General features: G+C 72.1%; 52 protein-coding genes (1 of these 52 only partly in view). 22 read left to right on the top strand and 30 right to left on the bottom strand.

Going from position 1 to position 56,637, the window contains the following annotated elements:
• Together AB0G01_RS33300 and AB0G01_RS33295 are read right to left on the bottom strand one after the other, a co-directional pair.
• Positions 1-1,432 carry the 5' portion of a metallophosphoesterase family protein gene (locus AB0G01_RS33300; RefSeq protein WP_360954195.1) on the bottom strand. Its footprint begins 521 nt before the window's first position, so 1,432 of the gene's 1,953 nt are visible here — the first part of the coding sequence; the start codon lies at positions 1,430-1,432; its stop codon lies beyond the left edge, outside the window.
• Positions 1,433-1,721: 289 nt separating this feature from the next.
• Positions 1,722-2,297, bottom strand: a complete 576-nt coding sequence (locus AB0G01_RS33295) for a dihydrofolate reductase family protein (RefSeq protein WP_360954192.1) — start codon at positions 2,295-2,297, stop codon at positions 1,722-1,724.
• A gap of 218 nt (positions 2,298-2,515) precedes the next feature.
• On the opposite strand from AB0G01_RS33295, the gene AB0G01_RS33290 reads away from it, so the two are divergent.
• The 3 genes from AB0G01_RS33290 to AB0G01_RS33280 all read left to right on the top strand — a co-directional run bounded on the left by AB0G01_RS33290 (position 2,516) and on the right by AB0G01_RS33280 (position 5,130).
• Positions 2,516-3,142 (top strand): maleylpyruvate isomerase family mycothiol-dependent enzyme, encoded by a 627-nt coding sequence (locus AB0G01_RS33290; RefSeq protein ID WP_360954189.1) that lies wholly within the window; start codon positions 2,516-2,518, stop codon positions 3,140-3,142.
• Between the two features lie 37 nt (positions 3,143-3,179).
• Positions 3,180-3,743, top strand: a complete 564-nt coding sequence (locus AB0G01_RS33285; protein WP_360954186.1) for a class I SAM-dependent methyltransferase — start codon at positions 3,180-3,182, stop codon at positions 3,741-3,743.
• A gap of 151 nt (positions 3,744-3,894) precedes the next feature.
• A complete protein-coding gene (locus tag AB0G01_RS33280) occupies positions 3,895-5,130 on the top strand; it encodes an SLC13 family permease (RefSeq protein ID WP_360954183.1) in 1,236 nt (411 codons plus the stop codon).
• A gap of 67 nt (positions 5,131-5,197) precedes the next feature.
• Here the strand turns inward: AB0G01_RS33280 and AB0G01_RS33275 are convergent, their stop codons facing one another.
• Complete coding sequence (locus tag AB0G01_RS33275) at positions 5,198-5,935, bottom strand: protein DA1 (protein ID WP_360954180.1); 738 nt, start codon at positions 5,933-5,935, stop codon at positions 5,198-5,200.
• 16 nt (positions 5,936-5,951) lie between these two features.
• On the opposite strand from AB0G01_RS33275, the gene AB0G01_RS33270 reads away from it, so the two are divergent.
• Entirely contained in the window at positions 5,952-6,302 is a 351-nt protein-coding gene (locus AB0G01_RS33270) for a hypothetical protein (protein ID WP_360954177.1), read from the top strand.
• Here the strand turns inward: AB0G01_RS33270 and AB0G01_RS33265 are convergent, their stop codons facing one another.
• The 6 genes from AB0G01_RS33265 to AB0G01_RS33240 all read right to left on the bottom strand — a co-directional run bounded on the left by AB0G01_RS33265 (position 6,303) and on the right by AB0G01_RS33240 (position 15,161).
• Complete coding sequence (locus AB0G01_RS33265; protein WP_360954174.1) at positions 6,303-7,592, bottom strand: hypothetical protein; 1,290 nt, start codon at positions 7,590-7,592, stop codon at positions 6,303-6,305.
• Positions 7,576-8,943 (bottom strand): protein phosphatase 2C domain-containing protein, encoded by a 1,368-nt coding sequence (locus tag AB0G01_RS33260; protein ID WP_360954171.1) that lies wholly within the window; start codon positions 8,941-8,943, stop codon positions 7,576-7,578. Before AB0G01_RS33260 ends, AB0G01_RS33265 begins: the two co-directional genes overlap by 17 nt.
• Positions 8,940-9,635, bottom strand: coding sequence for a VWA domain-containing protein (locus tag AB0G01_RS33255; RefSeq protein WP_360954168.1), 696 nt, complete (start codon positions 9,633-9,635; stop codon positions 8,940-8,942). Before AB0G01_RS33255 ends, AB0G01_RS33260 begins: the two co-directional genes overlap by 4 nt.
• Positions 9,636-9,689: 54 nt before the next feature.
• Positions 9,690-10,274, bottom strand: a complete 585-nt coding sequence (locus AB0G01_RS33250) for a hypothetical protein (RefSeq protein WP_360954165.1) — start codon at positions 10,272-10,274, stop codon at positions 9,690-9,692.
• Positions 10,271-12,034 carry a hypothetical protein gene (locus AB0G01_RS33245; RefSeq protein ID WP_360954162.1) on the bottom strand — a complete coding sequence of 588 codons (1,764 nt, stop codon included), beginning with the start codon at positions 12,032-12,034 and terminating at the stop codon, positions 10,271-10,273. The genes AB0G01_RS33250 and AB0G01_RS33245 overlap by 4 nt, the downstream gene beginning before the upstream one ends.
• Positions 12,035-12,515: 481 nt before the next feature.
• Positions 12,516-15,161 carry an NACHT domain-containing protein gene (locus AB0G01_RS33240; protein ID WP_360954159.1) on the bottom strand — a complete coding sequence of 882 codons (2,646 nt, stop codon included), beginning with the start codon at positions 15,159-15,161 and terminating at the stop codon, positions 12,516-12,518.
• Positions 15,162-15,664: 503 nt separating this feature from the next.
• On the opposite strand from AB0G01_RS33240, the gene AB0G01_RS33235 reads away from it, so the two are divergent.
• From AB0G01_RS33235 to AB0G01_RS33205, 7 genes are all read left to right on the top strand, one after another.
• Complete coding sequence (locus tag AB0G01_RS33235) at positions 15,665-17,719, top strand: hypothetical protein (RefSeq protein ID WP_360954156.1); 2,055 nt, start codon at positions 15,665-15,667, stop codon at positions 17,717-17,719.
• Positions 17,720-17,820: 101 nt separating this feature from the next.
• The gene (locus AB0G01_RS33230; RefSeq protein ID WP_360954153.1) at positions 17,821-18,585 is read left to right on the top strand and encodes a methyltransferase domain-containing protein; all 765 of its coding nucleotides are present in this window, start codon (positions 17,821-17,823) and stop codon (positions 18,583-18,585) included.
• A 142-nt stretch (positions 18,586-18,727) separates the two neighbouring features.
• Positions 18,728-20,011, top strand: a complete 1,284-nt coding sequence (hisS, locus tag AB0G01_RS33225) for a histidine--tRNA ligase (RefSeq protein WP_360954150.1) — start codon at positions 18,728-18,730, stop codon at positions 20,009-20,011.
• 153 nt (positions 20,012-20,164) lie between these two features.
• Positions 20,165-24,490: a hypothetical protein gene (locus tag AB0G01_RS33220; protein ID WP_360954147.1), complete on the top strand. Its 4,326-nt coding sequence runs from the start codon at positions 20,165-20,167 to the stop codon at positions 24,488-24,490.
• A 22-nt stretch (positions 24,491-24,512) separates the two neighbouring features.
• A complete protein-coding gene (locus AB0G01_RS33215; RefSeq protein WP_360954144.1) occupies positions 24,513-25,373 on the top strand; it encodes an immunity 49 family protein in 861 nt (286 codons plus the stop codon).
• Positions 25,374-25,435: 62 nt separating this feature from the next.
• Complete coding sequence (locus AB0G01_RS33210) at positions 25,436-25,603, top strand: hypothetical protein (RefSeq protein ID WP_360954141.1); 168 nt, start codon at positions 25,436-25,438, stop codon at positions 25,601-25,603.
• Positions 25,600-26,022, top strand: a complete 423-nt coding sequence (locus tag AB0G01_RS33205) for a hypothetical protein (protein WP_360954138.1) — start codon at positions 25,600-25,602, stop codon at positions 26,020-26,022. The genes AB0G01_RS33210 and AB0G01_RS33205 overlap by 4 nt, the downstream gene beginning before the upstream one ends.
• A gap of 237 nt (positions 26,023-26,259) precedes the next feature.
• Here the strand turns inward: AB0G01_RS33205 and AB0G01_RS33200 are convergent, their stop codons facing one another.
• Positions 26,260-28,047: an ABC transporter ATP-binding protein gene (locus tag AB0G01_RS33200; protein WP_360954135.1), complete on the bottom strand. Its 1,788-nt coding sequence runs from the start codon at positions 28,045-28,047 to the stop codon at positions 26,260-26,262.
• On the bottom strand, positions 28,044-29,804 hold the full coding sequence (locus AB0G01_RS33195) for an ABC transporter ATP-binding protein (protein WP_360954132.1): 1,761 nt from the start codon (positions 29,802-29,804) through the stop codon (positions 28,044-28,046). Before AB0G01_RS33195 ends, AB0G01_RS33200 begins: the two co-directional genes overlap by 4 nt.
• A 276-nt stretch (positions 29,805-30,080) precedes the next feature.
• Between AB0G01_RS33195 and AB0G01_RS33190 the strand changes: the two genes are divergently transcribed.
• Both AB0G01_RS33190 and AB0G01_RS33185 read left to right on the top strand, forming a co-directional pair.
• Positions 30,081-30,731 (top strand): peptidoglycan-binding protein, encoded by a 651-nt coding sequence (locus AB0G01_RS33190; RefSeq protein WP_360954129.1) that lies wholly within the window; start codon positions 30,081-30,083, stop codon positions 30,729-30,731.
• An 8-nt stretch (positions 30,732-30,739) separates the two neighbouring features.
• Complete coding sequence (locus AB0G01_RS33185; protein ID WP_360954126.1) at positions 30,740-33,064, top strand: hypothetical protein; 2,325 nt, start codon at positions 30,740-30,742, stop codon at positions 33,062-33,064.
• A gap of 118 nt (positions 33,065-33,182) precedes the next feature.
• Here the strand turns inward: AB0G01_RS33185 and AB0G01_RS33180 are convergent, their stop codons facing one another.
• The 4 genes from AB0G01_RS33180 to AB0G01_RS33165 form a co-directional block, all read right to left on the bottom strand.
• Positions 33,183-33,494 carry a DUF3140 domain-containing protein gene (locus AB0G01_RS33180; protein WP_360954124.1) on the bottom strand — a complete coding sequence of 104 codons (312 nt, stop codon included), beginning with the start codon at positions 33,492-33,494 and terminating at the stop codon, positions 33,183-33,185.
• A complete protein-coding gene (locus AB0G01_RS33175; protein WP_360954121.1) occupies positions 33,491-33,706 on the bottom strand; it encodes a DUF2945 domain-containing protein in 216 nt (71 codons plus the stop codon). Before AB0G01_RS33175 ends, AB0G01_RS33180 begins: the two co-directional genes overlap by 4 nt.
• 114 nt (positions 33,707-33,820) lie before the next feature.
• On the bottom strand, positions 33,821-34,189 hold the full coding sequence (locus AB0G01_RS33170) for a DUF664 domain-containing protein (protein ID WP_360954119.1): 369 nt from the start codon (positions 34,187-34,189) through the stop codon (positions 33,821-33,823).
• A gap of 27 nt (positions 34,190-34,216) precedes the next feature.
• Positions 34,217-34,843 (bottom strand): class I SAM-dependent methyltransferase, encoded by a 627-nt coding sequence (locus AB0G01_RS33165; protein ID WP_360954116.1) that lies wholly within the window; start codon positions 34,841-34,843, stop codon positions 34,217-34,219.
• Positions 34,844-34,929: 86 nt separating this feature from the next.
• Here AB0G01_RS33165 and AB0G01_RS33160 point away from each other — a divergent pair, with 86 nt between their 5' ends.
• Together AB0G01_RS33160 and AB0G01_RS33155 are read left to right on the top strand one after the other, a co-directional pair.
• Complete coding sequence (locus AB0G01_RS33160) at positions 34,930-35,526, top strand: XRE family transcriptional regulator (protein WP_360954113.1); 597 nt, start codon at positions 34,930-34,932, stop codon at positions 35,524-35,526.
• A gap of 338 nt (positions 35,527-35,864) precedes the next feature.
• Positions 35,865-36,209, top strand: coding sequence for a hypothetical protein (locus AB0G01_RS33155; RefSeq protein ID WP_360954110.1), 345 nt, complete (start codon positions 35,865-35,867; stop codon positions 36,207-36,209).
• Positions 36,210-36,282: 73 nt separating this feature from the next.
• Here the strand turns inward: AB0G01_RS33155 and AB0G01_RS33150 are convergent, their stop codons facing one another.
• A complete protein-coding gene (locus AB0G01_RS33150; RefSeq protein WP_360954107.1) occupies positions 36,283-37,578 on the bottom strand; it encodes an MFS transporter in 1,296 nt (431 codons plus the stop codon).
• A 75-nt stretch (positions 37,579-37,653) separates the two neighbouring features.
• Here AB0G01_RS33150 and AB0G01_RS33145 point away from each other — a divergent pair, with 75 nt between their 5' ends.
• On the top strand, positions 37,654-38,055 hold the full coding sequence (locus AB0G01_RS33145) for a metalloregulator ArsR/SmtB family transcription factor (RefSeq protein ID WP_360954104.1): 402 nt from the start codon (positions 37,654-37,656) through the stop codon (positions 38,053-38,055).
• Between the two features lie 51 nt (positions 38,056-38,106).
• Here AB0G01_RS33145 and AB0G01_RS33140 read toward each other — a convergent pair whose 3' ends face one another.
• Complete coding sequence (locus AB0G01_RS33140; RefSeq protein ID WP_360954101.1) at positions 38,107-38,484, bottom strand: hypothetical protein; 378 nt, start codon at positions 38,482-38,484, stop codon at positions 38,107-38,109.
• Between the two features lie 855 nt (positions 38,485-39,339).
• On the opposite strand from AB0G01_RS33140, the gene AB0G01_RS33135 reads away from it, so the two are divergent.
• Positions 39,340-40,503 (top strand): tetratricopeptide repeat protein, encoded by a 1,164-nt coding sequence (locus tag AB0G01_RS33135; RefSeq protein WP_360954098.1) that lies wholly within the window; start codon positions 39,340-39,342, stop codon positions 40,501-40,503.
• Positions 40,504-40,733: 230 nt separating this feature from the next.
• Here AB0G01_RS33135 and AB0G01_RS33130 read toward each other — a convergent pair whose 3' ends face one another.
• The 4 genes from AB0G01_RS33130 to AB0G01_RS33115 all read right to left on the bottom strand — a co-directional run bounded on the left by AB0G01_RS33130 (position 40,734) and on the right by AB0G01_RS33115 (position 45,841).
• Positions 40,734-42,002, bottom strand: coding sequence for a hypothetical protein (locus AB0G01_RS33130; RefSeq protein ID WP_360954095.1), 1,269 nt, complete (start codon positions 42,000-42,002; stop codon positions 40,734-40,736).
• 527 nt (positions 42,003-42,529) lie between these two features.
• Positions 42,530-43,399, bottom strand: a complete 870-nt coding sequence (locus AB0G01_RS33125) for a hypothetical protein (protein ID WP_360954092.1) — start codon at positions 43,397-43,399, stop codon at positions 42,530-42,532.
• A gap of 10 nt (positions 43,400-43,409) precedes the next feature.
• Positions 43,410-43,973 (bottom strand): papain-like cysteine protease family protein, encoded by a 564-nt coding sequence (locus tag AB0G01_RS33120; RefSeq protein WP_360954089.1) that lies wholly within the window; start codon positions 43,971-43,973, stop codon positions 43,410-43,412.
• 494 nt (positions 43,974-44,467) lie between these two features.
• Positions 44,468-45,841 carry an MFS transporter gene (locus AB0G01_RS33115; protein ID WP_360954086.1) on the bottom strand — a complete coding sequence of 458 codons (1,374 nt, stop codon included), beginning with the start codon at positions 45,839-45,841 and terminating at the stop codon, positions 44,468-44,470.
• 58 nt (positions 45,842-45,899) lie between these two features.
• Between AB0G01_RS33115 and AB0G01_RS33110 the strand changes: the two genes are divergently transcribed.
• A complete protein-coding gene (locus tag AB0G01_RS33110) occupies positions 45,900-46,292 on the top strand; it encodes a MerR family transcriptional regulator (protein ID WP_360954083.1) in 393 nt (130 codons plus the stop codon).
• Positions 46,293-46,377: 85 nt separating this feature from the next.
• On the opposite strand, the gene AB0G01_RS33105 is transcribed toward AB0G01_RS33110, so the two are convergent.
• Positions 46,378-46,713, bottom strand: a complete 336-nt coding sequence (locus AB0G01_RS33105; RefSeq protein ID WP_360954080.1) for a hypothetical protein — start codon at positions 46,711-46,713, stop codon at positions 46,378-46,380.
• A 212-nt stretch (positions 46,714-46,925) separates the two neighbouring features.
• Here AB0G01_RS33105 and AB0G01_RS33100 point away from each other — a divergent pair, with 212 nt between their 5' ends.
• Positions 46,926-47,522 carry a chloramphenicol phosphotransferase gene (locus AB0G01_RS33100; protein WP_360954077.1) on the top strand — a complete coding sequence of 199 codons (597 nt, stop codon included), beginning with the start codon at positions 46,926-46,928 and terminating at the stop codon, positions 47,520-47,522.
• 112 nt (positions 47,523-47,634) lie between these two features.
• Here the strand turns inward: AB0G01_RS33100 and AB0G01_RS33095 are convergent, their stop codons facing one another.
• On the bottom strand, positions 47,635-48,381 hold the full coding sequence (locus AB0G01_RS33095) for a Clp protease N-terminal domain-containing protein (protein WP_360954074.1): 747 nt from the start codon (positions 48,379-48,381) through the stop codon (positions 47,635-47,637).
• Positions 48,382-48,581: 200 nt separating this feature from the next.
• Between AB0G01_RS33095 and coaD the strand changes: the two genes are divergently transcribed.
• On the top strand, positions 48,582-49,010 hold the full coding sequence (coaD, locus tag AB0G01_RS33090) for a pantetheine-phosphate adenylyltransferase (RefSeq protein WP_360954071.1): 429 nt from the start codon (positions 48,582-48,584) through the stop codon (positions 49,008-49,010).
• Between the two features lie 86 nt (positions 49,011-49,096).
• Here the strand turns inward: coaD and AB0G01_RS33085 are convergent, their stop codons facing one another.
• The 3 genes from AB0G01_RS33085 to AB0G01_RS33075 all read right to left on the bottom strand — a co-directional run bounded on the left by AB0G01_RS33085 (position 49,097) and on the right by AB0G01_RS33075 (position 50,679).
• Positions 49,097-49,387, bottom strand: a complete 291-nt coding sequence (locus AB0G01_RS33085) for a hypothetical protein (protein WP_360954068.1) — start codon at positions 49,385-49,387, stop codon at positions 49,097-49,099.
• A gap of 249 nt (positions 49,388-49,636) precedes the next feature.
• Entirely contained in the window at positions 49,637-50,287 is a 651-nt protein-coding gene (locus tag AB0G01_RS33080; protein WP_360954065.1) for a transcriptional regulator, read from the bottom strand.
• Complete coding sequence (locus tag AB0G01_RS33075) at positions 50,284-50,679, bottom strand: DNA-binding protein (RefSeq protein ID WP_360954062.1); 396 nt, start codon at positions 50,677-50,679, stop codon at positions 50,284-50,286. The genes AB0G01_RS33080 and AB0G01_RS33075 overlap by 4 nt, the downstream gene beginning before the upstream one ends.
• Positions 50,680-50,738: 59 nt before the next feature.
• On the opposite strand from AB0G01_RS33075, the gene AB0G01_RS33070 reads away from it, so the two are divergent.
• Together AB0G01_RS33070 and AB0G01_RS33065 are read left to right on the top strand one after the other, a co-directional pair.
• The gene (locus AB0G01_RS33070; RefSeq protein ID WP_360954059.1) at positions 50,739-51,911 is read left to right on the top strand and encodes a PEP/pyruvate-binding domain-containing protein; all 1,173 of its coding nucleotides are present in this window, start codon (positions 50,739-50,741) and stop codon (positions 51,909-51,911) included.
• 79 nt (positions 51,912-51,990) lie between these two features.
• Positions 51,991-52,593, top strand: coding sequence for a histidine phosphatase family protein (locus AB0G01_RS33065; RefSeq protein WP_360954056.1), 603 nt, complete (start codon positions 51,991-51,993; stop codon positions 52,591-52,593).
• 102 nt (positions 52,594-52,695) lie between these two features.
• Here AB0G01_RS33065 and AB0G01_RS33060 read toward each other — a convergent pair whose 3' ends face one another.
• From AB0G01_RS33060 to AB0G01_RS33045, 4 genes are all read right to left on the bottom strand, one after another.
• The gene (locus AB0G01_RS33060) at positions 52,696-53,112 is read right to left on the bottom strand and encodes an RNHCP domain-containing protein (RefSeq protein ID WP_360954053.1); all 417 of its coding nucleotides are present in this window, start codon (positions 53,110-53,112) and stop codon (positions 52,696-52,698) included.
• 25 nt (positions 53,113-53,137) lie between these two features.
• The gene (locus AB0G01_RS33055) at positions 53,138-53,518 is read right to left on the bottom strand and encodes an RNHCP domain-containing protein (RefSeq protein ID WP_360954050.1); all 381 of its coding nucleotides are present in this window, start codon (positions 53,516-53,518) and stop codon (positions 53,138-53,140) included.
• Between the two features lie 512 nt (positions 53,519-54,030).
• Positions 54,031-54,798, bottom strand: a complete 768-nt coding sequence (locus AB0G01_RS33050; protein ID WP_360954047.1) for a DUF6357 family protein — start codon at positions 54,796-54,798, stop codon at positions 54,031-54,033.
• Positions 54,799-54,839: 41 nt separating this feature from the next.
• On the bottom strand, positions 54,840-56,132 hold the full coding sequence (locus AB0G01_RS33045) for a DUF6357 family protein (protein WP_360954044.1): 1,293 nt from the start codon (positions 56,130-56,132) through the stop codon (positions 54,840-54,842).
• Positions 56,133-56,637: the final 505 nt, after the last annotated feature.

Genomic DNA, 56,637 nt, shown 5'->3' with positions numbered 1-56,637 from the left:
CGCCGCCGCGCTTGGTGATGGTGAAGGTGTCGTACAGGTCGCCGACCTTCTCGGGCTCGGGCGAGTTGGCCGTCTTCTCGGCCACGTAGGACCGGTAGGTGACGGTGTCACCGTTCACCGAGACGACCTGGTAGGTGGTCACGCCCTGGCCCCGGCGGACCTGGGTCGCGCCGTTCTGGGTCCAGACGTTGTTGTCGGCGGGGGCCAGCGTGTAGTGCTTGGCACCGGAGTTGCTCACCGCGTACACCGGGCCCTTGGTCAGGCCGGGGGTGTCGGTGGCGTCGGTGTTCTTGAAGCCCCGGGCGTAGGTGTGGTCGTGGCCCATCAGCACCAGGTCGATGTTGTGCTTCTCGAACACGGGGACCCAGTTGGCGCGGAGGATGGGCTCGTCACGGCCGGTCGAGGTGCTGTAGACCGGCTGGTGGAAGGTCACCACCGACCACTTGTTCGGGTTCGTGGCGAGGATGTGGTCCAGCCACGCGGCCTGGAACTCGACCCACAGCGACGCGGCGTCCGGGCAGGAGGCCGCGCACGCCGGCAGGTTCGCCGGGCGCAGGTAGCCGGTGCTCTGGGTGGCGTTGAGCGTGATGAAGCGGACGTCCTGGAAGTCGCTGAAGTACACCGTCTCCTTGGCGACGTTGTCCCAGTGCGCGAAGTAGGCCGCGGTCTGGCGTGCGGCGTCGGTGTCGCCCTTGGCGCGGTCGGCCAGCGCGCCGATCGTCGTCAGGTTCGGGTGGTTGGCCGGGTACTCGAAGTTCATCTTCCAGTTGCGCAGCGCGGTATCACCGCTGTACTCGTGGTTGCCGGGCGCGGCGAGCACCTGCGTCGTGGCGGCGCTCTCGCCCATGCCGTTGAACCAGCTCGTCCACTGGACCTGGGTGCTGCTGTCGATCAGGTCGCCCGCGTGGACGCTGCCCGCCGCGTTCGGCGACTTGGCGTTCGCCGCCGCGACGACGGCGGGCCAGGTGGAGTCCAGACCGATCTGCGCGTCGCCGTAGTAGAAGAACTCGAACGGCTTCGCGCCCTTGGCGGCGGAGCGGAACGGACGCCAGCGGCTCCACTCGGTGCCGGTGCCGACGCGGTACTCGTAGGCGGTGTCGGCGGTCAGGCCGGTGGCGGTGGCCGAGTAGTGGGTGTAGTCGACGCCGGCGAGGTTGCTGGTGTCCACGGCGGTGGCCGCGACGTCCACCGCCGCACCGCCCGCCGGGCGGAGCTGGACGGTCCCGCCGGCCGCGTCGGTGCTGCGCCAGGTGAAGCTCTGCGAGTCGAACGGCGTCGCGGTCGGGGTGAGGACGACCCGGCTGACGTTCGAGGTGTCGGCCGCGGCCTGGCCGGTCAGGCCGAGCGTCCCCGCGACGACCGCGCCGACGACGGCGGCGGCCAGGACGGTGCGCGAGGGTCTGCGTCCGCGTTTCGGCTGCTGTGAAGACATGCTGCGGCGTGCTCCTTCGGGTCGGGGTGGTGCGCCCGAACGCTCGCAAGCAACCCGGGCCAACCGAGGAACGCTCGGCGAACGCAGGATGACGATCCATGAACGGATGAACATGTGTGCATCCGAACACCGCCCGTGACGTGCGCGGACGGTGGCGCTCACCCCACCGGGAGCGAGCGCCACCCGGTCAGGTGCCCGGCGGAACCGCGCTGTCGAACCCGCGCGCCCGGCCACCCCGGCCGGGCGGGCGATGTCGGGTGCGACGCGGTCGGGCCGACCGCTCACCGGGTCAGCGGAGGACCTCGTAGACGAGCTTCTGGATGCCGTTGGAGTAGGACTCGCTCTCCACGACCTTCAGGTTCTGCTTGGCCTTGTCGGTGTCGCTGAACAGGCGCTTGCCCGCGCCGAGCAGGACCGGGAAGACGAGCAGGTGGTAGCGGTCGACCAGGCCGGCGTCGGAGAGGGCGCGGTTCAGCGTGGCGCTGCCGTGCACGCTGATCGGCCCGCCCTCGCCCTCCTTGAGCGCCGCGACGTCCTCCAGGGAGCGGAGGATGGTCGTCGCGCCCCAGTCGGACACCAGATCCTCGTCGCGCAGCGTGGTCGACACGACGTACTTCGGCATCGCGTTGTAGGCGGGGAACTGCTCGGTCATGCCCGGCCACACCGGCGCGAACGCCTGGTAGCTGACCCGGCCCAGCAGCATCGCGGCGGCCTCGCCCTGCTCCCGGCCCTTGATCTCGTAGGCGGCGGGGTCGAAGTCGACGTCCTGGAAGGTCCAGCCGGAGTTCCGGTAGCCCGGCTCCCCGCCGGGTCCCTCGACGACGCCGTCCAGCGAGACGAACGCGGTGGTGATCAGGGTGCGCATCGGGTGCTCCTCGGTCGGTCTTGCCCGCTCTCACCAGTGCGTCGAACGGGAACCGCCGGAATCGACACCCCTGGCCGGATATTTTCCGACGCCGTCCGCGCACACCGGCTTGCCGCCACCCGGACCGCCGGGGGTGATCCGGGTCACCCGCCGACGACTTCCCGCCGGGCAGGCGGTCCCACCAGGCGGAAGTACCGCGTTCGAGCGAAGGAGCAGCCGTGAAGGACGACGTCTGGACGATCGTGCACGAGGAGCGGGCGGCGCTGGTCGACGACCTCGCCCACCTGGACGACGGGCAGTGGGAACAGCCGTCGCTGTGCGCGGGGTGGACGGTGCACGACGTGGCCGCCCACCTGGTCGACACCGCCCGCACGACGCGCCTCGGTTTCGTGGTCGGTCTCGTGCGCGCCCGGTTCGACTTCGACCGCCAGAACGCCGTCGGCGTGGCACGGGAACGCGGTGCCACGCCGCAGGAGACGCTGGGGCGGCTCCGCCGGGTGGTGACGCGGACGTCGACCCCGCCAGCACCCCTCGCCTCCCGACTCGTCGAGGAGGTCGTGCACGGCGAGGACATCCGGCGTCCGCTCGGACTCACCCGCGACTACCAACCGGAGGCCGTGGTCCGCGCGCTCCGGCACCACGCGGCCACCCCGGCGTCCGTCGGCGGGGCCAAGGAGCTCGCGGCCCGGCTCCGGCTCACCGCGACGGACGCCGACCTGTCCGTCGGCGACGGTCCGGAGGTGACCGGGACCGCGCTCGCGCTGCTGCTGGCCCTCTACGGCCGCCCGGTCTCGCCGCTGGAGCTCGCCGGGCCGGGGGTCACCGCGCTGACCACGCCCGCCTGACGCGGTCGCCACCGCGCACCGTGCGAGAGTGCTCCCCGTGACGACCACCCCGTGGAACGGCGACGACTACCAGCGCCGCTTCGACCAGCTCGCCGCCGCCGGCACCGACGTGCACGGCGAAGCCGCCTTCGTCCGCGCCTACCGGCCCGCCACCGTGCTCGACGCCGGGTGCGGCACCGGACGGGTCGCGATCGAGCTCGCCCGGCACGGCGTCGAGGTCGTCGGGGCCGACGTCGACGCGTCCATGCTGGCCACCGCGCGCACGAACGCCCCCGACCTCGTCTGGGTCGAGTCGGACCTGGCCGAGCTCGACCTCGGCCGCGTGTTCGACGTCGTGGTGATGGCCGGCAACGTCCCCCTGTTCACCCCGCCCGGCACGCAGGCCGCCCTGGTCGCCGGCGTCGCCCGGCACGTCGGCGGGGTCCTGGTCGCGGGGTTCGGCCTGGGTCGCGGCTACTCCCCGGCCGACTACGACGCGCACGCGTCCGCCGCCGGCCTGGAGCTCGTCGAGCGGTTCGCCACCTGGGACCGCACCCCGTTCACCGGCGGCGACTACGCGGTCTCGGTCCACCGGCCCGCCGGGACGAACGCCGGGGTGTGACGGCCGGGACACCGGCACCCGGCGGTAATCTGTGCCGCCCGCGCCGGGAGGCACGGCCGGGCCAGGCGTGACGCGCGGCGGTGGCCGCCCGGGGAGCACCGGACGCGTCGCCGTGCTCGGGAGGTGTCCGGTTCTGCTCGGGTGGTCAGGCGTGGCGGCGGTCGTGCTGCTGGCGCTGGTGCTGGTGTGGGCCGTCGTGCGGCCACGGGGACTGCCGGAGGCGGTGGCGGCGGTGCCGGCCGCCGCGATCGCGGTGGGCCTCGGGTTGATCCCGCCCGACCACGTGGTGCAGGAGGCGGCCCGGCTCGGCCCGGTGATCGGGTTCCTGGCCGCGATCCTGGTGCTGGCCAGGCTGTGCGACGACGAAGGGCTGTTCCGGGCCTGTGGCGCGCGGCTCGCGCGCACGGCGGCGGGGAGCGCGCCGCGCCTGCTGGTCGGCGTGTTCGTGGTCGCCTCGGCGGTCACCACCGTGCTGAGCCTGGACGCGACGGTGGTCCTGCTCACCCCCGTGGTGCTGGCCACGGTCGCCCGGCTCGGGGTCCGCCCCGACCCGCACGTCTACGCGTGCGCGCACCTGGCGAACACCGCGTCGCTCCCGCTGCCGGTCTCCAACCTCACCAACCTGCTGGCCTTCACCGCCAGCGGGCTGGGTTTCCTCCACTTCGCCGGTCTGATGGCGCTGCCCTGCCTGGTCGCCGTCGCCGTCGAGTACGCGGTGTTCCGCCGCTTCTTCGCCGCCGACCTCGCCCACCGGGCGGCCCGCCCGGAGACCGTCGAACCCGTCGCGCTGCCGAAGTTCGCGACCGCGACCCTGGCGGGCACGCTCGCCGGGTTCGTGCTGTTCCCCGCGCTGGGCCTCGACCCGGTCTGGGCGGCCGTCGCCGGGGCGGGCGTGCTGGCGGTGCGGGGACTGCTCCGGCGCACCACCACCGCCGGCCGGCTGGCGCGGTCGACCGCGCTGCCGTTCCTGGGTTTCGTCCTGGCGCTGGGCGTGGTGGTCCGCGCCGTGGTCGACCACGGCCTGGCCGACCTCGTCGACGGCCTCGTCCCCGTCGGCAGCACCCTGCCCGCCCTGCTGGGCACGGCCGCGGTCGCTGCGGTCCTGGCGAACGTGATCAACAACCTGCCCGCCGTGCTGGTGCTGCTGCCCCTATCCGCCCCGCTCGGGCCCGGTGCCGTCCTCGCGGTCCTGATCGGCGTGAACCTCGGCCCCAACCTCACCTACGCCGGATCGCTGGCCACCCTGCTGTGGCGACGGGTCCTGCACGACCACGGCGTGCGCGTCGACCTGCGCAGGTTCACCGCGCTCGGGCTGCTGACCGTGCCCGTCGCGCTCCCCCTCGCCGTCGTCGCGCTCTGGTCGTCCCTGCACGTCTTCGGCGGCTGATTCCCGGTATTCGACGAATACCGGGAATCGACGACAGCGGCAATGGTCGCGGGCCGGCGGTTCCGCGTTATCCGGACGAATCCCCGTTTCCGCCGCCGATCCGTCCGGTCACCGCTATCGACCGGACGATCTCAGGCGGCGGCTTTTCACCGGCCAGCCGTGCGGCCGCGCGGTAACCGGCACCGTAGACCGGGTCGGGATTCGATTCCATGGCGTCCAGGTAGTGGCGGGCCAACCGCCCGCCCCGGTGCCGCAGCCACCAGCTCCCGACGAGCTCGCAGATCCCCTCCTCGTCCCGGGCGTTCCGGATGCCGGCACCGGGGCACCGGGCGAGCCAGGCGTGGCCCATCTCGTGGGCCAGCACCCGGCCGAACTGCGTGGCCGGCATCCCGGACACCACCCGCAGCTCCACCACCCGCCCCGGGCCGCCGGCGTACTCGACCCTGGTCAGACCGTGTGCGGAGCCGCCGGCGAGCTGCTCCAGCCGGTCGGGTTCGATCAACCCCACGCGGACCGGGTTGGGCAGCCGGATGCCGTAGGAGTGCAGCAGCGGCCGGACCAGGGCCACCACCCGACCGACCTCGGACTGCCGGTCCACGGCCCACGCCGAGCAGCGCGCGCACCGGATGCGGCCGTCGTCGAGAACGGTCCGGGCGCGCTCCCCGGAACCACCCGTGGCGGCCTCGCAACTCCAGCACCGCAATTCGCGGGAACACCCGGCGCACAGCGAATCCCCGAAGTGGTCCACCGCCCACGAGAAACCCGGTCGCCGCCCGCAGACGACGCAACCGCCGGCACGTTTCATGGCTTAGACTCGCCCGATGAGAGCGGACGTGTTACTCGCCCGGTGCCGCCAGGGAGCCGCGTTGTACGGGCTCAGAGTCGAACAGCACCCCGAGTCCTGGTACGCCACCTGGGCCTTCGTGATCGACGAGGCCAAGGCGCGCGGTGAGAAGTACGAGGCCACGACCACCGAGGGCGGTCTCGGGATCGGTGAGGGGTTTCCCGGTTGTCCGAGGTGCACAGCCGACTCCTTCGTCCAGTGCGGCCGGTGCGGTCGCCTGAGCTGCTGGGTGACCGGTGCCCACTGGAGCTGCCAGTGGGCACCGTGCACCTCGGCCGGACGACCGCGCGGGGCCATCCGCGCGTTCAGCGCGCACGGCGACCGCTGACTACCGCTCGATCAACGCGCTGACGGCGTCGAACTCGATCTGCGCGCCCGGCACGAGGGCGACCGACTGGCCGGGTGCGACGGGACGGGCCACCGGCGAGCCGGGGAGCGTCGCGAACCACTGGAACCCGCTGAGGTTCTTGAGCCCGTACCGGTCCTGCGTCGGGTGCTTCGCGACCTCGGCCACCGGCGGGTCCGTCAGGACGACGTCGCCGCGCTTGCTCATGTGGTGCGCGTACAGCTTCGTGCCGCGGTCCAGGATGACCGTCCGCCGACCGCCGATGACGAGCTTCATGGGCACCCGGACGGACTTCCGGCAGCCCCAGCAGGTCACCTCGGGCCGCGTCCGGCAGTAGAAGTTCTCCCGGCCGCAGCCGCCGCACGCGAAGATCGAGTCGACCGTCGTGGAGATCGCCGCCTCCCACTCGCCGAACGTCGGCCGGCGCGCCGGGTCGGCGAGCCCGGTGGTGAACACCTTCGTGAAGATGTCGCGGACGGCCTGCGGGTACAGGTCCCAGAAGACCTGCGCGTTGACGTGGACGCCCGGGATGGGGCGGTTGCTCGCGTCGTCGGGGTCGAAGATGAACACCGGTTCGGTGCCGTAGATCTTGCGCATCGCCGCCGCGTCGAACACGTGGATGCGCGACTCGGCCTCGCCCTGGAGCGGGTGGTCGTTCATCAGCAGCAGGAAGAGCAGGACCGCCATCGAGAAGCTGTCGGTCAGCGCGGACGGCTTCTTCTCGTTGCGCACGATCTCCGGGGCCATGAACCTCGGCGTGCCGAGCACCCTCGGCGCGGTGCGCGACGAGCCGACGTTGTCGTTGTCGCAGATGAGCACCTCGCCGGTGCGGGGTTCCACGAACAGGTTCGCGTCGGAGATGTCGCAGTAGAACAACCCCTTGGCCTGCAACGCCTTGAACGCCGCCACGGTGTGCCCGGCGGCCTGCACCAGCTCCCGGAACTTCATCGGGACCTTGCGCCCGAGCACCCGCGTCAGGCTGACGTAGTCGGGCGGGCGCAACGGCATCACGTAGCCGAACTCGCCGTTGCGGGACACGATGTCGGCGGGCCACAGGAACTGCTCGGACGGCGCGTGCTCGCGCACCAGGTAGGTGATGTTCTCGCGCAGCTCGTCGGTCTGGAACGGCGGCAGGTACCACTTGATCGCGACCACCCGGCCGTCCTCCGTGCGCCCCTCGCGGACCTCGCCCTGGCCGCCGGTGCCCAGCACCTCCCCGACGGTGACCGACGTGCCGGATTCGCTGTCGAGCCGCTCACCGGTCTTGATCATCGCGGGTCCCGCTCCTTCCTGTGCTCGGATCTGCGAGCCGCTGCGGCACCGCCCGCTCCGGGGGTTCGGCGGCGGCCTGGCCGGGCCGGTCCTCGGGTACCGGCTCCTCGGTCTCGACGGGCGGCGGGTTCCCGTCCGACTGCCGGCCCACGTCCGCCGCGTCGGCGGCCGGCGGTGCGGACGCCTGCGGTGCGGGCTGCGGTGCGGGCTGCGCCACGGGTTGCGGTGCGGGCACCGGCTCGGGGTCCGGGCCGGGGTGATCGGTCGGCACCTCGCCCGCCCAGGCCAGCGCGACGCTCATGTCGTCCCCGCTGCCCCGGCGGGAGATCTCGGGCAGCCAGCGGTCCAGGTTGTCGACGAAGTCCGACCTCGCCCGGCCCCCGTGCGCCACCGGTTCGCCGGTCGCCCTGGCCCGCTCCGCGACGTCCTGGCAGAAGCGGAGGAAACCCGCCTCCTCGATGTAGGAGTTCGGCACCCCGTCCGTCGTCAGCACGACGGCGGACGGCACGTGGCCGTTGTCCAGCGGCACCGTGCCGACCCGGAGGCCGGTCGGCGCGCCGTCGTCGCACAGCGACGGGGTCGCGTTGCCGATCGCCTCGGGCGGCGGCGGCACCAGGTAGCTCGCCTGACCGCCCACGATCTGCACCAGCGCACCGTCGCCGAGCTGGATCCAGTGCAGCGAATCGGGACCGACGATCACGCCCAGGACGGTGGTGCCGTAGGCCTTCGCCTGCCAGTTGCCCAGCTTCGCGAGGTCCCAGGCGGGGTCGTCGGGCAGCGGCAGCGGACCGAGCTCCTCCGGCGTCGGCGACGTGCACCGCGCGGCGTACTCCGCGAACCCGCGCAACTGCCAGAACAACTGCTCGGTCTGGGCCAGCCCGTTGCGCTCGGCGAACGTCGTGACGAACCGGACGACGCCCCGCTCCCCGCCCTGCCTGCCCGGCAGCACCGGCGGCTCGGTCACCAGGTCGGCGTGCACCATCGCCCGCCACCTCGGCACGACGTGGCCGGTCTCCTGCGCCCACAGGGCGGCCAGGTGACCGGGGTCGACGCCCTCCCGCGCGGTGCGCACGCGGTCGTGGAAGGCGACGAACACCTCCCGCATGGTCGCCACGGCGAGCTGCGCGCCCCGGTCGCTGCGGAAGTGCCGCTCCGAACCGTGCCCGTCCGCGACGACGACGAACGCCCACTTCCCGTCGTCGAGCACCCGGCTGTCGCTGTAGTCCTGGCAGACGATCCCGTCCCGGACGTGCGACGCGCCCAACGTCGACAGGTGCGCGGCCCGCCACGTCCGCTGCTGCCTCCTCCCACCGCCGGTGAAGGGGCGCACCACCTTGTTCAGCACGCTCACCAGACGAGGTCCTGGTCGGAGGTGGTGGGCGGCGGGGGCGGCGGCGGAGGCGTGCCGAGGAACTGCGTCCCCACCGGCTGGCTCGCGGGGGCGGACGCCGACTTGAGCACGGTCGTGGACGCGTACTTGACGAACTGGACCAGGTCCCTGGGGTTGCGCGCCGTCAGCGGTTCGATCTCGGGGTGCGCGATGAACTGGCGCAGCACGTCGAGGTCGGCGTCCGGGCCGATCCCGATCGCGATGCGGACGGCCCGCTTGCCCCACGGCTCGCCGAGCAGCGCGCGCAGCCCGCTGTCGAAGTCGTCGGTGGGCTGGCCGTCCGACACCAGCACGATCACCGGCGGCAGGCCGCGCTCGGGCATGTTGCCCACGGCGAGCTCCGCCGCCATCGCCTTCATCGCCGCGCCCATGTCGGTGATGCCGCTGACCGACACGTCGGTCCAGCCGAAGTCGGCGAGCGGCACCGGCCGGGGCGTCATCCAGCGGAACCCGGTGCTGAACGTCATCGCCCGGATCTCCACGGCGGCGTGCGGGTTCTCGTCGGCGGAGGAGACCATCTCGGGCAGGGTCTCGCGGATGGCGTGGTTGAGCTGGCCGATCTTCTGGCCGGCCATGGAGCCCGACACGTCGAGCATCCAGAAGAAGCGGAGTGGTCGGTGGGAGATGGCCCCACCGGGCAGATCGGTAGTCACGACGAACTCCTGTCCGGGGCGTGCGCCAATCGGTTCGTGCGGGTGGAGGTCGGGTCAGCAGTCCTCCGCCGGGGTGGTGCCGAGCGGCCCGTGCCGACCCTCGATCATCGGGTAGACGTTGACGGTGATGGACCCGTCCGCCTTGCCCTCCTTGGGGTTGCCGCCCCAGAACGCCCGGTTGGCCACCGGGCCGCCGTCGTCGCGGTGCGCGAACGCGCCGAGCCTGGGCAGCACCTCGGCGTTGAACGCCTCGGCCTGGTCGGTCCCCCGGGTCGGGTCGTCGGCGACGCCGAACGACAGCACGACGCCCGCCCTGCGCCCCACGAGGTCGGGCTGGGCCAGGCGGTGCACCACCTGGCCCTCGACGGACCTGAGGTGGGCGTCCCGCTCGGGCGACGCCGGCCCGGTCATCAGGTTCGCGTCGGCGGCCACCCGGAAGCAGACGAAAGCGCTGTCCACGGCCGGCGGCGCGGTCGGCGCGGTGGTGGTCGTGGTGGTCGTCGTCGACGAGGTGGGTGTGCTGACCGCGCCGCCGGTCTGCGTCGCGAGGAAGACCACGACGAGCACCAGCAGCGAGTCGGCGAAGATCCACCCCACCACGCCCACCAGGTTGGACCCGTTGTCCGGACGGCGTTTCACCGCGTGCCCCCGCCCGACCCGCGTCGCCACCACCGGCGCTTGGCCTGGCCGTCGAGCTCCACGAGCCGGGTCATCAGCGCGACGAGCTCACGGCTCTGCCGGGCGCTGTCGGCCAGTTCCGCCGACACCGCGTGCAGGTCCGGCAGCAGCACCGCCGGCGCGGAACGCAGGTCGTCCACCGCGCGCTGGAGGGCGTGCACGGCCTTGACGGCGGATTCGTCGAACCGGCCGAACGACTCGCCCACCCGGCCGGCCGCGACCCGGCGCTCCTCCAACTCCCGGTCCAGGGCCATCACGACGGACTCGCGCAGCTCGGCCATCTGCGCCGGCAGGGCCGCGACCGCGGCCTGCAACGCGGCCTCGGTCTCCTTGGCCAGCTTCGCGGTGCGCGCGGCGGACTGCGCCGTCGCCAGCGGGTTGTCGGCGAGCACGCCCAGTTCCTGCGCGACGACCTCCTGCCGGGCGTGGATGCCGTCGAGCTTCACGCCCAGGGCGTGGATGCCCGTCAGGACGTCGAGGACCTGCTGTTGCGCCGCCGGGAGCCTGGTGCCGAGCCCTTCGGCCCCGGCGACGAGCGCGTCGACCCGCGTGCCGAACCGGTCGGTGGAGTCCGCCAGCGCCTCGACGTGGGACCGCAGGCCGTTCGAGCTGTCCACGATGGCCTTGCCGCCGACCGAGATCGTGTCGGCGGCCCGGACGAACTCGCCGACGCTGCGCTGCCCCTCCTTGATCGACGCGGACAGCTCCCCGCGCGCCTTGGCCAGCTCCGCGACGGCGGCACCGTGGGCGGCGGACTCCCGGTGCAGGTCGTCGATCCGGCCGGCGTGGACGCCGAGCAGGTCGCGGTGGATCTCGCCGATCCCGCGCACCACGTCGAGCAGGTCCTCGCGCGCGGCGGGCAGCGCGCCGCCGACCTCCTGGACGGTCGCGGTGAACGACCCGGTCGCGGTCTCCATCTCCTTGACCCGCGTGGCGAGCGCGGTGGTCGGCTCGGCCAGGCTGCGCGCACCGGCCGCGATCGTGGTGCCGGTCCGGGCGAGGTCGCCCGTCGCGCGCACGAGTTCGTCGATGTTGGCGCGGCCGTCGCCGACCAGCCTGCCCATCGTGTCCTGCGCGCCGACCAGCAGGCGCAGGGTGTCCTGGTAAACCGGCAGCAGCTCCTTGGCGCTGTCGGTGAGCCGGTCGACCGCCTGGTCGTCGTCGTCGCGCAGGACCGCGCCGGTCTCGACCAGCACGTCCCGCAACCCGTCGGCCCCGAGCAGCCGGTTCCGCTCCTCCGCGTCCGCCGCGCGGCGCTGCAACGACGTGCCGCCCACGTAGAAGACGACGACCGCGAGGATCGCGCAGAAGTCGAGCAGGGCGACGACGTCGAGCGTCACCCAGGTCCGGTCGCCGAACCCGCGCGTCCACATCTGGAGGAACGACGCGTCGGCGAACAGCGCCTGCTCGGCCTGCGGCGCGCCGAGCAGCTCCCGGTAGGCCCGCACCGCGAAGTAGATGCCGCCCCAGGTCACCAGCAGGGGCAGGAACAGCAGGATGGTGCGGACGACCTCGACCCGGTCGGCGAACCAGGCCACCGGCCCGCGCCGCTGCCCGACCACCGAGTCGGCGTCGAAGAACGCGAGCAGGTCGACGTTGCGCCAGTGCGCGGTGCGCCCAGCCCCCACGTCGTCGGCCAGCCGGACCAACCCCGGAGCGAGGTTCCGGTAGGCGGGCGCTGCCGCCAGCTCCCGAAGGCTCGCCTCGACGGTCTTCGACACCACTCGGACCTCGTTCTCGTCACCCGGATCAGCGAATTCGACAACAGCGCTGGTAGCGGCTTCGTCGTCCGCAGTATCGCGCCCACTCGGACCGCCGTTACCGATCTCGCCAGGACGACCGGCCGTCCGTATCCAGGATCGTAACGAAGTCATTGCGCGTCCGGAACCGTTTCCCCTGCACTGCATTCCCCGCAAAAGTACGGGAAAGGTCATCCGCAATTGCAAGGGTACCGCCAAGGCGGCCGGCCACCCCCGCCCACCTGCCTTCTTTCCGCTGCGTGGGCGATCGGGAACCGGTCGTCACCACTCCACGACACGAGGTTCCCTCGATTTTCCGAACAACCCCCGCCCGCCCCCCGAGCACACCGCACCCACCCCGTGACGCCGCACCGCGCGCAGTGCGAAAGAATGCGCCCGCGCTTACCGCGAGCGGGCCGTGAGCCGATCCGGTACGAGTATTCCGATCAGGGGTTTTCCGCGTTCAGCCGCGCCTTCTGCTCCGGTAAGGCCGCTCCGCGCCGGTGACCGGGGTGATCACGCTGACCTCGCCGCGCGACCACGCCCGCAGGAAGTCGCGGAACTCGCCGGGCAGCGCCATCCCGCGCAGGTCCACGTCCACGGCCGCCTTGCGGGCCTCGCCGAGCAGGTAACCCCAGTGCCGGCCCACCGTCGGGTGCGCCTTGAACGTCATGCCCGATTCCAGGTAGGGCAGCGCGACGAGGAAGCTCAGCGGCCGGTGCTCCTTGACCACCAGCGGGGACGGGGTCGCCGTGAGCAGCTCGCCCCACCACCGGTCACCCGGTATCCACGGGAGCGGCGCGTTTAGCAGCAGCTTCGGGTCCAGCCCCATCGGCCGGCCCATCAGCACCCGCTCGGCCAGGCTGGGCACCTGGTCGCGCCCGCTCCAGAACGACAGGTAGAGCGCGTGCGGGCCGAACTCCTCGACCAGCGGCGACAGGTCCGCCGCGCCGAACAGGACCGTCGCCCACGGCTGCGGTCGCACGACCTCGCCCGGCAGGCGCAACGAGGTCCGCAGCCAGTCCGCCACCGGCTGGTCGTAGCGGCCCGACGCCAGCTCGGCGGAGATCGACTTGAGCACCACCGCGCGGTTGGCCGCCGAGGAGTCGAACACCAGCGTCTCCAACGGCGTGTCGTCGCGCGCCTTGAAGTACACGACGTCCCACGGCCGCCAGTAGTGGAACCTGGACTCGACGGTGTGGCGGACCGCCAACCGCACGGCCGCTTCCACCACGGACCGCACGGCGGTCGGGTTCGGCTGCGCGTACCGCAGGGAGTGCGCCGCGAACCACGTGACGCTGAACTGGTCCTCTGCGGCGATCAACCGCAGCAGCTCGCTCCCGCCGTCCTCGTGCTTCTGGTCGTAGAGCTGCAACGCGATCTGCGGCACCAGACCACCCGCACCGGTGAGCAGCATCGGGCGCAGCGCGGCCCACAGCGGTTCGGCGGTCCGGTTGGTGCGCACCAGGTGGTCGGCGGCGAAGAACTCCAGGAACGTCCGGTGGGTGAAACCGTACTGGGGCTCGCTGCGGTCGATCCCGGTGTCGCTGAGCACCCAGGGCCGACCGGTGCAGAAGTCGACGAACCGGGTGGCGCTCTCCTCGGGGTCGAACCCCTTGCGCTCCAGGTACTCGGTCAGCATCCCCACGATCCGCCCACGGGACCAGGCGGCCCCGGAGTTCTCGGCGGTGAGCTGCCGCCACGCCAGGTAGCCCACCGCGCCCCGCAGGTAGCTCTCGAACCGGGTCGGCATCGGCAGGCCGCGCATCCGGTCCCACTGCTCGAACAGCAGCAGCGCGCACTTCTCGTAGACCTGGGCGAGGTTGGCCGGCAGGTAGTGCTCGCTGGAGAACATCGCGCACAGCAGCGCGAGGAGCAGCGGGTTGCTGCGCAGCTCGGACACCGCCGCGCTCTCCCCCAGGAAGGCGTGCGCGAGCTGGGTCCGCTCGTGCTCCGGCGTGCTGCTGTCCAACGCGAACCAGCACAGGACGTAGCGCCGGACCCGGTCGCCGTCGAACTTCTCGATCAGCCCCGTGCGGAACGCGCGGGGGTCCAGCGCCGCCGTCTCGTAACCGATCTTGCGGGCCGTGACCACGATCGGCACCAGCGGGTAGAGGTCGGTGAACGACTCGACCAGCCGCGCGAACCGCTGGCGCACCGCCGGGTCGACCAGTTCGTCCACGCCGTCGAGCAGGACCACCGCGCGGCCGTTGCGCAGCAGGTACTTCACGGCGTCCGGCGGTGGCGTGAGGTTGTAGGGGTCCCCGCAGAGCGACTCCAGGTACGACACGAGCGTGCGTCCGCCCTCGCGGAGCGACGTCGTGAAGTCGCGCAGCACCAGCAGGAACGGCACCCGGCCGGCCGGGTCGGAGGCGATCTCCCAGGCGAGCTTCGCGACCAGGGTGGACTTGCCCGCACCCGGGTCGCCGAGCACCACCGACCGGCGTCCGGGCAGCGCGAGGTCCTCCAGGCCGCTCAGCGCCGGCTCGACGTAGAGCAGGTGGTAGGGCACCGACCGGCTGACACCCAGGTGCGGGAGGCGGATCTCGGCGTGCGCGCGGGCCACCTGGGCCCGCAGCCGCTCGGCGAACGCGTGGAACGTCGCGAGCGAGCCGACCCGCGCCAGCAGCCGGGTGTTGCCCGCCGCGTTCGCCGCCAGGTGGGCCGCCGACGTGGCGGTCACCTGGTCGATCCTGCTGCGGTCCACGTGCCGCACCGAGCCCTCGACCGCGACCCGCAGGGCGTCGAAGACCACGTCCGCGCCGGTCGTCAGCCGCTCCCGGGCCAACCCGACCGCGTGCCGCAGCCCCAACCGGACCTCCTCGCGGAGCGTCGGCTCGATGTCCTGGGTGGTGCGGTCCCGGAGCAGCCGCCACAACGCCAGTTGGAGGGCGACCTCCTCGAAGTCGGGCGAGGCCAGGTACCGGTTCAGCGCCTCCGCCTGACGCCCGTCCAGCGCGGCCACGAAGTCGTCCGCCACCTGCGACGGGACGGCCGCGCGGACGACGTCGCGGAGCACCCGGTGCTGCCGCTCCTGACCGAGCCTGCCCACGATCTTGCCGGCCACCGTCGCGGCGGTGCGGCCCGCCGCTGCTTCCAATCCGGACATCGCACCAAGGGTAGTGCTCCGGACACGCCGCCGAGCGGAAACCGGCGCGAGGCGGGGAAAAGCGCCCGCCCGCCAAGCTATTCGTCCAATCGGCGTGGAATCACCGACTCCGAGCACCCCTCGCTTCCTGATGACCCGGTGTCCGAAGTGGACAGATCGGGAGAAGTCTCCGCAGACCAGTCCTCCGGACGAACCGCACCACGGCGCACCGACACCCGGACGCCGTCGACTCCCCGGTGGCCGAATGGCGGGAGACGGCCGTGGCGACAGGCTGAACGGCGGGGGCCGCTGAGGTTGGAGTGATCTTCGCCGGGCTCGGGTGTCACCCGTCGGTGTCCCGGCCCGCCCCAGCTCACCGCCTGCGACAGGCCGGTTCCGGCACCCCGGTGACGCCACCACACAGTCCGGCGAACCACCGGGAATGGCCTGGGGCGACACCGACCCGCCGTGGCAGTCTCGACCGAGGACAGGGCGCAGTCAGGAGCGGCCGGGGAGGGGACAGCATGAGCCGACACATCGGCGAAGAGCGGCATTCGGATACGCGGAGCACGCCGGCGAGCCGGACGTGGCCGGACCCGTCGGCCGCCCCCGGCCCGGTCGCACCGCCCGCCGGCGCACCGGCCATCACCGCACCGGCACCCCGCGAACCCGCCCTCGACGAACGCACCCCCGGCACCGAACCCGCCCCCGGTGAACCCGCACCCCGCGAACCCGCACCCCGTGAACCCGTGGCCCACGCCGTGCGGGCGGCCGTGGAGCGGGCGCTCCCGGACGAGGACGAGTTGGAGGGCCGGGAGTTCGAGCTCACCGACGCGGGCCTGACCGCGCAGCAGCGGAAGCAGGCGCTCAACCGGCTGGAGACCTACCTGGTCGGTCGGCACGAGCACATGGTCGGTTTCCAGGGCAACCAGGACACGGGCAACGCGCAGGCCGACCTGGGGCGGTTCCTGGACTTCCACCTGAACAACGTCGGCGACCCGTTCCAGCAGGGCAACTACAAGCCCAACACCAAGGTCGTGGAACGCGCGGTGCTGGACCGCTACGCCGCGCTGTGGCGGGCGGACCGGCCCTACGACGCCGAGAACCCCGACAGCTACTGGGGTTACGTGCTGACGATGGGGTCCACCGAGGGCAACCTCTACGCACTGGCCTCGGCGCGCGACTACCTGTCGGGGCGGAAGCTGATCGGCGACCCCGGCGGCGGTGCCGACTCGTCGTCGCAGATGGTGTACGTGCAGGCCGCACCGCCCGTGCGACCGGTGCCGTCGGCCCAGGTCGGCGACCCGCCCACCACCACCAACCCACCCACTGCAAATCCACCCACCACCACCTCACCCAGCACCACCCCACCCACCCCCGACCCGCGCAACACGTACCGGCCGGTGGCGTTCTACTCCGAGGACACCCACTACTCGGTCATCAAGGCCGTGCGGACGCTGGCGATCGAGACCTTCGGCGCGATCGGCACCGCCGAGTACCCGGGCCGGTGCCCGATCGCCGACCAGTGGCCGATGGAGGTGCCGTCCCGGGGCGGCGCGGACGGCAGCGGCGAGATCGACGTGGACAAGCTGGAGGAGCTCGTCCGGTTCTTCGCCGAGCGCGGCCACCCCGTCCTGCTGCTGCTCAACTTCGGCACCACCTTCAAGGGCGCGTACGACAACGTCGAGAAGGTCGCCGCCCGCCTGATCCCGATCTTCCGACAGCACGGCCTGCTGGAGCGCGACATCGAGTTCGAACCGGGCAGCACCGACCGCCGGCGCGGGTTCTGGGTGCACGTGGACGGCGCGCTGGGTGCCGGGATCATGCCGTTCCTGCGGCACGCGGCCGAGGAGGACCCGCACAGCGAACTGGCCCTCGCGCTGCGGCGGGAGCTCAAGGGCAAGGTGCCGGAGTTCGACTTCGGGCTGCGGGTCGAAGGCGTCGACGTGGTCGGCTCCCTGGTGATGAGCGGTCACAAGTGGGCCGGTGCGCCGTTCCCGTGCGGGGTGTTCATGACGAAGAACAAGTTCCGGGTGGAGCCCGCCGCCACCCCCGCCTACACCGGGTCCCCCGACACGACGTTCGCCGGCTCGCGCAACGGCCTGTCACCGCTGGTGCTGTGGAACCACCTGGCGTCCAAGTCCGCCCGGGAGCACGCCGGCGCGGCCGTGCGGGCGCTGCGCACGACCCGGTACCTGGAAAGCTCCCTGCGCGAACTGGAGGACCGGCTCGACCGGGAGGACCGGTTGCCCGAGGGCGGTCTGTTCGTGGACCGCAGCCCGATGGCGCTGACCGTCCGCTTCCGCCGGCCCGGCGACCGGGTGATCGGGAAGTGGTCCCTGTCGTGCCAGCCCATGCGCACCAACGCGGGCGAGCTCCGCCACTACGCGCACGTGTTCGCGATGCCGTCGGTCACCGAGGAGAAGATCGACCTGTTCATCGAGGACCTGTTCGCCGAAGGCGCTTTCGACCGCCCGGAACCGGAGGAGCAGCCACGACCGGCACCCGCAACGGGGGCGTTCGCCACCGACGTCCACCCGCTGGCGCTGGTGCCGACCACCGGCCGGGGCTTCCAGTAGCGCGCCGCCGAGCCCCACGCCGGGCAACACCCCTTAAATCCACAGTGGACCCCGGAACGCTGTCGACCGACAAGGGAACGAGGTGGCCGTACGGTGGTGGTATGAGCGACCTGCCCGAGACGTTCGACGACGCGTTCCGGATCTCCGAGCGGTCGGAGTGGCTGCGCCGGGCGTTCCCGCCCCTGCTGGACGCGGACCTGCCGGCCGAGGTGGAGCCGTTCTCCTTCGTTCCGTCGTCCGGGCTGGAGGAGATCTCGTCGGCCGTCCGCGTCGGACCCGGCGGGCTCGTGGTGGACGTCGCGTGCGGACGGGGCGGGCCCGGCATGTGGGTGGCGCGCCGCGTCGGTGCCGCGCTGTGCGGGGTCGACGGTTCCACGATCGCGGTGGCCGCCGCGACACGACGGCGGGCCGCGTTCGGGCCGGGGCTCGACGCGCGGTTCGTGGTCGGTGACCTCGCGGCCACGGGCTTGGCCGACGGCGTGGCCGACGCGGTGATGTGCGTCGACGCGTTCCAGTTCGCCGAAGACCACGACCTGGTCGCCCGCGAGCTGCACCGGGTGCTGCGCCCCGGCGGTCGCCTCGTGCTGACCTGCTGGGAGGCTCGCGAACGCGGCGACACCGCCGTGGCGGACCGGTTCGCCGACCTGCGGTGCGGCGAGGTGTTGCGCGACAACGGGTTCACCGACGTCGACGTGACCGAGCGGCCCGCGTGGGAGCAGCGCAGGCGAGCGGTGTACGAGGCCGCGCTCGGGGCCGGACCGTCCGAAGACCCGGGGCTGGCCCTGATGCGGACCGAGGCGGGCACCGCCCTCGGGCAGATGTCCCGAATCCGGCGGGTCCTCATCACCGCCGCCAAGCCCGCCTGAGCCGGTCCGGCGGGCGCGCCCGGGTCACTCTTCCGGGCAGTTCCAGGTCGTGATCGGCGTCCGGGCGGTACCGTGCTCCGGTCCGGGTCGCGGTGGACCGCCGCCCGGAGATCCCGCGAACCCGGAACCGCAGAGGCGGCCAGTGAAGATCGACAACAGTCCGCCGCGCGGCACCCGCGACCTGCTCCCCGACCGCGTCGCCGCGCGTGACCACGCGCTCGCCGAGATCAGCGAGGTCTACCGCCGCCACGGCTACCGGCGGATCGAGACCCCGGCGCTGGAGGACATCCGCCGGCTGCGGGGCGGCGAGGGCGGCGAGAACGAGAAGCTGGTCTTCCAGGTCCTCAGGCGCGGCCTCGACGAGGTGGTGGCGGCCGGGACGCCGGTGGGCGACCTGGTCGACCTCGGGCTGCGGTTCGACCTGACCGTGCCGCTGGTGCGGTTCTACGCCGACAACCAGGCCACCCTGCCGACGCCGTTCCGGTCGTTCCAGTTCGCGCCGGTCTGGCGCGCGGAACGCCCGCAGAAGGGCCGCTACCGGCAGTTCCACCAGTGCGACATCGACCTGATCGGGGAAGGCTCGGTGCTCGCCGAGGTCGAGCTGATCGAGGCGACCACCGAGGCCCTGGCGGCGCTGGACATCACCGGCACCACGGTCCGGTTGTCCGACCGGCGCTTCCTGTCGGCGCTGGCGCGCCACACCGGGCTCGCCGAAGCGGAGTGGCCGGGGTTCTTCATCGGTCTGGACAAACTGGACAAGATCGGGTGGGACGGCGTCCGGGCGGAACTGACCGGGAAGCGGAACCTGCCGGCCGCCGCCGTGGACACCGCCCGGTCGATCATCGAAGGGCTGGTCGGGCTGGACCCCGCGAAGGTGGCGGACCGGATCGCCGACGCCGTGCCCACCGTGCCGGACGAGGTGGTGGCGGACCTGGCCACGACCGTCGCCGGCCTGGTCGACCTCGGCACGACCCGAGCGGTCCGGTGGGAGTTCGACCCGACCCTGGTCCGCGGCATGGGTTACTACACCGGGCAGATCTTCGAGATCTCGCACCCCGGATCGTCCTCGTCGGTCGCCGGCGGCGGGCGCTACGACAAGCTCGTCGGCCGCGCGGCGGGCAAGGACGTCCCGGCCTGCGGGTTCTCGCTGGGCTTCGAGCGCATCATCGACCTGATCCCCGAGGTGCCGGCCCGCTCCGCGCTGGCGGTGCTGGTCGAGCCGGACGTGCCCGTCCCGCACGCGCTGCGCCGCGCCCGCGAAGCCCGCGCCGACGGGCGGGAGGTCGTGGTGATCCGGCGCAGCGGGAAGCTGCCCGCCCAGCTAGGTCGGCTGGAGGCGCAGGGCTTCACCGGTTTCGTCCACCTCCGCGCGGTCACGGCCGGCGGTGCCGGGGAACCCGAGCGACCGCTGAGGTCCGCCGAGTAGCGACGACCACACCGGCCCCACCGCTTCCGCCGAAACGGAACCCGGCGGTGCCCGCCTGCGTCATCATCAAGAGGCGGGGACGGGGAAGCCGGGGGAAGGCTGCGGTCGGTTCATCGACGGTCACCGCTCTGCGCGCAGAGGGAGGGGATGTCGATGGCCGGCGAGAACCCGTTGGTGGCGAAGGCTCCGGCGGAACCGGGTGGTGCGTTCAACGCCGGTACCGGTGACAACGGCTGGGCGACGGGTGTGTCGATCGCGGAGTCGGCGATGGACACGTTCAACGGGGTCAAGGACGGGAACTGGGTCGAGGCCGGCCTGGGGATGGTCGGTCTGGCGGCGGATGCCGCCGCGATGGCGATCGACCCGTTCGGGACGTTGTTGTCGTCGGCGGCGTCGTTCCTGATGGAGCACGTGCAGCCGTTGAAGGACATGTTGGACTGGCTGGCGGGGAATCCGCCGGTGATCGAGTCGTACTCCACGACGTGGAACAACGTGGCCACGGAGATGGGGAAGGTCGCGGAGGACTACCGGGCGGCGGTCGCGTCGGGCACCGCGGGGTGGGAGGGTGCCGCCGCGCAGCGGTACCTGACCAGTGCGCAGGAGCACGGCGACGCGCTGAGCGGCGCGGCGTCGGCGGCGGGCACGGTGGGGACCGTGGTCGGCATGATGGGGATGGTCGTCGGGTTCGTGCGCGAGATGGTGCGCGACCTGATCGCCGACCTGGTCGGGAAGCTGATCGCGTGGGTGTTGGAGGCGGCCTTCACGCTGGGCTTCGGGACGCCGGTGATCGTGGCGCAGGCGGTGACGGCGATCTCGAAGTGGGCCGCGAAGATCGCGAAGATCATCCAGGACCTGCTGAACACGATCAAGCGGGTCTCGCCGATGCTCAAGCGCCTGGTCGAGGTGTTCGAGAAGGTCATGAAGGTGCTGGGCAAGATCGCCGGCAAGGTGACCGGTCTGGACGTGCTGGACCCGAAGAACATCAAGAAGGGCGGCTTCCTCCAGACCGGCAGGACGAACGTCGACAGCCCGTCCGGCGGCGGCACCCCCGGTTCCGGCACCCCCGGTTCCGGCACGAACAGCCCCGACGGCGGCGGCACCCCTGCCTCGAACACCCCCGGTTCCGGCGACTCCTCCCCCGGCACCCCGGGCTCCCAGCCCCCCGGCTCCCAGCCCCCCGGCTCCACCTCACCGGGCTCCACCTCGCCCGACTCCACCTCGCCCGACTCCGGCGCTCCCGGCTCCGGCGCTCCCGGCTCCGGTCCTCCCGGATCGGGCCGCCCGGGTGACACGACCGGCACCTCCGGCTCGACCGCCCCGCCGGTGGACCGCCCCCGACCCGGCGATCCGGCCGACCTCCCGCCGAGCGCCCCGCGCCCCGGCCGCCAACCGGACCCCGGCCCGGACGGCGGCTCGCCCACACCCGGTCCGGGCAACACCACCCCGGGCACCGGCAACCCCCGCCCCGGCGCACCCGTAGGCGACCATCGCGGCGGTCCCGGCGGCAACAGCCCGGTAGGTGAGCATCGCGGCGGTCCGGGCGGCCAGCCCGCACCGGGCAGTTACACACCGACGGGCGACCATCGCGGCGGCCCCGGCGGCAACAGCCCAGTAGGCGAACACCGTGGCGGCCCCGGCGGCCAGCCCCCGCCGGGCAGTTACGGCGGCGGCGGCAGTTACGGCGGCGGCAGCTCCTCCAACGGCGGTTCCCCGACCTCCGGCGGCAGCAGCTCCCCCGGCAGCCCCACGCCGAACGGACCTACGCCGAACCGCTACGACCAGACCTCCGCCTCCACCGCAGCGCACCCGGACGCCCCCGCGCGGCCCGACCAACCCCACGCACCCACCCACCAACCCGGCACCACCCCGAACACCGGCCCCGGTTCGCACTCCGGCCAGGGCACGCCACCCGGCGGCCCGGGAACCGGCGGTGGAGCACCCGGCGGCGGGGCACCGGGAGGTGCGACGCCCGGCGGCTCACGCCCCGGCGGCGGCGGTTGGACCGGCACACCGGGCAGCCGGGGCGACACCGGCTCAGGCATCCCCTCGGCCCGCACCCCTGACACCCCACGCCCCGACACCTCACGCCCCGGCACGACGGGCCCGTCCGGTCCGAGCCACACCGGACCCGGCCACACGAGTCCGAGCCAGGCAGGTCCCGGTCACCCCGGCCCGAACCAGCCGAACCCCGGCCACCCGGGCCCTGCCCACACGAGTCCCGGCCAGCCAGGCCCCAGCCACGCCGGACCGGGCAACAACGGGCCGTCCAACAACGGACCCGGCGGCAGTGGACCCGGAGGCAACCGCCCAGGCGGCTTCGGCCCGACGCACAGCACCCCCGGTCCGCACGCACCCGGTCCGCACGCACCCGGCCCGCAGCACCACCGCCCCGGAGGTCCCGGCCCTCACGGACCCGGTCACCACGGGCCGAACGGCCCCGGCCGTCCCGACGGACCACCCGCGAGGCCCGACAGCGGACGCCCCGGTCACACGCCCGGCACCTCGGCACCCCGGCACGCCCCCGAGCCCTGGCCACCACCACACCGCGCCCCCGACGGCCCCCCGCACGGCACCTCCCCGCACACCACCTCCCCGGACGGCACCCCGCACGACCGGGACAGCAGCAACCCCGACAGCACCCACCCGGACACCAACCACCCCGACGCCAACCACCCCGACAGCACCCACCCCGACACCAACCGCCCGGACATCGACGAGGCGCACGCCCGGCACGGCGAGACCACCCCCTCCGGCGTCTCCCACCACCGTGGCGATTCCGACATGGGCGACCTGCCCCACCGCGTCCCCCACGACCCCCGCTACTTCACCGCCGACGTCCACGTCACCCCCGACGGCCGCGCGCGCATCGGCAACCACACCTACTCCCCCGAGGAGTACGGCGACCTGTTGCGCCGCAACGGTTGGGACGGCAAGACCCCCATCCGCCTGATCGGCTGCGACGCCGCCGCCAACGACTTCGCCAAGCGCCTGTCCCACCACACCGGGGCCGACGTCCTCGCGCCCACCAAACCCGCCTGGACCGACAGCCGGGGCCGCGTCTACACCAGCGACGCCGAGATCGGCCCGGACGGCAACCGCCGGCCGAGGATTCCGCCGGACGGCGAGTGGCACACCCACCGCCCCGACGGCACCACCTCCAGGGCGGGCGACGACGGGTACGTCCCCGGCACCCACGACTCGCACAAGGCCGACCACACCGACCCGGACGGCGCGCGCGATCGCGGCCAGGACGACGGCTGGAAGGAACAACCGGGCCGGGACAGCGGCAAGACGCCGAACGACAAGATCGCCGACCCCCGGTACCTCAAGGACCACTACTACCTGCGGCAGCGCAAGGACGGCGACTGGGAGCTGGTCACCCGCAAGCCGGGTACCGACCGGTGGGACCCGCCGACGAACGTCAAGGCGCTCGACCTGAAGGTGCCGGAGGGGTGGACGCCGCCGCCGAACCGCGATCTCGCGCAGGTGGACCTGGACGAGGTCGAGATCAAGTTCAAGGACGACCGCCCGCCGGCCGAACCCGCGTCGTACCACCGGGACGTCCACGACACCCGAGGCACGCTCGACCGGCAGGAGGTCGAGCGCCACCAGGACCTCATCGACGAGCGCCGGTCGGCGATCGACGACGCCAGGGCCAAGGAGGGCACCGCGGACTACCCGCCCGCCCAGCACCAGGCGACGAAGCTCGGCGAGGAACTGGGCGAGACCTCGGGCGCGCACTACGCCCGCGACGAGTACGGCGACTTCGACCGGGTGGACGCACAGTTGGCCGGCAGCGGCCGGTTCGACATCGTCGGGGAACTGCCGGACGGGCGGCACGCCGTCATCGAGGCCAAGGGACCGTCCGCGACGGTCGGCGAGGCCAAGGCGCTGGACGGCACGCGCGTCGAGCAGGGCCACGACAAGTACTGGGACAAGAAGATCCACGACATGAAGACCGCCACCCTGTCCGGCGAGGCCGAGGAGCGGATGCGCAAGCGGCTCGCGGACCAGGGCATGGCCCCGGCGGACGTGGACCGGGCCGTGGACGACCACCTCGCGAAGCTGGACGGCGACCGCGAGCTGGCGAAGACCCTGGAACGGGCCCGCGACCCGCAGGTCCTGGCCGACCACCTGCGCGAGCGGGCGGGGGTCGCGGAGGACCGGATCGACGACTTCCTGCGCGACCGGCACGGCGACCGGGTAACCGGCATGTCTCCCGAGGAATTGCAGAACTTCAAACGCACGAATGGTTACAACGAATTCTTCAAGAATCACATCGAAGAACTGGCGCAAAGCTCGAACAGGGCCGATCGGGACCTGGCCGCGCAACTGGAACGCGCCCGCACGCATGGTATGGTCGAGTACAGCCTGGTGACCGCGAAGGTGAAGCTCGTGGACGGTCGGGAAGTGTACGACGGGTATGTCGCCCAACAATTCCTGATGGGCTGGCAGCGCGACATCGACCCCGCCTCCTGAACCGGAAAGGCGAATACCCGTCATGGTGGAGATCGAGCGGCACAAGACCTACCCGAACGCGTCGCGACGGGCGCTGCGGCGGCTCGCCGAGGACGTCGAGGAAGGCGTGGCGAAGGTCGAGCGCTACCCGGACGCGCTGAACCTCCAACTCCTCGCGGGCCTGGCGCTGCTGGGGCACCGCACGGTCGTCGACCCGGCCGGTGCCGAGCGCGAGACCTGGCTGGCGCTGCGCGCCGCGCTGGACGCCGGCGCGGCCGTGTTCACGGTCGCGGCAGCGGACCGGGGCGCGCTGGTGCCGGTGCGGATGGGCGGGAGAGCGGTCACCACGTCGGGCACCGGGCCGGTGTACTACTCGACGGCGGAGAACTGGCTGACGACGCTGTGGCTCGCGGTCGTGGCGCGGGACCGCGAGGTGCTGGAGCGCCTCACCGCGTTCCCCCCGGACCTGCTGCGGGCGTCCGGTTCGGAGCCCGGGTACCTGTACGACACGGTGCGGGCGTTCCAGTTGTTCTTCCGGCGGGAGGACGGTGTGGGCCCGGCGCTGGGCGCGGCCCTGGCCGGCAGCAAGCCGGAGGCGCTGACCGACGACGACGAGCGCGAGGTGGCGGACCTGCTGCGCTTCCCGCAGTTGACGCTGTTCCACTACGTGCTCAAGGACGACGCCGCGACCGAGTTCAACGACGCCCTGGCGGAAGCGCTGCGCGCGCACGAGGCGTACTGGTCGAAGACCGAGGAGCGCCGCGCGTCCCCGATCGGCTACCTGGCGCTGGGTCCGCTCGCCCTGGCGACGATCGCGCAGGACGCGGGCATCGCGATCACGGTGACCTCCGACTACCTGCCGCCGGCGCTGCTGGACGGCACGGCCCGGATCGAGAACGGCTGACCCGGGCCGGTCACGCCGACCGGGAAGGGTGGGCGGGCCGACCAGGAGCGGAGGCGAGGCCGATGACGGAGTCCGGCGAGGCGCGCGGGCGGGATCGCGTCGAGGGCGGTGACCCGGTGTGCTGGTTGTCGCGGGTGTGCCCGGAGTGCGGTCACCTGGCCGACGGCGAGCAGCCCGCGGTGTGCCCCCGGTGCGGCGCGGCGGCCGGCGGGAGCGGTGACGTGCGATGAGCCCGGTGGTGGCGGGCGCGGCCTGGCTGTGGGCGGGGATGGTGCTGGCGATCTCCTTCCTGGAGGCACCGCTGAAGTTCCGGGCTCCGGGCGTGACGGTCGTGATCGGGTTGGGCATCGGCCGGATCGTGTTCCGCGCGCTGAACGTCGCCGAGGTGGCGGCGGCGTCGGTGATCGTGGTCGCGGCGGTGGCGGGCGGGTCGCCCGCGCCGGTCACGGGTGCGGTGATCGCGGCGGTGGGTGTGCTGGTGGTGCAACTGGTCGTGGTGCGCCCGATCCTCAACCGGCGCTCCGACCGCGTGTTGGCGGGGGAAGACCCGCCGAGGTCCCGCACCCACCTGGTCTACGTGGCGCTGGAGGTGCTCAAGGTGGTGGCGCTGGTCGTGCTGGGCGTGGCCGCCCTCTCCGCGCTCGGCTGACCCGCGCAGGTGCGTCGGAGAGGTGACGCGGGCGGGAACACCTGCGGCAGGCCGGCGATCACGTCGACGGGCCCGGCCGGCGCGTCGAAGCCCCGACCGCTCTCGATGTCGACGTCGCCCAGGAATCCGGCGGTGTGGGTGAGCGGGATTGGACAGATCAGCGGCGGGCACGGACTCCTCGCCGTCCCGCAGGATGACGACCACGGCTCCGGAAAGCGGGCCTCCGCAGCCCACCCGTCAGTCGGCTGCGCGGTCCCGCGTGCTCGCCGGAGCTCCCCGGTCGCCCGGGTGCCCGTGCCAGGAGCGCGACAACCGGCTGTACGCGCCGCCGGCGGCGACGAGTTCGTCGTGGGAGCCCAGCTCGACCAGTTCGCCTCCTTCCAGGACCGCGACCCGGTCCGCGTCGTGCGCGGTCTGGAGCCGGTGGGCGATCGCGATCACCGTGCGCCCGCGCAGGAGCGCGGCCAGGGACCGCTCGGCCGTCCGGGCCGTCGTGGGGTCGAGCAGGGCCGTGGCCTCGTCGAGGATCACCGTGTGCGGGTCGGCCAGCACGACCCGGGCCAGCGACAGTTGCTGGGCGCGGGCACCGTCCAGCCGGGAGCCGGTCCCGACCTCCGCGTCCAGGCCGGCCGGCAGCTCGGCCACCCAGTGCGCGCCCACCACGTCCAGCGCGGCGCGCAGTTCCGCTCCGGTGGCGTCCGGGCGCACCATCAGCAGGTTGTCGCGGATCGTGCCCTGGAAGACGTGGTGGTCCTGGGTGACCAGCACGACCTGCTCGCGCAGCCGGTCCGGCGGCAGGTCCGCCACCGGCACCCCGCCCACGGTCACCGACCCGGCGGTCGGCCGGTCGAGGCCCGCGAGCAGGCGGGCCAGCGTCGTCTTGCCCGCGCCGGACGTGCCGACCACGGCCAGCCGCTCCCCCGGCCGCACCACCAAATCCACGCCGTGCAGCACGTCCCGGCCGCGCTCGTAGGCGAAGTGCACGCCGCGCACCTCGATGCGGTCGTCCGCCGGCACGAGCCCGGACCTCGGCGCGTCCCGCCCCACCCCCGCCAGGCCCTCGACTCTCGCGTAGGACGCCGCCGCGCCCTGCACCTGCTCCACCCACAGCACCAGCGTGTCCAGCGGTCCCACCAGTTGCCGCAGGTACACCGTGGCCGCGACCACCACGCCGACGCTGACCACGCCGGCCGAGTGCAGCGCCCCGCCGACCAGCAGCACGCCGACCACCGGCAGCACGCACGAGACGTCGAAGGACGGGAACAGCACGGTGCGCAGCCACAGCGTCCGCAACCGGGCGCTGCGCGCGTCCGCGACAGCCGCGTCGACGGCTTCCGCGCGCCGGGCCTCCAGGGCGAGCGCTTCGACCGTGCGCGCGCCGGCGGCGGTGCCGGTGACCACGTCGGCCAGTCCCGCACCGGCCGCCGCCTCGGTGAGGTAGGCGGGCCGGGCCCGGCGCAGGTACCAGCGCAGCGCGGCACCGGTCCCGACCAGGGACACCAGTCCGCACAGCCCGAGCAGCGGGTTCAGCACGAACACCGCGACGATCAGGAACAGGGCCTGGACGAGGGCCACGGTCACCTCGGGCACGGCCCGCCGCAGCGCCGTCGCCACCACCGAGGCGTCCGTGCTGCCGCGCGCGATCAGGTCGCCGGGGGGCACGTGCTCCACGACCGACGCGGGCAGCGCGAGGGTGCGCTCCAGGAACCGCTCGCGAATCCGGCTCGCCATCCGCTCCCCGAACCGGTACCCCACCGCGAGCGCCCAGCGGGACAGCACCACCTGCACGACGGTGAACACCAGCACGCCCAGCGCGAACCGGTCCACGGTGCCCACCAGGTCCTCGCCGCCCGCCCGGACCTCGTCGACGATCCGGCCGAGCAGCCACGGCGCGACCAGGCCCGCCGCGGAGGCCAGGCCGTTGAGCAGCAGCAGCCCCCACACCGCGCCCCGGTCGGCGCGGAGGTCCTCCCGCACGGCGGCCCGCACCCCGGCGGTGCCCGCCACGGGCAACGTCGCGCTCACCGCCGGTCCGCCCGTTCCGGGTCGCCGGTCGTCCCGCCCTGCACGCGGGACACCAGGTCCGCGTAGGCGGGGTGGTCGCGCAGGAGCCGGTCGTGCGTGCCGCGAGCCGCCACGCGCCCGTCGGAGAGGAACACGACCTCGTCGGCGTGGTCGAGGACCAGCGGTGAGCTGGTGGTGACCAGGGTGGCGAGGCCGCGTCGGGCCGCGCGCAACCGGGCGATGACGACGGCCTCGGTCCGCGCGTCGACCGCCGACGTCGGCTCCACGGCCAGCAGCACGTCCGGTTCGGCGTAGACCGCGCGGGCCAGGCGGAGCCGCTGCCGCTGGCCACCGGACAGGTTGCCGCCCTTGGCGGTGATCAGCGCGTCCAGACCGCCGGGCAGCGCTTCGACGACGTCGTCGGCCACGGCGGTGCGCACCGCCGCGCGCACCCTGTCGTCATCGGGTTCGTGGCGTCCCGAGACGATCTCCCGGACCGTGCCCGCGAACAGGTCGGCGTCGTTGTCGGCCACCAGCAGGCGTTCGCGCAGCCGGCCGGGCTCCAGCACGTCCAGGCGCGTGCCCGCCCACGTGGCGTCGGTGTCGGCGAACCGGCCCAGCCGCTCCACCACCGCGACCGCCTCCTCCGGGCGTGCGCTGACCAGCGCGGTGAACCGGCCCGGCCGCACCACGACCCCCGAGGCCGGGTCGGTCACGGGGCCGTCCGGTTCCCCCGCCGCGCCCTGTGCGCCGTCGTGGTCGGGGCGCAGGGTGAGCAGGCCGGTGATGCGCCGGGCGGCCACCAGCGCCCTGGCGAGGTCGCCGCCGCCCTCGATGAAGAACGACACCGGCACGACGAGGACGGCCACGTAGCCGTACACCGCGACGAGGTCGCCGATGGTGATCTCGCCCAGCGCGACCATCCTCGCCGCCAGCCACACCACCACCGCCAGGAACAGCGCGGGCAGGCCACCGGCCAGCGCGGTGACCCAGCTCGCCGGGCCGCCGACCCGGTAGCCGCGCCCGACCAGCTCTGCGGACTCCCGCCCGTAGCGCTCGGTGACGGTCTCCTTGCCGCCCAACCCGTTGAGCACCCGCAGTCCGCCCAGGACGTCCACCAGCCGGGCCGTCAGCAGCCCCTGGTGCAGGCGGTAGCCGGTGCCGGTGCGCTCGATGCGGCGCAGCAGCGGCACGACGGTGACCACGAGCAGCGGCACGCCGGCGAGGACGACCAGGGCCAGCAGGGGCGAGATGGTCGCCAGCACCACCGCCACCACCGCGTAGGCCACCACCGCGCCGAAACCCGGCCCGGTGACCGTCAGCGACTGCGCGACGACCTGCACGTCCGCGATCCCGATCGTGACGACTTCGCCCGCGCCGACCTTCCGGGACAGCGCGGAACCCAGGCGGGCGGTGTGCCGCACCACCGTGCGCACCGTGCGGAAGGACGCGTCCATCCGAATCCTGGTCATGGTGCGGTGCCGGGCGATGGCCAGGACGGCGGTGAGCACGCCTACCGCGAGCAGCACCGCCGACCACCGGACGAGCGCGCCCGGGTCACCGGCGACGAGCCCGTCGTCGATCGCGCGGGACAGCACCCACGGCGGCACCGCGAGGCCGACCATCCAGGAGCTCCCCAGCGCCGCGCCGGCCACGACCCGCCGGGCCTGCGATCGGACCAGCCACCACAGAAAACGGGCCGGGCCGCCGATGTCGCGGGGTTCGGGCGCGACCCACGCCCCGGGATCGCGGGTCGCGGTCGTGCGGTCGTGCGGCATCGCACGACCCTATCCAGCGGCCCGGCTCGCCCCGGCGGCCCGGCGGTCCGGCGTGCTGATCGGGCGACGACCGGGACGGCACCCCGTTCCCGAATAAAACTCATTTCTTTTTGCGGCCATTCGGTCGAGCGGTGTCACGCCGTCAGGAGGGTTTTCCCGACCGGTTCCGGGTGTGGACGGCCTATTCCGTTTCACCGGGCCCTGCCCGGGTACTGGTCTGGACCACCGACCGGTTGCGATCCGACCGGCGCAGAACCCGAGAAAACGGAGCCACGGATGAGCCAAGCGAACCTGCCCCCGCTGTCGATCGACGAGCTCGCCGCCGAGGGTGGCACGGCGCTGCCGGACAAGGAGGTCTACTCGCTGCTCGACCTGAACGTCGACCTCGACCTCGCGCTCGACCTGGCGGCCCCGATCGGCCTGGCGGTGGCCGGCAACGCCAACGTCGCCGCCCCGATCGACGCCGCCGTGGGCGCGAACGTGCTGTCGGACGGCTCCACCGCGCAGGCCCTGTCCGACCAGGGCGTCGCGATCCAGCAGGGCATCACCGGCGAGGCGCTGGCCAACTCCCACCAGGACAGCGCGATCGACCAGGGCGAGGAGCAGGACCCGACCCCGCCGCCGCCCGCCGGCGGCAGCGGGACCGATGTCCGGGCGCAGCCCGCCGACGTGGCGGGCGCGCTGGACGGCGGCCTGCTCAACGTGGACGTGAACCTCGCCGCCGACCTCGACCTGGCCGCGCCGATCAACGGTGCGGTGGCCCTCAACGCCAACGTGGCCGCGCCGATCGACGCCGCCGTGGCCGCGAACCTCGGCTCGGTCGGCTCCGAGGCGACCGCCGTCGCGCAGCAGGACGCCATCATCCAGCAGACCATCGACGGCACCGCCGAGGCGAATGCCGAGCAGAGGTCCGACATCGACCAGTGAGCGACCTGATGAACGCCTCAGCGGAGAACCCCGCCGGGCGGGGCGCGGACACCGCGCTCCGCCCCGCGCGGGCGGAACGGGACGTGCCGCACCGCGCGCGGGGCGTCGAGCTGATCGGCGAGCTGCGCGGTTCCGGCTACCGCCGCCCGCCGGCGCTGGTCCGCCGCGCGGACGGGCAGGTCATCCAGCTCACCCCGCTGCTGTACCGGGTGCTGGAGGCCGTGGACGGGCAGACCGACCACGGCGGGATCGCCGACCGGGTGGGGCAGGCCGTGGGTCGCGCGGTGACCCCGGCGGACGTGCGGACGCTGCTGAGCACGAAGCTGGAGCCGCTCGGGGTGCTCGAACTGCCCGACGGCTCCCAGCCGGAGCACCGCAAGGCCGAGCCGCTGCTCGGGCTGCGCCTGCGCCGCGTGATCACCGAGCCCACGCTGACCAGGCGGATCACCACGCCGTTCGCCCGGCTGTTCCACCCGCTGGTGGTGGCCGTGGTGCTGGTGGCCTTCGCGGCGGTGTCCTTCTGGGTGCTGTTCGAGAAGGGCCTGGCCGGTGCCACCCACCAGGCGTTCCACCAACCCGCCCTGCTGCTGCTGGTGTTCGCGGTGACGGTGGTCTCGGCGGGCTTCCACGAGTTCGGGCACGCCGCCGCCGCGCGCTACGGCGGTGCCACCCCGGGCGCGATGGGGTTCGGCCTCTACCTGCTGTGGCCCGCCTTCTACACCGACGTCACCGACAGCTACCGGCTCGGGCGGGCCGGGCGGCTGCGCACCGACCTCGGCGGGCTGTACTTCAACGCGCTGGTCGCGGTCGTCGTCTTCGGCACCTGGTGGCTGTCCGGCTGGGACGCCCTGCTGCTGGTGGTGGCGACGCAGATCGTGCAGATGGTGCGCCAGCTCGCGCCGATGGTGCGGTACGACGGCTACCACGTGCTCGCCGACCTGACCGGCGTCCCCGACCTGTTCCACCACATCAAGCCCACGCTGCTGGGCCTGCTGCCGCACCGCTGGGGCAAGCCGGAGTCGAAGGTCCTCAAGCCGTGGGCGCGGGCCGTGGTCACGGTCTGGGTGCTCGTCGTCGTGCCGTTGCTGCTGGCGAGCACGGCCCTGCTGGTGCTGGCCTTCCCGCGCGTGGTGGCGACGGCGTGGCAGGGCGTCGGCGAGCAGTGGCGCTCGGCGAGCGCGGCGCTGGACGACGGCGATCTGGCGCTCGTGCTGGTGCGGGCGCTCTCGACGGCCGCCATCGCGCTGCCCGTGCTCGGCATCGGCCTGCTGCTGATCCGGCTCGTGCAGCGGCTGTGCGCCCGCGCGTGGCGCTCCTCGGACGGCAAGCCCGGCCGGCGCGCGCTGCTGGTGCTGTGCGGGCTCGCGGTGATCGCGGGCCTGCTGTGGGCGTGGTGGCCGCAGCCCGACCGCTACCGGCCGATCCAGCCCGACGAACGCGGCACGGTGGCCGACGCGGTGCCCGCCGTGGCGTCGGGTCCCGGTGCGGTCCGGCCCGCGACGACGACCACGCCGGAGACCGTCACCGCCCGCACGGCGTGGCCCACCGGCCAACCGGTGCCCACCAAGGACAAGCCGGTGCTGGCGATGGTCCTGGAGCCGGTCGGCGGACCGGCGGACGCGCCGACGTGGGTCTTCCCGTTCGACCGCCCGGAAGCCCCGGGCGAGGGCGACAACCAGGCTTTGGCGGTCAACACCACCGACGGTGCCGTCCGCTACAAGATCTCCTTCGCGCTGGTGTGGGAGACCGACGGGCTGGTGGACAACAAGAACGAGGCGTACGCGCTGGCCTCCTGCCGGGGCTGCACCACGGTGGCCGTCGCGTTCCAGGTGGTCCTGATCGTCGGCCAGGCCGACGTGGTGGTGCCGGAGAACATCGCGGTCGCCGTCAACCACTCCTGCGTCGAGTGCGTGACCTACGCCCTGGCCTCGCAGTTGGTCGTCAGCCTGCCCGAAGACCTGAGCTCGCAGGCGAAGGCGCGGCTGGACGAGGTGTGGGCCGAGCTGTCCCGGCTGGCCCAGGACATCCCCGGCATGTCGGCGCAGCAGATCCAGCAGGCCCTCCAGGACGCCAAGGCCCGCATCCTCGACGTGCTGCGGGACGAAGGCGTCCCCCTCCCCGGCGCGGGCACCACGACCAGCGCGCCGCCCGGCACGACGACCACGGAGACCTCGCGGCCCACCTCGTCGTCCGAGGCCCCGACGACCACGAGTCCCCCCACCACGACGACCTCGGTGGTGCCGAGCGCACCGGCGACGACGACCACGCCACCGCCGTCGGAGAGTCCCACGACGACGGTCCCGTCGTCACCCAGCACAGCACCGTCGAGCTGAACCGCACGGCGAAGTCCGCAGCCGGTCGCGATCGGGCAGCCCGACCCCCGATCGCGACCGGCTTCCGGCACTTCCCCGGCGGTGCGCCGCAGCGGGTGCGTTCACGGCCACCGGTTCGTCAGCTCTTCAGCGGGTCGTGGCCCCAGTTCATCAAGGAGTACCGCCACTTCGTGTCCTTGACGTCCCCGTCCGGGCGTTGCGCCAGGTGCCGGTGGACGTACCCGACGACCTTGCGCATGTGCGCGTGGTCGGCTTCGGTCAACTCGGCCTTCTTCTTGCGCAACAACTCGACGATCCGCCTGCCGGACTCGTGCCCGACCGACTCGCCGCCGCCGTCGGACTGGCCGACGGACTTGGACTCGTCGGACGCCAGCCAGCGCTCCAACTCGCCGGCCGTCATGTTCACCGACTCGGTGAAGTCGTCGCTCACGAGTCGTCCCCCAGCGCGGACGGCTTGTGCACCGCGTCCTTCCCGGTCTTGTCGCTGCGGACCCGGTACTGCGGCTCGTCCTCCGACGCGCGGACCTGCCTGCCCGCCGCCTCGGTGTCCTCGGTGATCTCCTCCACCACCTCGCCGTGCACGGTGTTCCCGTGACTGGACCAGGTGACGTGGTCGCCCTTGTGCACCTTCTTCTCGCTCATAGCCGAAGTCTGTGACGTTCCGCCACGCTCCGCAGGACAGTCACCCGTCGGTCCGGGGCGGACCGGGCCATTTTCACCTGGTGGGGTGTCGGGCGGAACCGCGCCCAGGGGTGGTCAGCGCCCGACCGCGCCGTCGATGAGCTCGCGGATGACGTCGGCGTGGCCCGCGTGGCGGCCGGTCTCCTCGATGAGGTGGGTGAGCGCCCACCGGACGCTGGGAGCGGGCCCGCCCGGTCGCGGCCGGGGAACCGGTGCGCCGAGGTCGGTGCACCGGTCGAGGACCTGGTTCGCGAGCTCGACCGCCTCCCGGTAGCGGGTGACGACGTCGGCCGTTCGAGCCCGCGCCTCGGGGGCACCGTCGACCTTCGCGGCGATCGAGGCCCGGAGGTAGTCGAGGAACCCGCGCAGGACCTCGGCCTCACCGCTCCCGGTCCGGGGCGGCGGGGTGTCGTGGCGGGAAGGAGCGGGCACGGTGGCCTCCATTTGTCGGGGACGGCGCTGGGCGTCGGGTCAGGCGGCGCGGCGGACGAGCAGGACGTGGTCGGTGACCTCGGCGGTGCGCCCGTCCGGGCCGGTCGCGATCCGGCGGGACGCGTCGGCCCGGTCGACCACCCACGTCGCCGGGTCCAGGTCGATCGTCGCGGCGAGCTCCCGCGCCGACGGGTACCGGACGTCGGGGTCCTGGTTCCACGACCACGGCGCGGTCGAGCCGTGGTCGACGACCAGCAGCCGCCCGCCCGGGTCCAGCGCGTCCGCCGCGGTGCGCAGGACGGCGGCCCGGTCCAGGTCGGCGGGGGTGTGCAGGTAGTGGGCGCAGACCAGGTCGAACCGGCCCGGCGGGAACGATTCGCGCAGGTCGTGCCGCTCGGCGGCGACCAGACCGGCCAGGTCGCGGGAGCGGGCGAGGTCGGCCAGTCGGCCGAGCGCCACGGCCGAGATGTCCACGGCGGTGACGCGCCACCCCCGCCGGGCGAGCCACAGCGCGTCGCCGCCGTCGCCGCAGCCGAGGTCCAGCGCCCGGCCGGCGGGCAGGTCCGCGACCACCTCCGTGAGGCGGGCGTTCGGTCGCGGGTCGGTGGCCGCCGGGCGGCCCGCGTGGACGCCGTCCCAGAAGGCGACCGCATCGGTGGTGCTCATCAAAACTCCTCGGGTCGGGGACGCCCAGTCTCACCAGGCCCGCCGCGCCATGGCACGGAATCTTGCGGTTCTGGCAAGATGGACCCGTGGACCGCACGACGGACGACGTGCTCGACGCGGTGGGTGCCCGGCTGCGCGCGCTGCGCCGCGACCGTGGCATCACCCTCGCCGACCTCGCGGCAACGACCGGGGTGTCCGAGAGCACCCTGTCCCGACTGGAGAGCGGGCACCGCCGGGCCACCCTGGAACTGCTGCTGCCGCTGGCCCGCACCTACGACGTCCCGCTGGACGAGCTCGTCGGCGCGCCGCGCACCGGCGACCCCCGGATCCACCTCAAGCCGATCCGGCGGTTCGGGATGGTCTTCGTGCCGCTGTCCCGGCGGCCGGGCGGGGTGCAGGCGTTCAAGATGATCATCACGGCCCGCCCCGAACCGCTCGACCCGACCCCGCAGACCCACGACGGCCACGAGTGGCTCTACGTGCTCAACGGCCACCTGCGACTCGTGCTCGGCGGGCGCGACCTGACGCTGCCGCCCGGCGAGGCGGCCGAGTTCGACACGTCCCTGCCGCACTGGCTGGGCAGCGCCGACGGCGGCGCGGTCGAACTGCTGATCTTGTTCGGCCCGCAGGGGGTGCGCGCGCACGTGCGCGCCGGCACCGAACCCCGGCCCGACACCGACTGACCCCACGACTCGACCACGACCGTCCACAGTGGATTCCCGCCGTGCGGGGCGTCGGCCACGCCCTCCAGCGGCCCCACGACGCGGTCACCGGTGCCGGCCACCCTGGGGGGTGTGACCGGCACCGGGAGTGCCACTCCGCAACACTTCCTCGCATGTTCGCCGTGCCGGAACAGCTTCTCGTCAACGGCCTTCACCGGCAATTCCGACACACCCCGGAGTGGCCGTGCGGTCACGTTGTCGGGACGTTCGGTCCGCCTTTTCACGGGTAGCCGTCAGCGCGCCGGCAGCCTGCTGAAATTCGCCTCCGCGTGATCACCGCCTGTGGCACGATCGTCGGTGTGGACCCCAGGCCGTTGACCCAGCGGGAGCACGCGGTGCTCGACGCGCTCCTCGCCGTCGAGTTCGAGGGTGTCGAAGACCTGCGACGCCAGGCGGCGGCGGTGGTCGTCGCCGGCACGTGCGACTGCGGGTGCCCGTCCATCGACTTCTACCGCGGCCCCTACCGCGGAATGGAAATCCGCGTCAACGCAGCCGCTCCGGGCCCGCACGACGGCCTGTTCCTCTACACGGTCGAAGACCCGGGACGCGGCGCGATTCTCGGCGGCATCGAGTGGGTCGGCGGCGTGGACGAGAACCCGGAACAGTTGCCGCCTCCCGACCAACTAGTCATCCGCCCGGCCTAGAACCGGCCTGATAGTGGGTGCCGTGCCGAGTCGACCGGCAAGCGTGACCGCGCAGGACTGTCCACATAGGACATCATCGTGTCCCCTGGCCGGAGTCGGCGCGCTCGACGGACCGAGGTTCTCCATCCCGGGCAGTCGCGGGCGAATCGTTGCGGGGCCACAGGAATCGGGCTGCGACGGTGCCGGCGACGGCCAGGGTGGCGAGGGCGGTCCAGCCGGTGGTGAACCCCGTCGCGGTGACCACCCAGCCGGCGATCGGGTACGTCAGCAGCCAGCAGGCGTGGGACAGCGAGAACTGCGCGGCGAAGACCGCCGGCCGGTCGGCGGCGCGGGCCGAGCGGCGCAGCACCCGGCCGATCGGCGTCAGCAGCAGGCCGGCCCCGGCACCGAGCACGGCCCAGGTCGTGAGCGCGGCCGGCCACCGCCACGCGCCGGACCCGGCGGTGGACAGGGCGATCGCGAGGCCGGCACCGACGCACAGGGCGGTCGCGCCGGCGAGCACGACGGAGCGGTCGGCCACCCGGCCCAGCACCCGGGGCAGGGCCAGGGCGACGACGATCGTGCCCGCGCCGTGGGCGGCCAGCAGCACCGCGACGTCGGTGTCGGTGCGCCCGAGCGCGTCGTGGACGTAGTTCACCGTGTTGACCATGACGATCGCGCTCGCGCCGGCGACCGCGAGGTTCACCGCGAGCAAGCCGCGCAACCTCGGCGTGGCCAGGAAGATCCGGGTGCCGGCGGTGATCCGGTCGACCAGTCGGGCGCGGACGACCGGGCGCGCCGGCGGGATGCGGGTGGCCACCACCAGCGCGGCCGACACCAGGAATCCGACGGCGGTGCCGGTGAACAGCCAGTGGAAGCTCACCAGGCTCAGCACCGCGGCGGCCAGCACCGGGCTGAGCAGGGTCTCCGCGCTCGACGCCAATTGCGAGGCCGACAGCGCGCGGGTGTAGTCCCGCTCGTCGGGCAGGACGTCGGGCAGCACCGCCTGGAAGGTCGGGGTGAACGCCGCCGACGCCGACTGCAACACCACGATCAGCGCGTAGACGTGCCAGACCTCGGTCACCAGCGGCAGGGCCGACACCACCAGCGCGCGCACCAGGTCCAGGCCGGCCAGCAGCAGCCGGCGCGGCACCCGGTCGGCGAACGCGCCCGCGATCGGCGCGACCACCACGTAGACGACCATCTTCAGCGCCAGCGCGGTACCCAGCACCGCCCCGGCTCGCGCGCCGGCCAGCCGGTAGGCCAGCAACCCCAGCGCGACCGTGGCCAGCCCGGTGCCGAACAGCGCCACCACCTGCGCCCCGAACAGACGCCGGTAGTCCCGGTTGCCGAACAGCGACCGCTCCACCGCACACCCCCCGGTCGTCACGCCTCCACCCGTCGACCGCGAGAGTATCGAACACTTGAAGAGCTCTTCAATTGTACGAAAGTTTAGGATGGGGAGATGGGACACCAGGAGTCGGGACGCCGGTCGGGGCACGCACCACCGGCCCGACTCGGCCCGGACGAGGCCGCGAAGGTCGCCGCGACGTTGCAGGCCCTGGCCACCCCGAGCCGCCTGCTCATCCTCGCCCGGCTGCGGGAGAGCCCCTGCCCGGTGACCGAGCTGGCCGACGAGGTCGGCATGGAGACCTCGGCGGTCTCCCACCAGCTACGCCTGCTGCGCACCCTCGGCCTGGTCACCGGCACCCGCCACGGCCGCAGCATCGTCTACAGCCTCTACGACGACCACGTGGCGATGCTCCTCGACGAGGCCGTCTACCACATCGAGCACCTGCGCCTGGGCCTGCGCCGGGACCCGTCGACCGGCGAACACCACCGCCTGCCCCCCGACGAGACCGCATAGCCCCGCGCCACCAAGAGGCCTCCGCCGGACCGCCCCCACCGGACCGCCTCCTCAGCAGACCGGCACGGCGCTGTCCACGGCCGTGAGGTAGGGCCCGCCCGGCGGGTCGCCGTTGCGGTAGGAGTTGGCGGGCGAGTAGTACTGCCGGTTCCACGGTGCGCTCGCGATCAGGTACCACCACCCGGGCTGCACGCTCGGCGGGGCGTCCGGGTCATGGAACCTGCACACCACCTCGATCTCCTGGCCCGGGGTGAGCTTCGGGCCGGCACCCTTGAACGCCCTCGGGTCGCGGAAGGTCCGCGCGGCCGACCGGCTCGCCTGCTCGGGGTACGTGACGTTCGCCGTGCAGGTCGCGCAGGTGGGCAGCGGCATGTCGGGCGGGTGCGGGCGCACCGACGTCGCGGCGGCCGGGGACGCCGTTTCGGTCATCTTCTCCATGATCGTGAGCCCGTCCGCGGTAAAGCTGACCAAGCCCCCGAGAAATGCCGCGATGGCCACGCCGAGCGTGGTGTACGCAATCTTGTTGGACGGGTTCTGGCGCGCCCACCAGCCACGACGCTTGCGCGGCGCGACAGCGCGACGGCGTTGTTTCGTTTCCCCCTGACGACTCCCCACAACCCCAGTGTGCCAAATTGATCATCTATTGTGATTGCCCCAGGCGAGTGTAAATAGGCCATTCGATGTCACCGAACCCGCCAAATGGCGGGTCAACCCCTCCGCGCCTTCCCGCCCACGCCGAGCGGGCCACGTCGACCCGAAGGGCGCAGTACGCACAGGACACCGGTCGCGTACGCAGTACTAAGATGATCCCCTGCCCGGCTTACATCGGCGACCGCTACGGCGATACCCACGCCGTGGACCTCCGACGAACACCGAAAACATGACGGACACTCAGAGCGAACCGCCCGCACCGCACTCCTTCCCGCACCGGCACGTCCCTGGCAACGCCCCCGGTCCGACCGAGCCGACACGGCCGCTATTCCCTCGCCCGAGTGAATGGCGACCAGTGAGCAGAACGCGACAACGGCGTTCCGCGCTCATTCGTGTGTCACTCGTTCGATTGACAATGTTGATCACCTGTGGCACAACTGGCGCGCGGCTGCCCCCGGCTGATCAGGTGCCGGGAGGGGCGCGCGGGCGTTGCGTCGATCGGGCGTCGGGGCAACCACGCGTCCCCGTTTCCCGGCATGATCCATGGTGGCGCAATCGGACGTTCGGACGGTTTGCGGGAGCGGCGGGTCGGAGGCCGGAACCGGGGATCGCGCGACTGGGGAGTTGTTGCTGGTGAGCCACGCGTGGGACAGAGCGTCGGACCGACTCGACCTGCTCCACCGGGCTTTTCCGGTCCTCGGCCGGGGCGAGCTGCCCGCCCGGGTCCTCGCCGTCAGCGCCGACCTCCCCGTCGAGGTCTTCCAGGACGTCCCGGCCACCGGTGCGCACCCGTCGGGCCTGATCCGCACCGGGCCGGACGCGTTCGGCCCGCACCGCCCGACCGAACCACCGGACCCGCCCTGGGACGAGGCCACCCGGGACCTGGCCGCCCGCGTCGGCGAGGACGTGCTCGCGACCCTCGCCACGGCCGGTCGGGCGCTCGGCCGCCCCCCGGCCGGGTTCGACCACCGGGCCACGACGACCACGGGGCTCCCCCCGGTGCGGTTCGCCGACCGGGAGCGGGCGCGGGACTGGGTCCGCGCGAACCTGGGGTTACTGCCGGCGGTCGTGCGGGCGTGCGCCAACGCCCGGTCCCGGGCGCTGGCCGTCGCCGTGGCCGCCCACAGTTGGACCTGCGCACCCGGTGACGCACCCCCGGCGTGGGCGCACGACCTGTCCGAGGCGGGTGCCGACGCCGCCATCGCCGACCGCGCGCCGCGCTCGTTCACCGGTCTGATGCGGTTGGGCGCGCAGTGGTTCGCCGACCGGGGCGACATCGCGACAGCAGAACGCCTCGGCGTCCGCGAGTGGGCCGCGTGGGAACGCCTCGCGGACACCGACGGCATGATCGACGTGCTGTGGCACCGCGCCGGGGTCTACGCCGCCGCAGGCCACGAAGATCGCGAGCTGGACTGCTACGTCCGCCTGCGCTCGCTGTACGAGGCCGGCGGCGACCACCTCGGCGTCGTCCGCACCACGGCCGCCACCGGCACCGCGTTCGCCCGGCTGGGCAGCGACCAGGACGCGCTGGAGCACCTGTCGCAGGCGGCCCAGGAGTTCGCCGCCCTGCCCGGGACGACCCCGGTCGAGCAGGCCACCGTGCTGATCACCCTCGGCCGCGTCCACTGGACGTCGGGCGACCACTACGCCGCCCGCCGCCGCTTCCACGCCGCCCACCGCCTGCTGGCCGACGCCGACCGGGCGGGGCCGGCCGGGCGGGCACCCGTCGAGGCCCTCGCCGACCAGGTCCGCCGCCTGCTCGACACCGAGGCGGGGCGGTCACTCCCGGACGGCTAGCTCCAGAACTCCTCCCAACGCACCCTCAGCTCGGCCAGGGTGTGGACGAGGGCCGTCGCGGTTCTGGCCCCGGAAAGGAGTCCGGGCCACCACGACCGGGGTCGTGGCCGGACGTGACGGGTGCGGCCGAGGGCGTGCACGCGGCGTCGGACGAGCGACGCCCGGCGGGTCGGCGGGGACACGCGTGGGGACATGGTCGGGGTCGGGTCGCCTTTCACTGTGGGGGGTGCTCACCGCTCGTCGGGGCGCGGCTCGAACAGGTCCGCGTCGGACGCGGGTTCCAACGGGGTGCGCAGCGTGTACAGGTCCAGCACCTCGTCGCAGACGAACACCCGGTTCCACGACTTCTCCTGGACCACGCGCAGGACCCCGGTCGAGAGCAGCCGCCGGGTGATCTCGCCGGCGGTGCGGTTGGAGAACCCGTACCGGGTTTCCAGCGCGCGGTTGGTCATCACCGGCTCCGTGATCAGCCCGGAGACGACCCGCCGCGTCGAGGGGGAGACCACCCGCCGCGTCGCGGGAGCGCCTTCGGCCTTCGCCAGCATCCTCGTCAGCAGCTCCTCCAGCGCCGCGATCAACCGGAGCTGCTCCTCCGCCTGCTCGCGGACGCCGCGCGCGAAGAACCGGATCCACTCCTCCACCGCGCCGCCCTCGACGATCGCCTTGATCCGCAGGTGGTACTCGTCGGAGTGGGTGGCCATCCACGGCGACAACGGCAGCACCTGGTCGCGCAGCATCCCCGAGTCCACCATGGCCAGCGAGGTGAACAGGCGCGCGAGGTGCCCGTTGGCCTCCGGGTAGGGCTGCAACAGCTCCAACTGGAGGTGCACCAACGCGATCCGGCCGAGCGCCGACAGGGGGTGCGGTCGGGTCATCCAGTCCGACAGCTCCGCCAGCGCCGCGCGCAGCGGCTCTCCCGGAGCCATGGTCAGCACGTGCGCGCGGGCCTCGTCGGGACCGCCCAACCACCCGTGGCGGGTGCGCAGCCCCTCGCTCCCGGACCGGTGTCCCCGGCCCGTGAGGATGCCGCTGCCCTGACCCAGCAGGTCCACGTCCAACGAAACGCCGGGGGTGCCGGCCAGCACCCGGCCGCAGTGCTCCGAGGCCAGGATGAACCGGCCCAGCGGATAGCGCGCCAGGACCTCCCGCGCCGACTCGTCGGCCACCTTCGCCCCGCGCCGCATTAACAGCCGGATCAGGAAGGTCTCCAGCAGCGACCGCCCCTCCCCGGACATCCGCGCCGACCGCTGCACCTCGCGGAACTGCGAGCACAGCGCGAACCTGGCCCGGTCGGGCGTGCGCTGCGCCGCCTCGTCCGCCCGCCCCACGGCGAGCGCGGCCGAGGCCAGGTCGGCGTGCGCCCGCGTCGAGAGGGTCACGTCGACCGGGAGGGGAGCGGGGGTGAAGGCACGCAGCCCGCGCAACGCGACGGGCACCTTGTCGACACCACCACCGGCGGGGTCGACCGACTCGCCCTGAGGCGAAGGTGAATGGCTCACCGGGGAACCATGGGGCAACAGAACAAACCACTGCAAGTCTTCTGAAGTGACCTGAGACATCGGGGTGCGTGCCTACGACCCGGACGACCCGAGAACTGCGGAGTCCTTCTCCCCCAGAGCTGCTCCGGAACGTTTGCCCAGCTCACAGACGCTTCGACTACCGGCCTCCCGGCATCGTCACACCCTCGTACTGCGGATTACCACCCGGATGAGAAGGCCCGGCTCACTACCACCTGCTCTGATTTCTCGCGATTCCAGATCCGAAATCTCTACCCGAACGGGTGACGCACCAGCCTGGAAAGCCCGCCGCGCCGCCTCACCGCGATGTCGGTTCGACAGGAGCGCAGACCGCATTTTCCCGCCAGGGCCGACCGGGAAGCGGCGACTTTTCCTGCCTCTGCGAGGAATCTCGCCGGCGACGGACAAATTCCCGGCCGGCGAATCCATCCTGCACGCACACACCGGAACACCTGTCGCGTGCGGCACGCGACAGGTGTTCCCGGATTTCGGTTACCCAGGTGAAGAGCTCAGCCGGTGGTGCCGCGCCGACGACGACGGAGCAGGAAGACGCCGCCCGCGAGCACGAGCGCGGCGCTCGAACCGCCGACGACCAGCGGTGCCGAGGACGACGGGCCCTCGGCCTCGCCCGCGACGTCGTAGCCGCTGGAGAAGCCCTTGGTGTCGTACTCGGAACCGGACTGCTTGTCCGCGTAGCGGTCCTTGAGCAACTTCTGGTAGTCGCCCAGCGACATCGACGCCCGACCGTTGAGCCCCTGCCGCGCCTGGTCGTTGAGCGGCGTGACCGTGAGCAGCTTGAGCTGGTACCAGCCGCGAATCTGGGGTTCGGTGAACACCAGGCTGCCGAGGTCCGCCTTGCCGGCGAAGGTGACGTCGCTGTCGCCCTCGCGCACCGCCGCCAGGTGCCAGCCGCCGCCCTGGGTGGGCGCGAGCATGACGGTGGCCTGGCGGTTGTTGACGGTGGCGTTCAACGACGACACCAGGTGGCTCAGCCTGATCGCCTCGGTGGCGACGGGCGGGGACGTGCCCGCGGCGAAGCCCGCCGTGATCTCGTTGACCGCCAACGGGTCCTTCAGGGTGAAGGTCGGCAGGCCCTCGCACGGGTCGGCCCGGTCGGGGATCGGCTGCGGCGTCACGGACCCGCCCTCGGGCACCGGCACGCTCAGGAAGCGGCACACGGCTTGGCGCACGGCCGTCGACTTCACCGCGTCGAGCGCGGCCTGGTAGTCGGGGATGTCCGCCTCCAGCGGATTCCGGTCCGGGGCCGCGTGGCCGGGACCGGTCCCGCACAGCAGGGCGGCGGCGCTCAGCGCCAGGACGGTGGTCAGGCGGGCGAGGAGCGACGCCACTCGCTCGCGGGAGGTGGGTGTTACGCGCATGTCGCCTGCCTTAACGGGAGATGCCGATCCGGGAGTGGGTCCACTTGAACGAGCTGTTGCTGACGTAGTCGTTGTAGTTCCACCAGGTGTAGGTGGTGGTGTCCGGCCAGGGGTCGGCCACGCCGATGGTGTTGTTCGAGGTGTCGAAGCCGTAGACGACGTTCATGTGGCCACCGCCGGAGGTCCACCCGATGCGCGCGCCGAGCGGGCGGGACGCCTTGACGTCGTTGTAGACCTGGTTGAACGATGCCGCGCTGTTCAGCCCCGAGCCGGTGCGCGACATGCCGAGGCTGCCCCAGGCCCTCGCCATGTCGTCCAGCGTGGCGGGCTGGTTGTTGCAGCCGTAGTAGGGCTGGGCCCGGGTGCAGAAGTCCGTCTGCGTGCTGCCGTAGCCCTGGAACTTGGCGATGGTCAGGCCGGAGGCGACCCAGCACCACTGGTTCTTCTCCTGCTTGTACATGCCGATGTTGTTGTATCCGGATTCCGCCTGGGCCGTGCCCCCGACGGCCACGACCAACCCGCTGACAGCCAGCACGATGGCCGATGCCGCGGTCGCGAACCTGAACCTGCCCATCTTCCCTGCCTTCCCGTGTGCACTACGAGTGCCGGGCGATCTGCATGGATATGACAGCGCGAAATGCCGCTGCCACGCAGAGTCGACGAGGAAGTTGCTTCGGAAGAGTGAACCGCGATGTCCAGCGCGGAACCGGACGCCGGAGACCGACGCCGACACCCCGCGGATATCAACAACCCCGTGTTCAGGCTGTTGCCATTCTTACCCGCCACCCCACGATGGTGGCCGAACCCCACTCGTTACGGTGTCGCGGACCACCGAACCGATAACCCTCCGCGTCGCAACACCACACCCGTCAGGCGGTCTTTACCACCAGGAGGTGAACGCAGACGATTCCTGCCGTTCATTGCCCCGACCTGTTACAACCGGAAAAATTCGGGAATCCTACACGGCGCGAATTGAGACATCGAGAAAACCTCTCCGCCGGCCGCGACACCCGCTCGCCGGATGTCCGCCGCACTCGACACGACCACCGGTTCCCGGTCCGGCCGGACTCACAACGCGGGACGTCGTCCGGTGAGCAGTGCGAGGCCCAGCAGCACCACGAAGCCGATCCCCGCGACCACCGCGAGTCCGGTGGTGGAGTCGTGGCCGCGCTGGACGAACGTGCCCAGGCTGCCCAGCACCGCCACGCCGAGCGCCAGGCCGAACTCCACGCTGGTCTCCGACAACGCCGACGCGGCCCCGGCCCGCCCCGGCGGTGCCGCACCGACCACGACGTCGGTGCTCAAGGCCATCACCGGGCCCTGCCCGAGGTAGATCAGCACGAGCCCGACGACCAGCGGCACGACGCCCTGCTCCTCCGGGGTCCACACCAGCACGAGAAAACCGAGTGCCGACACCACCAACGACCCCGCGAGCAGGCGGTGGACCGGGATGCGCCGGGCCAGGCTGGGTGCCGCGACCGAGGTCGCGATCATCGCCACCGCGCAGGGCACCAGCCACAACCCGGCCCGCAGGGGGGAGAGCCCGACTTCCCGCTGGAGGTAGAGCGCGGCGAACAGGTAGACCCCGGCGACGCAGGCGAGCGCGGCCAGCAGGACCAGCAGGGCGTTGCGCAGCGGACGCGCGGCGAACAGCCGGAGGTCGATCAGCGGGAGGTCCAGCACCCGCTGCCGGCGCAGGAACACGCTCCCGGCACCCGCGCCGAGCACCAGCGCGACCACGCCCGGCAGCACCGAACCGCCTTCGGCGAGGTGCTTGATGCCGTAGACGACCGGCAGCACGGCCGCCAGCGACAAGACCACACTGGCCAGGTCCAGCCGCCCGGGATCGGGGTCGCGGTGCTCCGGCAGCAGGATCGGACCGGCGACCAAGAGCAGGAGCATCACCGGGACGGCGAGCAGGAACACCGAACCCCACCAGAACCACTCCAGCAGCAGCCCGCCCGCCACCGGCCCCAGTGCCACCCCGGCCGACAGTCCCGCGGACCACAGTCCGATCGCGACACCGCGTTGGCGCGGATCGCGGAACATGCCGCCGATCAGCGCCAGCGTGGAAGGCATCAGCGTGGCACCGGCGACACCGAGCAGGCCGCGAGCGACGATGAGGAGTTCGGCGGTCGGCGCGTAGGCCGCCGACACCGACACGACCAGGAACGCCGCGGCCCCCACCAGCAACAGGCGACGCCGGCCGATGCGGTCGCCCAGCGAGCCCATCGTGACCAGGAAGCCCGCGACCAGGAAGCCGTAGGCGTCGGAGATCCACAGCAACTGCCCCGGGCTGGGAGCGAGTTCCGCGGCGAGGCTGGGCAGCGCGAGGTAGAGGACCGTGGCGTCCATGGACAGCAACGCGGTCGGCAGCACCAGCACGGCGAGCCCGAGCCACTCACGCGGCCCGGCAGGGGTTTCGAGTTGTCGATCGGACATACCGCGACGCTAAAGTCTCACACGGATGTGAGAGTCAAGCACGATTTTCGGAGGCACCGTGCGCATCAGCGAGCTGGAACGCAGGACCGGCGTCAGCCAGCGCCTGTTGCGCTACTACGAGGAACAGGGCCTGCTGCGCCCAGAACGCCGGCCCAGCGGCTACCGCGCGTACGTCGAAGCCGACGTGACCACCGTCGAGCACATCCGCAACCTGCTCGCCGCGGGCCTGTCCACCACCACGATCGCCGACCTGCTGCCCTGCATGTCGTCCGCCGGCGGGCAGCTCATCGCGGACTGCCCCGAGCTGCTGCTGGACCTGCACCGGGAACGCGCCCGGCTCAGCGCCGCGATCACCGAGCTCACCACCGCCCGCAGCACCCTGGACCGGGTGATCGCCACCGCACCGCCCTCGGTCGAACACGCGGCGGCCCAATTGCGCGAGGCCCGCTGAGGGTGCGCTCGACCGGGCACCGGCCGTGCTCGGGCAGGACGGCTTCCCGTGTCACGCGGTCCGCCTCGCCCCGACGACCCGGGAATCACGGGAGGGGGATGAAACCCGGCCACCCGGCCGGGTGCCGACCGTCGCAGTTCACCAGGAAGAGCGTGTCGTCGGTCAGCGCCGGAACAGCGAAACTCCAGTACCCCCAGGTGACGAGAACCGCACCGACCAGCACGAGGGCCACCCTGCCGTACCGGTTCCACGACCGTCCGACCAGGCGGGGCAGGAAGTGCGAGCCCACCGCATATCCCACGAAGAGCAGCAGACCGGCGAACAACACCGTCACCGCGATGACAAACATCCCGGGGCTGGTCGCATCACAGGCCCGCACGTACCACTGCACGACCATGTGCGCGCCGATGAACCAGAACACGCCGACCGCACCCCGTGCGAGAAGCGCCAGAGATCCGCCTAACCGCTCCACTCCATCAGCCACGTCGACCTCCCAGACCAGTGCCGCGGACATCACCCGACGAGGGCCGCACCCCCGCAGATGATCTTGCCAGAAGAGCCGGGGCAAGCCGAGCGGTTTGCCGGCGCGACCTCCACCACCGACCGGATATTGCCTCCGGATACCGTCGCCGGATGACAAGCGGTGCACGTCCCGGCCGGGTGATCCTCCTCAACGGGACGTCGAGCGCGGGCAAGACCACCTTGGCCCGAGCGATCCAGGACGAGAGCGGCACGCCGGTCGTCTACTGGGGAATCGACACGCTGTTCACCCTGGTACCACCGAACTGGGGCGGGGGACGCGACGGCCCGCTCAGCCGTGACGGTTTCTGGTATGACCGCACCGACGACGACGCGGACGGGCACCCGTCGGTCGTCATCCGCTACGGCGAAGTCGGGCGGCGGATGCTGCGGTCCGGTCAGACCGCGGCATCCGCGTTCGCCCACGGAGGTGACGACCTGGTCATCGACGAGTTGCTGCTGACCCCGGATCTGCTGCCGACGTGGATGGATGCGTTGTCCGGCTTGGAAGTGCTGCTCGTGGGCGTCACGTGCCCGCTCGCGGTGGCAGAACAGCGGGAACTCGACCGGCGCGCCCCGAACGGGCTCTCACGAGGGCACTACCGCACGGTGCACGACCACGGCACCGCGTACGACATGATCGTCGACAGCACAACCGGAACACCCGCCGAACTGGCCAGAGCCGTACTGCGCAGGCAACGCGCCCGGTAGAGCCCCGCAAACCGGCGTGATCCCCCAAACCTCCGGCACCAGCAATCACATCCCGACGTGAACTCGTTGCGATATCACGCCATGGTCAGAACCGATAGTCCACAGTGGACCATCAGGTCTGCGCGGGCAGGTCGAGGCGCTCCTCCAGGCGCTCGATCCGATCGACGAGCGGCTGTAGCTGCTGACGGAGCACGGCCACGATGTCGGCGGCCGGTGACGCGCCGCCGCCCGCCGTGGTGGCCCGCAGGTGGACGTAGCCGGCGAGAGCGGCCACGACCGCCCCGCGCGTCGACCGGAGTTCCGCCCCCGCCGCGCGCAGCACCTGGCCGCCGGCACCATCGGGTTCCGCGATCAAGCCCAGCAACAGGTGCTCACAACCGACGTAGTTGTGCCCCAGCGTGACCGCCTCGGTGATGGTCAGCTCCAAGGCGTTCGCGGCCGGCCCGTCGAACCGGTCCGCAGGCGTCGTCCCCGCCGCGTCCGACGTTCCCGCGGGCTCGACCCGCTGGTCGGCCACGCGTTCGGGCTCGATCTCCATCGCGCGCAGCACGTGCAGGGCCAGGTTGTTGCCCTCGGCCAGCAACCCGTGCAACAAGTGCCCGGTGCCCACCATCGCCGCCCCGTCGGCACGCGCCCGTTCGATCCCCAACCTGATCGCCGCACGGGCCCGGTCGGTGAACTGCGACAGCCCTCCGGTGGGGTCCCCACCACTCAGGTCACCCAGCGCCGCCGCCCGGATCGCGGCCACCCGCTTCACCGACTGCTCCAGCGCCCGCTGACAGATCGCCGACACCGGCACGCCCAACTCCTTGACCGCGTCGGCCAGCTCGTCGGACAGGTACACGTTGATCTTCGGCATCGCCCTACCCCCTCGGTCCACTTGTGTACCCCCATGTATAACCCCTCATGGGGGGATAGGGCAAGGGGAATCTGCGATCCGAGCCGCCTGCACGTCCCGCCCACACCCCGTCACACCGCCAACGTTCTCCGACGACGATTCCAATTCACCGAGAAAAGCAGAGGACGACGACCCTTCCCCGCTTGCTAGTCTTTCCGGTCATGCGAGCCCTCTTCCCAGGATCTTTCGACCCGGTCACACCAGGACACCAAGACGTTCTTCGCCGCGCCGCCCGCCTATTCGACGAGGTCGTCGTCTGCGTGATGTCCAATGTGAACAAAACCGGCCGCTTGCCCATCACCGAGCGGCTGGACCGGCTCCGCGCGGCGGCAACCGGCCTGACCAACGTCACGATCGACTCCCACACCGGCGGCCTGCTGGTCGACTACTGCCACCGAGCCGGGATCGACGTCGTCGTCCGCGGAGTCCGCAACGTCCACGACCTGGACTACGAAATGCCGATGGCCCTCATGAACAACGACCTGGCCGGTGTCGAAACGCTCTTCATCGCCGCAGACCCCACCCAGGCCCACATCTCTGCCACCCTGGTCACCAAGATGAGCCACCAAGGTTCTACACACCCTGGTTGAGCCTCGGCCAAGGCCATGGCATCACCGTCATCGGCTGGCGATGCCGTCACACCTCGACGGTCATTCGACCTTCGGCCACCCCGCCCCTAGTCCTCCAGCGGCGAGAATGACAAGTTCTCGAACTCCCACCGAGCTTGCGCGACTGCGGCGTCGATGCTGTCGTGATAAGTATCCGACATCACCTCCCACTCGCTGTTGCAGTAGAACAGGTAGGCGCTCGAATCGTCTTCGTACCGGGCGATCGCCAGACCCACGACCAACTGGGGAAAGCCGGCCACCGAATGCCGCGTCGCCCCGGTGGCCACCTGGTCCTGGCCGCGCAGCGCGACGAGCTCCACCTGAGCGCCGTCGAGCACCCGGGGAGGTCGATTGGTCATCGGACGATCCTCGCCACGGTGTTCTCGACCACTCGGCCGTCCTCCAGCGCTTCGAACTGGCCGATCGTAGTCGGCGACCACGTCGGCGGAAGTGCCCTCGTCCGCCGAACACACCACGGCAGCCGCGTGGACGCGGAATGCCGCGTTGAGCAGCCACGCACCCTCGTTTCGACGTACGTGGTCCGCGTGCAAGTCTCGTCGCCGGTGACGGCAGCAAGGCCAGGTCCGGATCACCGTCCGTCCCTTACATCACCACGAGGCTGCGGTGTTCTCCGTGCCACGGTCGATGCCGAGGGTGGCGACGAGGTCTTCGTGGAGTTGGAACCACACACGGTGGCAGGAGTCGATGTGCGTCTTGTCGACCCAGTCCCGTTGTCCTCCCTGTGCCCGTCGCAGGGCTGCCGCGAAGCGGATGTCGTAGCCGTCGAACCTCGCCAACACCTGCGCGAGGCGAGCGATCAGCGGCGGGAGGGTGTCGTTCAGGGTGTCGAGTTCCGCCAGGACGCGCCCGTCCCAGGTGGCGTCGGCGTGGTCGTTGGGTGCGAACCTGTCTTCGCCGGTCGGTCTGATCTGCCAGTCGGTGACGGCGCGCAGCAAGCGGGCGTTGAGCGGGATGAAGGCGCGGTAGACGGTCGCGATCCGGTTCTCCGGGTCGGCACCACCGCGTTCGACCGCGAGTTGGCGCTCGTTCTCGGCCTTGCCGGAGTCGGTGAGCGACCAGCCGCCGAGGTCGGCGAACTCGACGTGCTGCACCCAGCCCGCGCGTTCCGCCTCGCGCAGCACCCGCAGGGTGTCGTCGTGGCTCGCCCCGGCGCGCTCGGCGACCGTGGCGCTGTTCGCGAAGCCGAGGAGTCGTACCGCGTGCAGGATGAGCAGCTCCGGCGCTGACCGGCCGGTCACGTCCGCTTCTCCTGCCTGGCGCTGAGGCGGGTGACGTACTGCTGGCAGGCCTGCGGGGACTGGAAGCCCATGGCCTCGGCGATCTGCGCCCAGGTCAGGCCCTCGTTCCGCGCCGCGAAGAGCAACCCGATCTCCACGCCCTCGACCTCCGCCCGTGCTGCCGGGAGCAGCGCCAGCGCGCTCAGGAGGTCATCGCGAGTGAGGTCCGCCGACCGCCAGACCGCGAACTGCGTGAGGTCGACCGCCGTGGGAGGCACCGGACCAGGCCGCCACGGGCGCGGCTCCAGCCGATCGGCCCCCAGTTCCATGAGCCGGTCCTGGGCATCGCGCTCGCGTCGACCCTGCGCGTGGTCGGCGCTGCGGGCTCGTTCGAGGTCGTGCTCGCGTTCCATGCCACCCAGCCTGCTACCTTCAACGAAATGTTGTCAACTCTTTGTTGAAGGGTGGTCCGGTGCTGACGGCACTCCCTGACGCGACTCGCTCGACCTGCGGCGGCAAGGCAGCCACCTTGGGCGTGCTGCTCCGCGACGGCCTGCCGGTGCCCGACGGTTTCGTCGTGCCCGCCGGCGGCGAAGAGCGCACTGGTGCCGACATCGGGCAGGCCCTCCGCACGGCAGTCGCCCGTGAGCTCGGGCGGCTGGGCGATCCCGTAGTGGCGGTGCGTTCCTCCGCAGCGAACGAGGACACAGCAAGCGCTTCCGCAGCGGGCCAGTACGAGAGCGTCATCGGCGTTCGGGGAACGGATGACGTGTGCGAGGCGATAGCGGCCTGCTGGGCGTCTGCCCGCGCTGCGCGAGTCGCCGACTACTGGAAGCGGACCGACGGCAGCACCGCACAACCGGCTCCTGCCATGGCAGTCCTCGTGCAGCGCGTGATCGAAGCCGAGGTGTCAGGCGTCCTGTTCACGCCCCAGCAGCCGGGGCAACCAACCCGCATCGAAGCGTCCTGGGGCCTGGGCTTGGCCGTCGTAGGCGGATTCGTCACCCCCGACGCCTACGAGGTCGCAGCGGACGGATCTGTCGGGTACACGGTCGGCAGAAAAGAAACCCGCACCGACCTCAACCGCGAGCGCGGCGGCGTCGTCACCAGCGCGGTCAGCGAAGAAGCGCAGACCGCACGGACTCTGGACGACGACACGACAACGGCCCTCGCAGGTCTGGGAAACCAGATTGCCGCCCTGCTCGACGGCCCGCAGGACATCGAATGGGCCGTCGCGGACGGCAAGGTGTGGATACTGCAATCGCGCCCCATCACGGCTTCGCTCCCCGCGATCCCCGTTCCCGGTTCGGTCATGCCTTCCGGGGCGTTGAGCGGCACGCCGGGTTCCCACGGAACCGTGACCGCGACCGCGCGCATCGTGCGCGGTCCGTCGGACTTCCCGGCTGTCCGCCCCGGTGAGGTCGTGGTGTGCCGGTACACCGACCCGGCGTGGACACCGCTGTTCACCATCGCTTCCGGCGTCGTGACCGAGACCGGCGGTGCGCTCTCGCATGCCGCGATCGTCGCCCGGGAGTACGGGCTCCCCGCCGTGCTCCGCGTCGCGGACGCGATGACCCACATCCGGAACGGCGACCGGATCGTCCTCGACGGAACAGCCGGAACCGTCACCGTCCTCCACCCCTGACCGCACCCGAATCCGCACCCGCACCCGCACCCGAGAGGAGACCGGGAGCCACGCCCGAGGTGCGCTTCCCGATGTGCTCATGGCAACCAGGTACCTCTACATCGCCAGGCACGGCGACGCCGACGCCTTCGGCAACCTCACCGACACCGGCCGCGAACAGGCCGGGCTCCTGGGCAAGCGCCTGGCGCACCTGCCGATCGCCGCTGTCTGGCACTCACCGCTGCCACGCGCCGCTGACAGCGCGCAGCAGCTCAACATCTTCCTCAGCGGGAACGCACCCGTGGCCGAAGCTGCGGAACTCATCGACCACGTGCCCTACGTGCCGCCCGTCGAGGAGACCCCGCAGCCGTGGCTAACGTTCTTCGACTGCTACGACACCGAAGAAGCCGCTGCCGGGAACAACATCGCCCAGGCCCTCACCGCGAGGTTCGCTGCCGCGCCCGAAGGCGAGGCTGACGTGCACGAGGTCCTCATCACCCACGCGTACCCCATCGCCTGGCTGATCCGCGACGCCCTCGACGCCCCGCCCGTGCGGTGGCTCAGCTTCAGCAGCGCCAACACCGCGCTCACCGTCATCGAGTACCGGCCCGGAATTCCGCCCACCCTGGCCATGTTCAACGAGATGAGCCACCTCCGCGACGACCTCCGATGGACGGGCTTCCCCGAAACTTCGCGCCCCTGACCGACCGTCGGCGTCGTGCCGACATCCCGGCGGCGGCAGCCCGGGTGGACCGACGGCGTCCCGGTGCCCCGAGGTCGGCCGGACCGACCTCGGGGCACCGGGTCACAGCGCGAGCAACGCCCGCACCGGGAAGCCGCTGTCGGACAGCGGCCGGACCGCGATCCTCAGCAGCGCCAGCGGGTTGTCGTCGCCGGCGATGCGGTTGGCGCTGAGCTCACCGCACTCCAGGCAGTGGTGGATGAGCAGCCACTCGCCGTCCGGTCGGATCGACAGGCTCAGCGCCTCCATCCGCCCGCCGCAGCCGGCCGCGCGGTCGCCGGGAACCCGGCCGTCCACGTGCAGGCTGCTCAGGCACTGCGGGCAGTGGTTGCGGTGCGCCGTACCGGGCGCGGCCAGTGGCACGTCCAGCCGGCAGCCCGCGCAGCGGAACGCGCCGCCGAACCGCCGGTCGGCACCCGGAAGGACGTCCTTGTGCCGCTGGACGCGCCGGTCGGTGTTCCGCGAGTTGTGCCGTGGCATGGTCCTCTCCCGTTCCCGACGACCTTCACAGGTCGCCGAAGATCTCCAGTGGGAACGGTGGTTGGGCCAGCGGGCGGACGGCCAGCCGCATCAGGATGAGCTGGTTGTCGTCGGCCTGCACCCGGTTCGCGGTCAACTCGTCGCATCGCGTGCAGCGGTGGACGACCTTCCAGTCGCCGTTGCGCAGCACCGCGATCGAGATGGGTGACATCCGCGCCTGGCACTCGGACGGCCCGCCCTCGACCTGGTCGTGGACGTGCCGGGAGTGCAGGCAGCTCGGGCAGTGGTTGCGCCGCTTGCCGTCAGGATCGGTCGCGACGACCGTCAGCCCGCACCACACGCAGGCGAAGGTCTCCGTGCGCGCAGCGGAGTGGGAAGGATTGGTTTTCTTGTCGGTGTTGGACACCCGGGGCTCTCCTAGCCGGATCTCGTACTTCGCGAGGACGAAGGCCGGAGGAGGCCGAGCGGTCCTCACCCCCTGGGGCGAGCCGTGTCGGTAGAACGGGCAGCCCGAAGCCGCACCGGACGATGCCGGGAAAGCCGACGCGCGCGAGCGGTCAGCGACGAGACCCGGCCGAGGTGCGGTGGCGAGGCACACTCGGCCCATGCCGGGGCATAGATCAACTGCTTTCCAGGGCGTGACGCCCACGAGTTCACGGTCGGACGTGCCGGACGCTACCCACCGGCCGGCGGTCCGCCAACCTGTTTTCCACGCATCACCCCGTGCCGACGCTCCCCCGGTGCCCGCCGGCGGTGGCCTACTGGACCTGGGGCGTCGGGCTGCGCAGGCCAGGCCGCGCGAAGAGGCGAAGTTGGGCGCGCATGAAAACGGTGCCAGGCCTCGCGATCACGATCAACCCGGCCAGCCCTCGACCGCGACGCACTGCCGCGTCACTACCGGCCCGTCGCGTCGTCCACTCAGGACTTCCGCGCCCGAGCAGCAGCTTCCGAGCACATCAGGAAGCTCACGGTGCGCACCGCGTCATCGACAAGATCCGGGTGGGAACGGCGAACTGCGCGGTCCACCGCATCCTCGATCTGTTTCCACCCATAGTCCTTCTTCAGCCTGCTCCAGACCCCTCGCCGATCAGGGGGAAGCCGCATCCCGGCGCACGCCTGCTCAGCGGTGGCGATCACCCGCATGACCTCGGGCAGCAGATCGGGATCGACGGCATCGGGCTCCCGGGTCGGGATTCGCCCACCGTGCAGGTAGCGGCCCGTGTACTTGAGGAGCGCCGCGTCGAGCGGGGTGAGACGCACGCCGCGTCGGGCGCGGTCCCGGTCCGCGTCGTACTGCTGGACGCGATGCCAGTCGGACTTCGCGGTCGCGGACCGCAGCGCGGCGAAGACCTCGCCACGTTCCAGCAGTTCGATGTCCGCGCCCTGGGCGATGAGCCGGCGTTTGTCCCAGGGGATGCTCCGGAACAACGACTCGACGTCCTCGGGCGTACCGAAGAGGATCGGGTCCAGCAGGGCAACCGCCGCGCGTTCGTCGAGAGGACCCTGGGTCCCGGCGGCCGTGCACAGGGGCAGGATCGCGCTCCACAGCAGCAGGTGCCGGGCCAGGTCGTTCCCGATCACCTCCAGGTGGGCCGCCGAAATCGGGACGGTGAACGTGCGGGGGTCACGGTTGGCGTTGGCCCCGGCACCCCATTCGAGCCTGAGCCCGCCGTCCGCGCGGACCACCTGGGGAATCCAACCGTTCTCCCGGGTGAAGACGACTTCGGTCATGACCAGTTCCCGAGTTCGGCGTCGATGCGGGGGTCGGTGCGAACCCACACCTCGCCGCTCGCGGCTCGCGGCGGTGCGTCGACGCGCTCAAGTCCGAGGGTTCGGATCAATGCCAAGAGCTCGTCACGGGCCTCGCCCGCTTCCTCGACCGTGCGGCTGTCGAAGAGGACGTAGTGCACGTCCCAGCGGTCGTTGTACCCGGAGTCGGCCCAGATCCGGCAGAAGCGATCCACCGCCTCCCGGTCGAGTGGCGTGATCGGGGTCTGCTCCGGTCCACTCGCGACAGTCGCCGCGAAGCCTTTCGCGATGTCCTCGGCGCTCCACCACTGCACCTCTTGGGCGACGATAACGGGGGTGAAGTCCTCCGTCGCGAGGAAAACCTCCAGCAGTCGGCCAATTCCGGTGTCTTCGATGTTCGTCCGGGTTTCCTGCAACCGGGCGAACAGGCCGTCGGCCATGGCGCAGGGGCCGGAGAAGGTGAAAATGCCGGTGGCGGCGACGAGGGTGCCGCCGTCGGGGTGGGGGACGTTGCGTGCGGTGTCGGTTTCCGGTGCGTTTTTCGCCGGGTGGAGGAGGTCGGCCGGTACGCCGTCGTAGAGGGCGGCCTGGGCAAGGGGGTCGTCGGAGCAGTCGAGTGGGCTGGTGTGGTCGAAGGTGACGAGCAGGCCGCGTCCGTCGGCGGTGAACCAGGCGTTGACGGTGTCGCCCTCGCCGCTGCCGTAGCCGAAGTGGGTGGTGCCAGCGGCGGTCGTGGGTTCGCGCCCGTCGACGCGGGTCAGGATCTCCAGTCGACGGCGCAGCTCGCGCGGGTGGGTGCGCCGCAACACCGACCCGTCGAACTCCGATCGGAGTTCTTCTCCACGCTGGTCACGAAGTTCTCCACCCACTTCGTGTTCTGGACGAGCACCACCCGCAGCCCGTTGGTGGAGATGAGCCGATCGTGCACGCATCAGGCTAGGGACGTCCGGCAACCAAGGGCCGTGGTCGTCGAGCGCGGTGAAGCCGCCGCGAACGAAATGGTCTGCCAGGGTTCGGTAGTCACCACGGTCGGTGACCACGCGGTACTCGCTCCGCGAGTTCTGCCACCCCTTGATCCGGCAGACGGCCCCGACCTCGAACATGACCATCAGCACTTCTTCGTTCCCCTCGTCCTCGATGCCGAACGACGTGTTGTCGGCACCACGGCGTTGGGCAACGAACTCAAGGAACGCGTCGACGGCGGAGTGAGGACCTCCCGGAAGCCACTCCTGCTCGTGGTCCTTGTCGTCGCTGAAGGTCAGTGGTCTCATCGCCATCCCTGCCGTGTCGGGCTACGGATTCTTCCGGAACGTCGCACGCGAAACGCTCACCTCACGGCAGAACGTCGGCACGACAGAACCGCAGAGACCCAGGCCGCGACCGTCCTTTGAGGTGACCCACCGCCCGCAAGATGCCTCATGACCAAGCACAGTAGCCGCGCCAGGCCACTCGGACAGGTCGTGGGCAGCGCCGACAGCACGAGACGACCGGACACCGACCAGGCGATCGATCGACGTCGAGCCGATGTCGACAACGATGAAGGTACCCGTCGTCGACGTAAGTTATGACGTTACAGACCGGCCCAGTGCTCCTCGACGTGCTCCAGGGCCGGGCGCAGCGCTGGAAAGTTGATCACCTAGCCGAGGGGACGGTAGCGCGTCCGCAGAACCCGTTGCGCGCAAACCGTATGCATCGGCAATTCGGTTCACAGCTTGGCCGACCTGGCGGCTTGGGCGCTGGGGGCCGGCTGCCCCAAGCCCCCCGGGCGGGGGCCGT

The sequence above is a fragment of the Actinosynnema sp. NPDC023587 genome, assembly GCF_040640215.1.
GTDB lineage: Bacteria > Actinomycetota > Actinomycetes > Mycobacteriales > Pseudonocardiaceae > Actinosynnema.
This window is presented reverse-complemented; position numbering and strand designations above follow the sequence as displayed.

Excerpts from the sequence above, each read along its gene's own strand:
- AB0G01_RS33215 (WP_360954144.1), top strand. The coding sequence starts at position 24,513 with ATGGTGGAGATCGAGCGGCACAAGACCTACCCGAACGCGTCGCGACGG.
- AB0G01_RS33175 (WP_360954121.1), bottom strand. The coding sequence starts at position 33,706 with ATGAGCGAGAAGAAGGTGCACAAGGGCGACCACGTCACCTGGTCCAGT.
- AB0G01_RS33195 (WP_360954132.1), bottom strand. The coding sequence starts at position 29,804 with ATGCCGCACGACCGCACGACCGCGACCCGCGATCCCGGGGCGTGGGTC.
- AB0G01_RS33220 (WP_360954147.1), top strand. The coding sequence starts at position 20,165 with ATGGCCGGCGAGAACCCGTTGGTGGCGAAGGCTCCGGCGGAACCGGGT.
- AB0G01_RS33125 (WP_360954092.1), bottom strand. The coding sequence starts at position 43,399 with ATGCGCGTAACACCCACCTCCCGCGAGCGAGTGGCGTCGCTCCTCGCC.
- AB0G01_RS33045 (WP_360954044.1), bottom strand. The coding sequence starts at position 56,132 with ATGAGACCACTGACCTTCAGCGACGACAAGGACCACGAGCAGGAGTGG.
- AB0G01_RS33185 (WP_360954126.1), top strand. The coding sequence starts at position 30,740 with ATGAACGCCTCAGCGGAGAACCCCGCCGGGCGGGGCGCGGACACCGCG.
- AB0G01_RS33240 (WP_360954159.1), bottom strand. The coding sequence starts at position 15,161 with ATGTCCGGATTGGAAGCAGCGGCGGGCCGCACCGCCGCGACGGTGGCC.
- AB0G01_RS33060 (WP_360954053.1), bottom strand. The coding sequence starts at position 53,112 with ATGCCACGGCACAACTCGCGGAACACCGACCGGCGCGTCCAGCGGCAC.
- coaD (WP_360954071.1), top strand. The coding sequence starts at position 48,582 with ATGCGAGCCCTCTTCCCAGGATCTTTCGACCCGGTCACACCAGGACAC.
- AB0G01_RS33115 (WP_360954086.1), bottom strand. The coding sequence starts at position 45,841 with ATGTCCGATCGACAACTCGAAACCCCTGCCGGGCCGCGTGAGTGGCTC.
- AB0G01_RS33065 (WP_360954056.1), top strand. The coding sequence starts at position 51,991 with ATGGCAACCAGGTACCTCTACATCGCCAGGCACGGCGACGCCGACGCC.
- AB0G01_RS33100 (WP_360954077.1), top strand. The coding sequence starts at position 46,926 with ATGACAAGCGGTGCACGTCCCGGCCGGGTGATCCTCCTCAACGGGACG.
- AB0G01_RS33085 (WP_360954068.1), bottom strand. The coding sequence starts at position 49,387 with ATGACCAATCGACCTCCCCGGGTGCTCGACGGCGCTCAGGTGGAGCTC.
- AB0G01_RS33190 (WP_360954129.1), top strand. The coding sequence starts at position 30,081 with ATGAGCCAAGCGAACCTGCCCCCGCTGTCGATCGACGAGCTCGCCGCC.
- AB0G01_RS33270 (WP_360954177.1), top strand. The coding sequence starts at position 5,952 with ATGAGAGCGGACGTGTTACTCGCCCGGTGCCGCCAGGGAGCCGCGTTG.
- AB0G01_RS33165 (WP_360954116.1), bottom strand. The coding sequence starts at position 34,843 with ATGAGCACCACCGATGCGGTCGCCTTCTGGGACGGCGTCCACGCGGGC.
- AB0G01_RS33075 (WP_360954062.1), bottom strand. The coding sequence starts at position 50,679 with ATGGAACGCGAGCACGACCTCGAACGAGCCCGCAGCGCCGACCACGCG.
- AB0G01_RS33275 (WP_360954180.1), bottom strand. The coding sequence starts at position 5,935 with ATGAAACGTGCCGGCGGTTGCGTCGTCTGCGGGCGGCGACCGGGTTTC.
- AB0G01_RS33170 (WP_360954119.1), bottom strand. The coding sequence starts at position 34,189 with ATGGAGGCCACCGTGCCCGCTCCTTCCCGCCACGACACCCCGCCGCCC.
- AB0G01_RS33235 (WP_360954156.1), top strand. The coding sequence starts at position 15,665 with ATGAGCCGACACATCGGCGAAGAGCGGCATTCGGATACGCGGAGCACG.
- AB0G01_RS33205 (WP_360954138.1), top strand. The coding sequence starts at position 25,600 with ATGAGCCCGGTGGTGGCGGGCGCGGCCTGGCTGTGGGCGGGGATGGTG.
- AB0G01_RS33145 (WP_360954104.1), top strand. The coding sequence starts at position 37,654 with ATGGGACACCAGGAGTCGGGACGCCGGTCGGGGCACGCACCACCGGCC.
- AB0G01_RS33140 (WP_360954101.1), bottom strand. The coding sequence starts at position 38,484 with ATGACCGAAACGGCGTCCCCGGCCGCCGCGACGTCGGTGCGCCCGCAC.
- AB0G01_RS33295 (WP_360954192.1), bottom strand. The coding sequence starts at position 2,297 with ATGCGCACCCTGATCACCACCGCGTTCGTCTCGCTGGACGGCGTCGTC.
- AB0G01_RS33230 (WP_360954153.1), top strand. The coding sequence starts at position 17,821 with ATGAGCGACCTGCCCGAGACGTTCGACGACGCGTTCCGGATCTCCGAG.
- AB0G01_RS33120 (WP_360954089.1), bottom strand. The coding sequence starts at position 43,973 with ATGGGCAGGTTCAGGTTCGCGACCGCGGCATCGGCCATCGTGCTGGCT.
- AB0G01_RS33095 (WP_360954074.1), bottom strand. The coding sequence starts at position 48,381 with ATGCCGAAGATCAACGTGTACCTGTCCGACGAGCTGGCCGACGCGGTC.
- AB0G01_RS33210 (WP_360954141.1), top strand. The coding sequence starts at position 25,436 with ATGACGGAGTCCGGCGAGGCGCGCGGGCGGGATCGCGTCGAGGGCGGT.
- AB0G01_RS33265 (WP_360954174.1), bottom strand. The coding sequence starts at position 7,592 with ATGATCAAGACCGGTGAGCGGCTCGACAGCGAATCCGGCACGTCGGTC.